At 64.3% G+C, this 52,899-nt stretch carries 46 protein-coding genes and 2 pseudogenes; 30 read left to right on the top strand and 18 right to left on the bottom strand.

The window, feature by feature from the left end:
* Positions 1–167: 167 nt before the first annotated feature.
* The 9 genes from C7I85_RS21570 to C7I85_RS21530 form a co-directional block, all read right to left on the bottom strand.
* The gene (locus tag C7I85_RS21570; RefSeq protein WP_106726084.1) at positions 168–797 is read right to left on the bottom strand and encodes a 2,3-bisphosphoglycerate-dependent phosphoglycerate mutase; all 630 of its coding nucleotides are present in this window, start codon (positions 795–797) and stop codon (positions 168–170) included.
* A 32-nt stretch (positions 798–829) separates the two neighbouring features.
* Positions 830–1,651: a 4-hydroxy-tetrahydrodipicolinate reductase gene (dapB, locus tag C7I85_RS21565; RefSeq protein WP_106726083.1), complete on the bottom strand. Its 822-nt coding sequence runs from the start codon at positions 1,649–1,651 to the stop codon at positions 830–832.
* The gene (locus tag C7I85_RS21560; RefSeq protein ID WP_106726082.1) at positions 1,648–3,492 is read right to left on the bottom strand and encodes an ABC transporter ATP-binding protein; all 1,845 of its coding nucleotides are present in this window, start codon (positions 3,490–3,492) and stop codon (positions 1,648–1,650) included. Before C7I85_RS21560 ends, dapB begins: the two co-directional genes overlap by 4 nt.
* A gap of 154 nt (positions 3,493–3,646) precedes the next feature.
* A complete protein-coding gene (locus C7I85_RS21555; protein ID WP_106726081.1) occupies positions 3,647–4,672 on the bottom strand; it encodes a glucokinase in 1,026 nt (341 codons plus the stop codon).
* Between the two features lie 20 nt (positions 4,673–4,692).
* The gene (locus C7I85_RS21550) at positions 4,693–5,076 is read right to left on the bottom strand and encodes a methylglyoxal synthase (protein ID WP_106726080.1); all 384 of its coding nucleotides are present in this window, start codon (positions 5,074–5,076) and stop codon (positions 4,693–4,695) included.
* 141 nt (positions 5,077–5,217) lie between these two features.
* Positions 5,218–6,288: a penicillin-insensitive murein endopeptidase gene (gene mepA, locus C7I85_RS21545; protein ID WP_428832884.1), complete on the bottom strand. Its 1,071-nt coding sequence runs from the start codon at positions 6,286–6,288 to the stop codon at positions 5,218–5,220.
* A 96-nt stretch (positions 6,289–6,384) separates the two neighbouring features.
* Positions 6,385–7,290 carry an SDR family oxidoreductase gene (locus C7I85_RS21540; RefSeq protein ID WP_106726078.1) on the bottom strand — a complete coding sequence of 302 codons (906 nt, stop codon included), beginning with the start codon at positions 7,288–7,290 and terminating at the stop codon, positions 6,385–6,387.
* The gene (gene queG, locus C7I85_RS21535) at positions 7,287–8,480 is read right to left on the bottom strand and encodes a tRNA epoxyqueuosine(34) reductase QueG (protein ID WP_106726077.1); all 1,194 of its coding nucleotides are present in this window, start codon (positions 8,478–8,480) and stop codon (positions 7,287–7,289) included. The genes C7I85_RS21540 and queG overlap by 4 nt, the downstream gene beginning before the upstream one ends.
* On the bottom strand, positions 8,461–9,153 hold the full coding sequence (locus C7I85_RS21530; protein WP_106726076.1) for a glutathione S-transferase family protein: 693 nt from the start codon (positions 9,151–9,153) through the stop codon (positions 8,461–8,463). The genes queG and C7I85_RS21530 overlap by 20 nt, the downstream gene beginning before the upstream one ends.
* A gap of 152 nt (positions 9,154–9,305) precedes the next feature.
* Here C7I85_RS21530 and C7I85_RS21525 point away from each other — a divergent pair, with 152 nt between their 5' ends.
* Complete coding sequence (locus C7I85_RS21525) at positions 9,306–10,112, top strand: undecaprenyl-diphosphate phosphatase (RefSeq protein ID WP_106726075.1); 807 nt, start codon at positions 9,306–9,308, stop codon at positions 10,110–10,112.
* A 68-nt stretch (positions 10,113–10,180) separates the two neighbouring features.
* Here the strand turns inward: C7I85_RS21525 and C7I85_RS21520 are convergent, their stop codons facing one another.
* From C7I85_RS21520 to C7I85_RS21510, 3 genes are all read right to left on the bottom strand, one after another.
* Positions 10,181–10,924 carry a DUF899 domain-containing protein gene (locus C7I85_RS21520; RefSeq protein ID WP_106726074.1) on the bottom strand — a complete coding sequence of 248 codons (744 nt, stop codon included), beginning with the start codon at positions 10,922–10,924 and terminating at the stop codon, positions 10,181–10,183.
* Positions 10,925–11,158: 234 nt separating this feature from the next.
* On the bottom strand, positions 11,159–11,863 hold the full coding sequence (locus tag C7I85_RS21515) for a phosphatase PAP2 family protein (protein WP_106726073.1): 705 nt from the start codon (positions 11,861–11,863) through the stop codon (positions 11,159–11,161).
* A 120-nt stretch (positions 11,864–11,983) separates the two neighbouring features.
* Positions 11,984–12,322, bottom strand: a complete 339-nt coding sequence (locus tag C7I85_RS21510) for a hypothetical protein (RefSeq protein WP_106726072.1) — start codon at positions 12,320–12,322, stop codon at positions 11,984–11,986.
* Between the two features lie 239 nt (positions 12,323–12,561).
* On the opposite strand from C7I85_RS21510, the gene C7I85_RS21505 reads away from it, so the two are divergent.
* Positions 12,562–13,266: an SDR family oxidoreductase gene (locus C7I85_RS21505; RefSeq protein ID WP_106726100.1), complete on the top strand. Its 705-nt coding sequence runs from the start codon at positions 12,562–12,564 to the stop codon at positions 13,264–13,266.
* A gap of 102 nt (positions 13,267–13,368) precedes the next feature.
* Here C7I85_RS21505 and C7I85_RS21500 read toward each other — a convergent pair whose 3' ends face one another.
* Positions 13,369–14,511: a flavin-containing monooxygenase gene (locus C7I85_RS21500; protein WP_106726099.1), complete on the bottom strand. Its 1,143-nt coding sequence runs from the start codon at positions 14,509–14,511 to the stop codon at positions 13,369–13,371.
* Positions 14,512–14,662: 151 nt separating this feature from the next.
* On the opposite strand from C7I85_RS21500, the gene C7I85_RS21495 reads away from it, so the two are divergent.
* The 4 genes from C7I85_RS21495 to C7I85_RS21480 all read left to right on the top strand — a co-directional run bounded on the left by C7I85_RS21495 (position 14,663) and on the right by C7I85_RS21480 (position 19,320).
* Entirely contained in the window at positions 14,663–15,703 is a 1,041-nt protein-coding gene (locus C7I85_RS21495) for a phosphatidylglycerol lysyltransferase domain-containing protein (protein WP_106726071.1), read from the top strand.
* Between the two features lie 177 nt (positions 15,704–15,880).
* Positions 15,881–16,825 (top strand): CDF family Co(II)/Ni(II) efflux transporter DmeF, encoded by a 945-nt coding sequence (gene dmeF / locus C7I85_RS21490; RefSeq protein WP_106726070.1) that lies wholly within the window; start codon positions 15,881–15,883, stop codon positions 16,823–16,825.
* 118 nt (positions 16,826–16,943) lie between these two features.
* Positions 16,944–18,308 carry a cytochrome ubiquinol oxidase subunit I gene (locus C7I85_RS21485; RefSeq protein WP_106726069.1) on the top strand — a complete coding sequence of 455 codons (1,365 nt, stop codon included), beginning with the start codon at positions 16,944–16,946 and terminating at the stop codon, positions 18,306–18,308.
* Between the two features lie 4 nt (positions 18,309–18,312).
* Complete coding sequence (locus tag C7I85_RS21480) at positions 18,313–19,320, top strand: cytochrome d ubiquinol oxidase subunit II (protein ID WP_106726068.1); 1,008 nt, start codon at positions 18,313–18,315, stop codon at positions 19,318–19,320.
* Here the strand turns inward: C7I85_RS21480 and C7I85_RS21475 are convergent.
* A complete protein-coding gene (locus C7I85_RS21475) occupies positions 19,317–20,075 on the bottom strand; it encodes a LysE/ArgO family amino acid transporter (RefSeq protein ID WP_146148910.1) in 759 nt (252 codons plus the stop codon). The genes C7I85_RS21480 and C7I85_RS21475 overlap by 4 nt on opposite strands.
* A 170-nt stretch (positions 20,076–20,245) precedes the next feature.
* Here C7I85_RS21475 and lepA point away from each other — a divergent pair, with 170 nt between their 5' ends.
* Entirely contained in the window at positions 20,246–22,060 is a 1,815-nt protein-coding gene (gene lepA, locus C7I85_RS21465) for a translation elongation factor 4 (RefSeq protein ID WP_106726065.1), read from the top strand.
* 559 nt (positions 22,061–22,619) lie between these two features.
* Here lepA and C7I85_RS21460 read toward each other — a convergent pair.
* Both C7I85_RS21460 and C7I85_RS21455 read right to left on the bottom strand, forming a co-directional pair.
* Complete coding sequence (locus tag C7I85_RS21460) at positions 22,620–22,907, bottom strand: GIY-YIG nuclease family protein (RefSeq protein WP_106726064.1); 288 nt, start codon at positions 22,905–22,907, stop codon at positions 22,620–22,622.
* 500 nt (positions 22,908–23,407) lie between these two features.
* A complete protein-coding gene (locus C7I85_RS21455) occupies positions 23,408–23,878 on the bottom strand; it encodes a hypothetical protein (RefSeq protein ID WP_106726063.1) in 471 nt (156 codons plus the stop codon).
* 652 nt (positions 23,879–24,530) lie between these two features.
* Here C7I85_RS21455 and C7I85_RS21450 point away from each other — a divergent pair.
* The 13 genes from C7I85_RS21450 to trmB all read left to right on the top strand — a co-directional run bounded on the left by C7I85_RS21450 (position 24,531) and on the right by trmB (position 39,457).
* On the top strand, positions 24,531–26,549 hold the full coding sequence (locus C7I85_RS21450; RefSeq protein WP_181257247.1) for a hydantoinase/oxoprolinase family protein: 2,019 nt from the start codon (positions 24,531–24,533) through the stop codon (positions 26,547–26,549).
* A 160-nt stretch (positions 26,550–26,709) separates the two neighbouring features.
* Positions 26,710–28,875: a malate synthase G gene (locus tag C7I85_RS21445; protein ID WP_106726062.1), complete on the top strand. Its 2,166-nt coding sequence runs from the start codon at positions 26,710–26,712 to the stop codon at positions 28,873–28,875.
* Between the two features lie 21 nt (positions 28,876–28,896).
* On the top strand, positions 28,897–29,574 hold the full coding sequence (gene tsaB / locus C7I85_RS21440; RefSeq protein ID WP_106726061.1) for a tRNA (adenosine(37)-N6)-threonylcarbamoyltransferase complex dimerization subunit type 1 TsaB: 678 nt from the start codon (positions 28,897–28,899) through the stop codon (positions 29,572–29,574).
* Positions 29,575–30,069 carry a ribosomal protein S18-alanine N-acetyltransferase gene (gene rimI / locus C7I85_RS21435; protein ID WP_106726060.1) on the top strand — a complete coding sequence of 165 codons (495 nt, stop codon included), beginning with the start codon at positions 29,575–29,577 and terminating at the stop codon, positions 30,067–30,069.
* A 32-nt stretch (positions 30,070–30,101) separates the two neighbouring features.
* Positions 30,102–30,896 carry a lysophospholipid acyltransferase family protein gene (locus C7I85_RS21430; RefSeq protein ID WP_106726059.1) on the top strand — a complete coding sequence of 265 codons (795 nt, stop codon included), beginning with the start codon at positions 30,102–30,104 and terminating at the stop codon, positions 30,894–30,896.
* Between the two features lie 78 nt (positions 30,897–30,974).
* Positions 30,975–32,372 carry a tRNA (N6-isopentenyl adenosine(37)-C2)-methylthiotransferase MiaB gene (miaB, locus tag C7I85_RS21425; protein ID WP_106726058.1) on the top strand — a complete coding sequence of 466 codons (1,398 nt, stop codon included), beginning with the start codon at positions 30,975–30,977 and terminating at the stop codon, positions 32,370–32,372.
* Between the two features lie 66 nt (positions 32,373–32,438).
* Positions 32,439–33,434, top strand: a complete 996-nt coding sequence (locus C7I85_RS21420) for a PhoH family protein (RefSeq protein ID WP_106726097.1) — start codon at positions 32,439–32,441, stop codon at positions 33,432–33,434.
* Positions 33,435–33,451: 17 nt separating this feature from the next.
* The gene (gene ybeY, locus C7I85_RS21415; protein WP_106726057.1) at positions 33,452–33,958 is read left to right on the top strand and encodes an rRNA maturation RNase YbeY; all 507 of its coding nucleotides are present in this window, start codon (positions 33,452–33,454) and stop codon (positions 33,956–33,958) included.
* Positions 33,959–33,985: 27 nt separating this feature from the next.
* On the top strand, positions 33,986–35,059 hold the full coding sequence (locus C7I85_RS21410; RefSeq protein ID WP_106726056.1) for a hemolysin family protein: 1,074 nt from the start codon (positions 33,986–33,988) through the stop codon (positions 35,057–35,059).
* A 74-nt stretch (positions 35,060–35,133) separates the two neighbouring features.
* The gene (gene lnt / locus C7I85_RS21405) at positions 35,134–36,726 is read left to right on the top strand and encodes an apolipoprotein N-acyltransferase (RefSeq protein WP_106726055.1); all 1,593 of its coding nucleotides are present in this window, start codon (positions 35,134–35,136) and stop codon (positions 36,724–36,726) included.
* Between the two features lie 128 nt (positions 36,727–36,854).
* A complete protein-coding gene (locus tag C7I85_RS21400; protein WP_106726096.1) occupies positions 36,855–37,274 on the top strand; it encodes a helix-turn-helix domain-containing protein in 420 nt (139 codons plus the stop codon).
* Between the two features lie 159 nt (positions 37,275–37,433).
* Positions 37,434–38,714: a methionine adenosyltransferase gene (gene metK, locus C7I85_RS21395; protein ID WP_106726054.1), complete on the top strand. Its 1,281-nt coding sequence runs from the start codon at positions 37,434–37,436 to the stop codon at positions 38,712–38,714.
* Between the two features lie 35 nt (positions 38,715–38,749).
* Positions 38,750–39,457 carry a tRNA (guanine(46)-N(7))-methyltransferase TrmB gene (trmB, locus tag C7I85_RS21390; protein ID WP_106726053.1) on the top strand — a complete coding sequence of 236 codons (708 nt, stop codon included), beginning with the start codon at positions 38,750–38,752 and terminating at the stop codon, positions 39,455–39,457.
* A 143-nt stretch (positions 39,458–39,600) separates the two neighbouring features.
* On the opposite strand, the gene C7I85_RS31020 is transcribed toward trmB, so the two are convergent.
* The gene (locus C7I85_RS31020; RefSeq protein WP_106726052.1) at positions 39,601–39,849 is read right to left on the bottom strand and encodes a hypothetical protein; all 249 of its coding nucleotides are present in this window, start codon (positions 39,847–39,849) and stop codon (positions 39,601–39,603) included.
* A 164-nt stretch (positions 39,850–40,013) separates the two neighbouring features.
* On the opposite strand from C7I85_RS31020, the gene rimP reads away from it, so the two are divergent.
* From rimP to pnp, 9 genes and pseudogenes are all read left to right on the top strand, one after another.
* On the top strand, positions 40,014–40,649 hold the full coding sequence (gene rimP / locus C7I85_RS21380) for a ribosome maturation factor RimP (RefSeq protein ID WP_106726051.1): 636 nt from the start codon (positions 40,014–40,016) through the stop codon (positions 40,647–40,649).
* Between the two features lie 40 nt (positions 40,650–40,689).
* Positions 40,690–42,282, top strand: a complete 1,593-nt coding sequence (gene nusA, locus C7I85_RS21375; RefSeq protein WP_106726050.1) for a transcription termination factor NusA — start codon at positions 40,690–40,692, stop codon at positions 42,280–42,282.
* A gap of 38 nt (positions 42,283–42,320) precedes the next feature.
* Positions 42,321–42,971 (top strand): RNA-binding protein, encoded by a 651-nt coding sequence (locus C7I85_RS21370; RefSeq protein WP_106726095.1) that lies wholly within the window; start codon positions 42,321–42,323, stop codon positions 42,969–42,971.
* Entirely contained in the window at positions 42,968–45,604 is a 2,637-nt protein-coding gene (gene infB / locus C7I85_RS21365) for a translation initiation factor IF-2 (protein ID WP_106726049.1), read from the top strand. The genes C7I85_RS21370 and infB overlap by 4 nt, the downstream gene beginning before the upstream one ends.
* Positions 45,605–45,719: 115 nt before the next feature.
* Positions 45,720–46,130 carry a 30S ribosome-binding factor RbfA gene (rbfA, locus tag C7I85_RS21360; protein ID WP_106726048.1) on the top strand — a complete coding sequence of 137 codons (411 nt, stop codon included), beginning with the start codon at positions 45,720–45,722 and terminating at the stop codon, positions 46,128–46,130.
* 2 nt (positions 46,131–46,132) lie between these two features.
* A pseudogene (gene truB / locus C7I85_RS21355) lies at positions 46,133–46,831 on the top strand (tRNA pseudouridine(55) synthase TruB); the annotation flags it as partial.
* 36 nt (positions 46,832–46,867) lie between these two features.
* Positions 46,868–47,083, top strand: a pseudogene (locus C7I85_RS32305) (tRNA pseudouridine(55) synthase TruB); the annotation flags it as partial.
* 163 nt (positions 47,084–47,246) lie between these two features.
* The gene (gene rpsO, locus C7I85_RS21350) at positions 47,247–47,516 is read left to right on the top strand and encodes a 30S ribosomal protein S15 (RefSeq protein ID WP_106726046.1); all 270 of its coding nucleotides are present in this window, start codon (positions 47,247–47,249) and stop codon (positions 47,514–47,516) included.
* A gap of 303 nt (positions 47,517–47,819) precedes the next feature.
* Complete coding sequence (gene pnp / locus C7I85_RS21345; protein WP_106726045.1) at positions 47,820–49,967, top strand: polyribonucleotide nucleotidyltransferase; 2,148 nt, start codon at positions 47,820–47,822, stop codon at positions 49,965–49,967.
* Between the two features lie 86 nt (positions 49,968–50,053).
* On the opposite strand, the gene C7I85_RS21340 is transcribed toward pnp, so the two are convergent.
* Positions 50,054–51,658 (bottom strand): ABC-F family ATP-binding cassette domain-containing protein, encoded by a 1,605-nt coding sequence (locus tag C7I85_RS21340; protein ID WP_106726044.1) that lies wholly within the window; start codon positions 51,656–51,658, stop codon positions 50,054–50,056.
* Positions 51,659–51,859: 201 nt separating this feature from the next.
* Between C7I85_RS21340 and C7I85_RS21335 the strand changes: the two genes are divergently transcribed.
* Positions 51,860–52,879, top strand: coding sequence for a class I SAM-dependent methyltransferase (locus C7I85_RS21335; protein ID WP_106726094.1), 1,020 nt, complete (start codon positions 51,860–51,862; stop codon positions 52,877–52,879).
* Positions 52,880–52,899 lie beyond the last annotated feature (20 nt).

Here is a 52,899-nt window from a genome sequence, read left to right as displayed (position 1 = left end):
CACAAGCACCACGCGGCAGCACCTGAATTGCTGACACGATCCTTTGTGCTCATCGTTAGAGCCTGGAGCTTGCTATCCGGGGTACTTTCTTGCGCTTGACAGTTCCCGCCCCAAAAGAGAAGCCCGGCGCGAGGGCCGGGCTTCGAGATTCGCTTTATGGCAGCGGCTTACGCCGGCTCGGCGACGAGGATCTCCTTCGACGCTACCGTCGAATCGGCGTTCAGGCGGTAGATGATCGGAACGCCGGTCGCGAGTTCGAGCTTGACGATCTCCTCGCCCGAAATGCCCTCCAGCGCCATGATCAGCGCGCGCAGCGAATTGCCGTGCGCGGCCACCAGCACGGTCCCGCCGCGCAGCACATGCGGCTGCATGTCGTGCATGTAGTAGGGCCACACGCGCGCGCCGGTGTCCTTCAGGCTCTCGCCGCCGGGCGGGGGGGTGTCGTAGGAACGGCGCCAGACATGCACCTGCTCCTCGCCCCACTTGGCGCGCGCATCGTCCTTGTTGAGGCCGTTAAGGTCGCCATAGTCGCGCTCGTTGAGTGCCTGGTCGCGGATCGTCTTGAGGTCGCTCTGGCCGGTGGCGTCGAGAATGTATTGGCAGGTCTTCTGCGCGCGCTTCAGCGCCGAGGTGAAGGCGATGTCGAATTTCAGGCCGCGTGCGGCGAGCCGTGCGCCGGCAGCCTTGGCTTCCGCCTCGCCCTGCGCGCTGAGGTCGACGTCACGCCAGCCGGTGAACAGGTTCTTCATGTTCCATTCGCTCTGGCCGTGGCGGACGAGCACGAGGGTTCCGGTCATGTCTTGCTCCCTTGGGATGGATAAGATGCGAGTCACCCGGCTCGCGAAAGGCCGAGCACGTCCCGCATGGAATAGAGCCCCGGCTTGCGGCCGCGGGCCCAGAGCGCCGCCTTCACCGCGCCGCGCGCGAAGATGGCGCGGTCTTCGGCCTGGTGCGAAAGCGTGATGCGCTCGCCGGTGCCGGCGAGGATCACCGAATGGTCGCCAACCACCGAGCCGCCCCGCAGAGAGGCGAAGCCGATGGCGCCGTCCTCCCGCACGCCGGTGTGGCCGTCGCGCGCCCTGGCGCTGTGCTCGCCAAGGCTAATGCCGCGTCCCGTGGCGGCTGCTTCGCCCAGCAAGAGTGCGGTGCCCGAAGGCGCGTCGACCTTGTGGCGGTGGTGCATTTCGAGGATCTCGATGTCGAAGTCTTCCGGCCCCAGCGCCTGCGCCGCCTGCTCCACCAGCACCGCAAGTAGGTTGACGCCCAGGCTCATATTGCCGGACTTGACGATCGTCGCGTGGCGGGCGGCCGCCGCGATCTTGGCTTCGTCGCCGGCCGAGCAGCCGGTGGTGCCGATGACATGGACGATGCGCGCCTGCGCGGCGTAGCCGGCAAATTCCGTGGTCGCGGCGGGTGCTGTGAAATCGAGCACGCCGTCGGCCTTGGCGAAGGCGGGCAGCGGGTCGTCGGTGATCGCAACGCCGAGCTTGCCGAGGCCGGCGAGTTCTCCGGCATCGTGACCGACATGAGCCGAGCCGGCCCGCTCGACCGCGCCGGCCAGGCGCACGCCGGGCATGGCATGGATGGTGCGGATCAGCGTCTGTCCCATCCGGCCGGCGGCCCCGACAACCACGAGACCCATGTCGTTCATGCGTTCTCTCCCTCGGCTTTCAGGCTCGACAGCTCATCCTGCTCGGTGTCGTCGACCAGGTCGAGACCCTTCTTGTTCTGCAGGCGGTAAAAGCGCGCATAGGTGCCCTGCGGGTTGGCCAGCAGCTCCTCATGCGTGCCCTGCTCGATCACCCGGCCGGCTTCCATCACGACGATGCGGTCGGCATTGATCACCGTCGACAGCCGGTGCGCGATCACGATCGTGGTGCGCCCCTTCATCACCGTCGTCAGCGCCTCCTGCACGCGCGCCTCGGATTCGTTGTCGAGCGCGGAGGTGGCCTCGTCCAGCAGCAGGATCGGCGCGTTGCGCACGATGGCGCGTGCGATCGAGATGCGCTGGCGCTGGCCGCCCGAAAGCGTCACGCCGTTTTCGCCCACCGCCGTGTCGTAGCCGTTGGGCTGCTGGCGGATGAATTCGTCTGCGGCGGCTTGCGTCGCCGCAAAGCGGATCTCGTCGTCCGTCGCGTCCTCGCGGCCGTAGCGGATGTTGTCGGCAATCGTTCCTTCGAACAGGTAGGGCTGCTGCGAGACATAGGCGATGGAGCCGCGCAGCGAGCGCTTGGTCACCCTGGAGATGTCTTGCCCGTCGACGATGATGCTGCCGCCGTCGAGATCGTAGAAACGTTCGAGCAGTGCCGTCAGCGTCGTCTTGCCGGCGCCGGAAGCGCCGACGATGGCGGTGGTCTTGCCGGCCTCGGCCACGAAGCTCACCTCGGTCAGCACCGGCAGGTCCTCGCCATAGGCGAAGGAGACGTTCTCGAAGCGCACTTCGCCCTTGCCGACCTTGATTTCCTTGGCGTCAGGCGCGTCGCCCTGCTGCGGGGTCAGGTCGAGGACTTCATAGATCATGCGCGCATTGACCAGCGAGCGCTCGAGCCCGACCTGCAGCTTGGCCAGCCGGCGCACCGGATCGTAGGCCAAAAGCAGCGCGGTGATGAACGCAATGATCGTACCGGGCGGCTGGCCGCCGGCTGCGGTGCGATAGCCGGCATAGGCGATCACGCCCGAAACGGCAAAGCCCGCCAGCACTTCCGCAATGGGCGTCATCCGCTCCGAAACCCTGGCGATCTTGTTCGACCGTTCCTCGGCGTGATCGATCATCTTGATCATGCGCTGCGACAGCTGCTCTTCCATGGTGAAGGCCTTCACCACGGTGATGCCCTGCGTGGCCTCCTGCATCGAGCCGATCAGCCGCGAATTGATTTCCACCGCCTGCCGGGTGATCGAGCGCAGCCGCCGCATCAGGTAGTTGACCGAGATCACCAGCGGCGGGCCGATGAGGAAGGCGCATGCGGACAGCAGCGGGTTCTGCCAGAACATGACCGCCACGAGCGAGATCAGCGAGACGAAATCGCGTGCCACCGCCGTCAGCGTCATCGACAAGAGGTCGCGTATGCCGCCGATATTCTGGTTGATCTGCGCGGCAAGGTGGCCGGACCGCTGCTGGGAGAAAAAGCCGACATCGAGCTTCATCAGATGGTCGAACATGCGGCGCTGGTAGCGGGCGACGAGATTGTTGCCGACCTTGGCCAGGATCACCGCCTGCCAGTAGCCGGCAACGCCGCGGACGGTGAATGCCACCAGGATGCCCACGCAGATCAGCGTGATCAGGTCGGCGCGCTGACGATAGAAGATATCGTCGATCACGCTGCTCATGACCCATGCCGGGAAGGCAGTGGTCATCGCGACGGCCACCATGCAGGCGCCCGCGATGATGTAGGACCACACATATTCGCGGCCGTTCTCCGCCAGCACGCGCTTGATCACGGCAATGATTTCGCCGCTATCGGGTTTGGTCCCGCTGTTCTTCTTAGAGCTCAAATTCAGGATCGTCCGTCAAAGATTGCGCTGCCGCGCCCGCCACGCGGTTCGTTCGGCGATCCTAATAGCGTCATCGCGCCGGCTTGCCTATGGCCGGAATGCGAATCATCGCCGTTGTGGCGACGATGTCGCGCATCACCTCCCGCGTGGCGACCTATGCCCGCCAGCGCCGGCCGGTGGTTTCGACGCCGAAACGCGAGGGTATGCGGGCATAGGCCGCAAGGCCGTTCAGCGCCGCCAGCGGGTGGGTGATGACGTAAACCGGCATGCTGCGCAGCAGCTCGCGATGCGGCGCCTTGTCTTCGAAGGCCTCGCGGAAATTGCCCGTCTTCAGCGCCGGCACGATCTTCTGCGCGATGCCGCCGGTGAGATAGACGCCGCCGCGGCTCATGAACACCAGCGCCAGGTCGCCCGCGGTGCGGCCGAGGCAGGTGACGAAAAAGTCCAGCGCCTCAACGGCCATCGGATCGGATTTGTCGAGTGCGGCGGCGGTGATCTCCGCCGGCGTCGTGAAGCGGGCTTCCTTGCCGTCGGCAATCGCGATCGCCCGGTAGGAATTAACCAGTCCGCGCCCGCAAAGAATCTGCTCGCCCGAAATGCGGCCCTCGATCGGTTCGAGATGCGGGAAGATCTCGCGGTCGCGCTCCGTGCGCGGACCGATGTCCATGTGTCCGCCTTCGCCCGGCACCGGTATCCATTTATGGCAGGCGTGGATCAGGCCGGCGACGCCCAGCCCGGTTCCGGGGCCCAGCACCACGCGCCCGGCATTCGGCTCCGGCTCGCCGGGGCCGATCTTTTCCATGTGCTCCTCGCCGAGCGCCGCCACGGCAAGCGCCTGCGCCTCGAAGTCGTTGAGCACGACGATGTCGGAAAGGCCGAGCGTCTCGAACATCGCCTTCGGCCGCACCACCCAGGGGCAGTTGGTCAGCGCGATCTCGTCGCTGTCGACCGGGCCCGCCACCGCAAGCACCGCCGAACGCGGCCTCAGCGAAGTGTGGTCCAGCACCGCCTGCTGGATGGCGTCGTCGATCGAGGCGTAGTTCGCGGTCTGCACGACGCGCGTCTCGCCCGGCTCGGAATTGGCGTCGACGATGATGGCGAAGCGGGCATTGGTGCCGCCGATGTCGCCGATCAGGATCGGAAATTGCAGGATGGAATCCTCGTCGCGGGCAGAAGACATTCTGGTCAAAATCCCCAAATTCACGGCTGGCGCAACTTGCCGATCAGCAGCTCGGCGGTCGCGTGGTTCAGCGCCAGCGGTATATCGTAAACGATCGCCAGCCGCATTAGCGCCTTCACATCCACGTCATGCGGCATCGGCGTCAGCGGATCAACGAAGAAAATGAGCGCGTCGATCGCGCTTTCGGCAATCAGGGCGCCGATCTGCTGGTCGCCGCCCAGCGGGCCGCTCTTGAGCCGCCGCACCTTGAGCTCCGGGCAGGCGTCGACGATGCGCTGGCCGGTCGTGCCGGTGGCCACGAGATCGCAGCCGGCCAGGAAGTCGGCATGCGCCCGGGCGAAGGCGACCATGTCGTCCTTCTTTTCGTCATGCGCAATCAGCGCCAGCCGGAGAGGAGATGCCACTTGGAAGCCGATGCCCGTTAGCTAAATCGGTTGAAACCTATAGCCAAGGATGCGGCGCGACGAAAGGGGCCTTCGTCGCGTCGTACGTCGATTTACCCGCCGGCTGCGGCTCTTTGCTTGCGGCCGCCAACCTCGCCGCCGTCAGCGCGAAGGCTTGGGCAGGGGCAAAGGCGGGCGCTTGATCGGCGTCGGCGCAAAGGCGTTCGCTGGTACCGGCGGCGCGCCGACATCGACGGTCGGCTTGGCATCCGGCTTCGTGGTCGCCACCGCGCTGCCGCCGGTATCGCCCATGGTCACTGCGGCCTCGGACTGGGGCGAGGGCGCGTTGAGCACCGCGCGGCACTCCTTGGGCAGTTTCGCCATGGTCATCACGTCGCGCGCCTTGGGGGCGTCCGGGTTCTTGCTGGGGCGCCACGGCTCCTCGGTGAACCACCAGGCCAGCGACTTGTCGCAGCCATCGCCGGGCGGCGTCGATTCCTGCGTCTTGCAGCCCACCGAGCCCGGCTGGCAGCCGATACGGACGTGGAAGTGGTAGTCGTGGCCCCAGAAGGGGCGGATCTTGCGCAGCCAGCTGCGGTCGCCCGTCACCGTGTCGCAGAGCTTCTTCTTGATGCCCGGATTGACCAGGATGCGCTCGACTTCCGGGTAGCTCGCGGCGCGCTTCAGGAGCCGCTCATGCGCCGGGGTCCACAACCGGTCGATGACCAGATGGGTCTTGTCGTTCACCAGCGAGGTCGCGCTCATGTTCTCGCGCTCGGTCGGCGTCAGCCGGTGGTCGGGCATCGGCGTGAACCAGATGTCGGCGTCGAGGCCGATCTGGTGCGAGGCATGGCCGGTCAGCATCGGCCCGCCGCGCGGCTGCGAAATGTCGCCGACCAAAAGGCCCGGCCAGCCGTCGGCCACCGCATCATGCGACAGCTTTTCGATCAGCCGGATCATGGTCGGGTGACCCCAGCGCCGGTTGCGAGACAGACGCATCGCCTGCCAGGTCGGCCCGTCGGTGGCGATCGCCACACCGCCCGCGAAGCAGCCCTTGGAATAGAAGCCGTAGGAATGCGGGGCGGTCGCCGCCGGCAGTTTCTGGGCGCCGAACAGGTCCTTTGCCAGCTCGTCGGCGCGGGCGCCCGTCGTCTCCAGCCCCGAAAGGGCGAACACGGCCACGGCCATCGCGGCAAGACGGATTGCCGCCTGGAAGACAGAAGTATTACGCATTTTCATCCAATCCGGCCCCTTGCCGACAAGCTTGAGATGACTTGCTTAGCGAAGCGTAAACGATGGTTCAGCCTTCGTCACGAGCACCTTATTCGGTCATCCGCGCTTCATTGGGCTGCGCGGCTCGCCTTCGTTCCAGTTGCCCGTCTCCCACATCGCGTCGAAGCCCGTTTGATAGTCCGGATAGCGGAACCGGAAGCCCGTTGCCTTGATCGCCGCGTTGGAGACGCGCTTGTTCTCGCCATAGAAAGACCGGGCCATTGGCGAAAGTTGGGCGGTTTCGAAGGGAATTTCGGGCGGCGGTGTCGCACCCATCAGCCCGGCGGCATAAGTCACCACGTCCTGGGGCGGCGAGGGCATGTCGTCGGTCACGTTGAACACGCCACCCATGTTCTGCTGCGCGAGGTGCCATGCGGCGCCGGCAATGTCCTCGCCATGAATGCGGTTGAACACCTGGTCTGGCTTAATCAGCCGCTTGGCGGTGCCATTGGTGAGGTTGACGAGCGCGTTGCGGCCGGGCCCGTAGATGCCCGAAAGCCGCAGCACAGCCACCGGTAGGCCGCTCTCGGCGCCTAGCGCCAGCCATTCGTTTTCCGCCTTAAGCCGCATGACGGAGCGGCGCGACACCGGCCGGCATTCGCCCGTCTCGTCCACCCAGGCGCCGCCATGGTCGCCATAGACACCGACGGTCGAGAGATAGCCGATCCATTGAAGCTTCGGCATGCCGTGCAGGACTTTTTCGCGCGCGGCGTTCAGTACGGGATCGCCGGCTTCGTCGGGCGCAATCGAGATCAGCAGATGGGTGGTCTCGGCAAGCTCGGCGGCCAGCTCATCGGTCAGCGTCCCGTCGAAAACGAAGGGTTTTATCCCTGCCTGCCGCAGCGCCTCGAATTTTTCGGGCGAGCGCGTGGTGCCGGCAACATGGGCGTTGTCGGGCTTTGCCTGGGCAGTCGCCTTGCCGGAATAGCCGGCCCCGAAGATGAACATCTTTTGCACGGTCATGCCTGTTCCCCGATCGCTTGCGCCCGGCCACTTGCCAAAGCCCACTCCTCGCGCACCTCGGCGTCGTCTTCGCCGTTTTGCCGCGCCGCTGCAAGCGCCGTGAAATCCGCCGGCTCCATCAGGCACGAAAGTGCCCACACCGCCGCCCCGCGCACCAGCGGCGAGGGATCGGACAAAAGGCTCTCGCAGGCAGGAATCAGCCCGCGATCATTCGAATTGCCTGCGGCGATCAGCGCGTTGCGGACAAAGCGGTCGCGGCCGATGCGCTTCACCGGCGAGCCGGAGAAGAAGGCGCGGAAGGCGGCATCGTCCAGGCTAAGAAAATCCGCCAGCCTCGGCGCAAGAAGGTCGTCGCGGGCGGCGAGCTTCATCTCGGAGGCGGCGCGGGCAAATTTGTTCCACGGGCAGGCGGCGAGGCAGTCGTCGCAGCCATAGATGCGGTTGCCCATCGCCGCACGGAATTCGTGCGGGATCGGCCCCTTGTTCTCGATGGTGAGGTAGGAGATGCAGCGCCGCGCATCGAGCTTGTAGGGCGCGGGAAAGGCGTGGGTCGGGCAGGCGTCGAGACAGGCGCGGCACGAACCGCAATGGTCGACCTCCCGCCCGTCGGGCGCGATCTCGGCCGTGGTGAATATGGTGCCCAAGAACAGCCAGGAGCCGAATTGCCGGCTGACGAGGTTCGTGTGCTTGCCCTGCCAGCCGATGCCGGCGGCTTCTGCCAGCGGCTTTTCCATCACCGGCGCCGTGTCGACGAACACTTTTACATCGCCGCCGGCGCGGGCCACGATCTTGCCGGCCAGTTCCTTCAGCCGCCCCTTGATGACGTCGTGATAGTCGCGGTTGCGGGCATAGACGGAGATAGCGCCGCGCTCGGGCATCGCCTGCAAGGCGCGCGGGTCCTCGCCGGGACCATAGTTCATCGCCAGCACGATGATGGAGCGAACGTCGCCCCAAAGCGCTTTGGGAGCGGCCCGGCGCTCAAGCGTTTCGGCCATCCAGCCCATCGAGCCATGGAAACCGGCGTCGAGGAACTCGGCCAGCAGGGCGGGCGCCTGAGGGATTGAATCGGGCGTGGTGACGGCAATCGCGTCGAAGCCGGCGCGGGCCGCCTCGCGGTCGATCATCTGCCGCAGGCGGTCGCCCTCGCCGGGCTTGCCCCTTTCGGGTCTATCAGAAATCGAGGTCCGCATAGTGGGATACCGGCGAAATGCCGCGCACGCGGTCGCCGAGCAGCGGGCGGAAGGAGGGGCGCGACTTCACCCGCGTGTACCAGTCGCGGGCGGCGCTGTTGTCGCTCCAGTCGATCTCGCCCAGATAGTCGAGCACCGAGATGCCGGCGGCGGCCGCGAGATCGGCGTAGGTGATGCGCGGGCCGGCCAGCCAGTGGCGGGTGCCGGCCAGCCAGTTGGTGTATTTCATGTGCTGGCGGATATTGGCGCGGGCGGCGCGGATGGCGCCCGAATCCGGCGAGCCGCCGCCCACCTCGTTGGGCATCAGCGGCTTCAGCACGCGCTCGCGCACCAGATGCTTGGTCACCTCGCTGTCGGTCTTGACCAGATACCAGTCCACCAGCCGGCGAATCTCGGCGCGCTCCATCGGGTCCTCGGCAAACAGACGCCGCTCGCGCTTCAGCACGCCGCGCGTCTCGTCGAGATATTCGGCAATCACGCCGGCGCCGATGATCGGCACGTCGCCCTCGGCCAGCAGCACCGGCAGCGTGCCGGCCGCGTTGAGCGCCAGGAATTCCCTGCGCCGCGCCCACGGCTTCTCCTCGATCAGCGCCAGCTCCTCACCATACTCGCCGAAGGCGAGGCGAACGAAGCGGCAGGAGGCGAACATGGGGTGATGGAAAAGCGTCAGCATGGTTCCGTGGCAAAAACTGCGCTGGTCATTCTTCGGCCGCGCCGGTAGTTCTATCTCTGCCCGATTCACCGGGCGGTCAAGGCGCATCCGTATAGGGACAGTTCGGCGCCCTGACAAGCAAGCCCTCCATTCACCGCATCGTCGAGACATTCATGGAACATCAAACCATCGTCGAAGCCCTGCTGCTTGGTCTGCTCGAGGGCTTCACAGAGTTCATCCCCGTGTCGTCGACCGGCCATCTGCTGCTGGCCGGCCATTTCCTGGGCTTCGAATCCACCGGCAAGGCGTTTGAGGTGCTGATCCAGCTCGGCGCCATCCTGGCCATCCTGTCGGTCTATTTCGGGCGGCTGTGGAAGATCGCGACCAGCCTGCCCAGCGACCCCGGCGCGCGGCGCTTCGTGTTCGGCATCCTGCTGGCCTTCCTGCCGGCTGCGGTCATCGGCTTCCTGGCGCATGATTTCATCAAGACCGTGCTGTTCGAATCGCCAATGCTGATCTGCGTCATGCTGATTGTCGGCGGCGTCGTGCTGCTCGGCGTCGACAGGCTGGCGCTGACGCCGAAATACCGCAACGTGACGGATTATCCGCTGCCGGTCTATCTGGGCATCGGCTTCTTCCAGTGCCTGGCCATGATCCCCGGCACCTCGCGCTCGGGCGCGACCATCGTCGGTGCGCTCCTGATGGGCGCCGACAAGCGCTCGGCGGCGGAGTTTTCGTTCTTCCTAGCCATGCCCACCATGGCCGGCGCCTTCACGCTCGACCTGATCAAGAACCGCGACGTTCTGTCAGCGGCCGACCTGCCGATCATCGGCGTTGGCTTCGTCGCCGCCTTCATCGCCGGCGTCTTCGTCGTGCGGCATCTGCTCGACTATGTCTCGCGCCACGGTTTTGGGCTGTTCGCCTGGTGGCGGCTCATCGTCGGCACCGTCGGCCTCGTCTCGCTGCTGATCTGGGGCTGATCGCGACAAGACAAACGGGCCGGTCTCTTGCCGGCCCGTTTTGAAGGAACATCCTCGCTGAAAAGCGCTCACCCGCAGCAGGACGACGTCAGCATCGCGGCGATGTTCTTGTCCTCATCGGGATATTCGTCGTGGCGCTTCACCCAGTCCATGGCGCTCTTTTCGTCGCGGCCCTTGGGCGTGCGGTCGAGGAACACATAGGCGCCCAGCCTCTCCTCGTCGCCCCGCGCATATTGCGAGAAGGTGCGAAAGATGTTGCCGTCTTCGTCCTTGTAGAACACCGTCATGCCGGGCAATTCGTCCATCTCGAAGTCGAGCGGCTTGTAGTTGTAGATCGCCTTGCCGTTCTTGATGTCTTCCTTGTTGAACGACACGCCGAAATCGTAGTTGAAGTCGCTGCCGAAGGACGACACCCAGTCGAACTTCCAGCCCATGCGCTTCTTGTAGGCCTCGATCTTGGGAAGCGGCGCGCGCGAGACGGCCACCAGCGTCACGTCATGGTGCTTCAGGTGCTGGTTGGCGCCGTCGATATGGTCGGCGCCGAAGGAGCAGCCGACGCAGCCCGCCTCCCAGTCCGGCCCAAGCATGAAGTGGATGACCACCAGTTGGCTGCGCCCGTCGAACAGTTCCTCGAGCGTCTTCTTGCACTGCGGCGCGTCGAACACATAGTCCTTTTCCACGCGCGTCCAGGGCAGCGCCTGCCGTTCGGCGCTCAGCCGGTCGCGGTGGCGCGTATATTCTTTTTCCTTGGCCAGATGCGCCTTCTGGGCCTCCATCCATTCCTGCTGCGATACGACTTTATGCGGTTCCATGGTCCTTTTCCTTCCTGCGAGTGGAAATGCCATTTCGGGTGTTTGACGTTGTGTGCGGCCAGGGACCCGTCCTTCATTGCGGCAGAAACTCTGCCGGCAGGAACGGGTTCCGGACCGATGGTTTCGTATTTAACCTATTGGTTAAATATGCCTCGGCGAGCAGCGGCTGTCAAGCAGTGCATTGATCAATGCGGCGAGGCTTCGGGCGGGTATTTTCAGAGGAGGCGAGGGGCCTTACATCGGCTTCAGCGAGGCGGCTTGCGTCCGCCGTGCCCAGCGCGCCACCAGCCAGAACAGCATCGCCCAGGCGGCCCCCGCGCACCAACCGGCCAGCACGTCGGACGGCCAGTGGACGCCGAGATAGAGCCGGCTCACGCCGACGATGAAGGTGGTCAGCACAGCCACCGAAAGCACGTAGATCTTGGTCGCCCGGTCGGGCACGGTCTGCGCCAAGAGCGCGCCGAGCGTCAGATAGGTCACCGCCGACATCATGGCATGGCCGCTCGGGAAGCTCAGCGTGCTGACGTGAGCCAGGTGCGGCACCACCTCGGGGCGAGGGCGGTCGATGCCCAGTTTCAGCAGGCTGTTCAGCGCCTGGCCGCCGGCAATGGCCACCAGCACGAAGAAGGCGGCAAGCGTCTTGCGCGCCACCAGGAGATAGATGATCACGGCTGCGGTGATGTAGATCAGCACCGCGGCGCTGCCGAGGCTCGTCAGGTCGCGCATCGCTTCCTTCAGCCAGTGTGGCCCGATCGGCGTGGCAAGGTCGCCCGGCGTGCGCAAGGCCAGCAGGATTTCGGTGTCGAAGCCATGCGGGGCGGAATCCCGCGCCAGTTCCATCAGCTCGACGAATCCCCACAAACCGCCAGCCACGATCAGCGCGGCCAACAGGACGGTGAACTCAACCTTGCCGAAAAGACCCGACCGCGCTGTGCTCATGAAGACTCCCGATGGTTCGTCGCCCGCAGAAATGCAGGACTTACATAGGGAGGCAAGTCGCCTCGAACATCAGGCCGCGCAATTATGGTGCGCGGCCGCTGTCACATGCTGGGATGGGGGTTACTGGCCGCCGGCCTGCGGTCCGAGCGTGATGAGCCCCACGGCCAGAATGGCAAGCACGACGCCACTGCTTTGCACCGCGCTCAACCGCTCGCCGAAGAAAGCCAGCGCGATCACGTTGATCGCCACCAGCTGGATGACCGCCGACAGGCTGAAGGCCGAGGCCATGCCGAATTCGCGCACCAGGCGCAGCATCACCAGATTGCCGGCCGAATAGAGCACCAGCGTCAGCGCCAGTTTCGGCAGGCCGGGCGCCAGCGCCCAGGATTTCGCGACGGTGGCCGCGAGAAGGAAGATCACCGTCGAGGCGGCGAGCTGCAGAAAGCCGGATAGGGTCAACTCTGTCTCCACGGGCATGGCGCAGGCGGCCACGTCGGCACCCAGCTCAAAACTCCGGCCCGTACACGCGATGTCTGGCAAAGCAGCCGCGTCGCGTCAAGATGCAGCCGCTCCCGCCGTTTGCCACGGTAGTCCGGGTGCTGGTCCAGCATCTTGCCCGGCAGCGCCCAGATAGATACCTCTTTGCCGATAAGAATTCGGCCCGCGCTGTGCGCGGCCGCGAAAGGGGAGTGCAAAAAATGTCGGAACTGAAGACGGCCATCATCACCGCAGGCGGCAGCGGCATGGGGGCGGATGCCGCCCGCAAGCTTGCCGAGGATGGGTTCAAGGTCGCCATCCTGTCCTCGTCGGGCAAGGGCGAGGCGCTGGCCAAGAAGCTTGGCGGCATCGGCGTCACCGGCTCCAACCGCTCCAATGACGATCTCAAGCGCCTCGTCGACGCGACGGTTGCGAAGTGGGGTCGCATCGATGCGGTGGTCAACAGCGCCGGCCACGGTCCGCGCGCGCCGATCCTGGAAATCAGCGACGAGGACTGGCAGCTCGGCATGGAGACCTATCTGCTCAACGCCGTGCGCACCGCGCGGCTGGTCACGCCGGTCATGCAGGCGCAGAAGTCGGGCTCCATCGTCAACATCTCGACCTATGCCGCCTTCGAGCCCGAGGCGCTGTTCCCGACCTCGGGTGTGTTCCGCGCCGGGCTCGCCGCTTTCACGAAGCTCTTCGCCGACAAATATGCGCCCGACAATGTGCGCATGAACAACGTGCTGCCCGGCTTCATCGACAGCCTGCCGGAAACCGGCGAACGCCGCGAACGGATCCCCATGGGCCGTTACGGCCGCGTCGAGGAAGTGTCGGAAGTGATCGCCTTCCTCGCCAGCGACAGGTCGAGCTACATCACCGGCCAGAACATTCGCGTCGACGGCGGCATCACGCGCTCGGTGTAGAGCATGATCCCGAAAAGTTGCAGACTTTTCGGGCAAGATCATGCTTCAAGAACAAAAGCTTAGAGTGAGACAGCGCTTCAAAAGCGCCTCGCTCTAAGTGGCCTATCTCCGGCGGCTGTGCGAGATCGCCTTGGCGATCTGGCCAGCCTGCTGGACCGAGGCGTAGAAGCAGCCGCGGATGCTGGGCCGCATGCCGAGGAACCATAGGCCCGGCGCGTTAGGGTGGCTGGCGCCGTTGACCAGCGGAAAGCCGCGCTCGTCCAGCACGCCGAATTCGCCCACCAGCCCCTCGAGCCCGGTGCGGTAGCCGGTGGCTGCGATCGTCACGTCGGGCCGAATCGTCCGCCCGTCGTCGAGCACGATGTTTCCGTCGGGCAGGAACTCGCGCACCGTCGGCACCACCTTGATGCGCCCGGCCTTGATGGCGTTCATGGCGCCGTCGTCGGCGGCGATCGCGGTGTAGTCTGAGCGCAGGCGGCTCACCCCGCCGCCCGGCGCCTTGGGCAGGCCGTAGCGGGTCATGTCGCCCCACATCAGCCGCTGCGTCGTCCCCACCACGGCGTCCGCCAGCCAGTTCGGCAGCGCGTTGGTGAGCGGCGACAGCTTGTGCACCGCCACCTTGGCGATGCGCTTGGGCAGGATCGAGGGCCCGTTGCGCGCCGCAAGCCACAGCTGCCCGGTCTTGGCGCGGATGAGATGGTTGAGCATGTCGAAGCCCGAATTGCCCGCGCCGATCACCAGAACGGACTTGCCGGCAAAATTGGCCGCCTCGCTGAATTCGGCGGCGTGGATCAGCCGGCCGCCGAACGCGCTCGCGCCCTTCCACTCCGGCGTATAGGGGTGCTTGTCGCGGCCGGTCGCCACCACCACGTCGCGCGCCAGACGCCGTTCACCGTTCGCCCGCACCGCCCAAAACCCGTCCTCACGCGAAATTCCGTCGACCGTGACGCCATATTCGATCGGCAGCCTGTGGTGCTTGCCGAAGGCGGTGAGATGCTCGACCAGCTGATCGCGATGGGGGAATGCCGGCGTTCCCTTCGGAAAGGTCAGGCCGGGCATGGCCGAGAGGTCGCGATGGGTGTTGAGCGTCAGGTTCTTGTGCCGCCGCCGCCACGGCCCGCCGATATGCTCCTCCTTTTCGAGGATCACCGAAGCCACCCCGGCCTTGCCCAGCGCATGCGACGTTGCCATGCCGGCCGGCCCCGCGCCGATCACGATCACCCGTTCGACATCAGTTGAAGACATGTGACTCTCGCTGGATTTTCTGCCATGGACACGGCGCGCTGGTGCGATCTTTGTGGCGCAGCCGAAGATTTTGAGCAAGAGTGCCTTTGCCGGCCAATGAAGATACGAGGGCATCTTCTTCTCGCCGCGGCCTCGGGGACTTGACGAAAGCATGCGGTTCTTGCGCAAGAGTTTCGACGCCTTGTTCGATTGGCGCGCCGCCACTGTGCCGCGCATGGAGCTGGCATTCGAGGACCGGCTGCGGCTGGTGCGGCGCCATGGCGATTTCTCGCTCGCCTATTCCACCGCGATCCAGGACGATCTTCACTATTTCGGCGATGCCGACGGCTACATCGCCTTCGCCACCAAGATGGGCCAGCATTTCGTGCTGGGCGATCCGGTCGCGGCGCCGGCCGAAAGGCCCGCCTATCTGCGCCGTTTCATCGAGGCGGCGCGAACCCCCTGGTTCGTCCAGATCGGCGAAGAGACCGCGCGCGTGCTTGCCGGGCTCGGCTACCGCATCAACCGCGCCGGCATCGACACCCGCCTGCCTTTGCCCGCGCATGATTTCTCCGGCACGCGCAACGAAACCGTGCGCTATTCCGAGCGTTGGCTCTTCAAGCATGGTTTTTCCATCGTCGAGGACGATGGCAGCGTCGCCTCCCACGAGCACGTCAAGCGCCTGTCGGACAGCTGGCGCGCCGAACGCGTCGTCAAGCGCTGGGAAATGCGCTTTCTCAACCGGCCGTTCCGCACCAGCCTCGGCGAGGCCATGCGCCGTTTCGTGCTGGTCGATCCCGAGGGGCGAGCGGTGGCGCTGCTCGATTTCGACCCGATCTTCAGCGGCGGCGAGGTGGTCGGCTACACGACCGCCTTCAAGCGCAAATTCGCCGAAACCACCCCGCATGCCGAGATCGGGCTGACGAAATTCGCCGTCGACCGATTCCGCAAGGAGGGGCGGGGCCTGGTCACGCTCGGCCTGTCGCCGCTGGCCGACATCCGCGAGAGCGGCTTTGACGAAAGCCATTTCTGGCGCTCGATGTTTTCCCGCGCTTACAATTCCGGCCACATCAACCGGCGCATCTTCAACCTGCAGGGCCAGGCAGCCTTCAAGCGCCGCTTCCACGGCGAGGAAGAGCCCACCTACATCGCCTTCAAGCGTGCCACCCCGCTCGAGGTCATGGCGCTCTTGCGCCTGTGCAAGGCGGTTTGACCCATACATTGATTTCCACGCCTCATGCGCAGAAGGTTAGCGCAGCGGCGCATCAGTAGCCCTCATGGTGAGGTGCCCGGCCCACACTGCGTCGAGCCTGTTGCTCAAGCCATGAAGGCCGGGCCTCGAACCACGAGGGCGTCAGGCGCGCCACCAAATATCTTTGAGAGGCCGGTCATGAACACGCTGCCTGTCGAACGATACACCCACGACCACGTCTTCCTCGGCGAGCATCACGACCGCAACGCGCGGCGCACCTACATGGTCATCGCGCTGACATTCGCCATGATGGTGGGTGAGATCGTCGCCGGCCTGCTGTTCGGCTCCATGGCGCTGCTGGCCGATGGGTTTCACATGTCCACCCATGCCGGCGCGCTGGCCATCGCGGCAGCGGCCTATGCCTATGCGCGTCGTCATGCGCGGGACGACCGCTTTACCTTCGGCACCGGCAAGGTCGGCGAGCTTGCCGGCTACACCAGCGCCATCGTTCTGGCAGTCATCGCGGTGATGATCGGCTACGAATCGGCAATGCGGCTCGTCGAGCCCGTGCCCATCCGCTTCAACGACGCCATTGCGGTCGCCGTGCTCGGCCTTGGCGTCAATCTGGTCAGCGCCTGGCTGCTGTCGGGCGGTGGCGACCACGGTCAGGTGCACGACCATCGCGATCATCACACGCACCACGGCCATCACCACCATCACGCCCATGACGACCACAACCTGCGTTCGGCCTATCTGCATGTGCTGGCCGACGCCATGACCTCCGTGCTTGCCATCTTGGGCCTGCTCGCCGGCTGGCTCTACGGATGGATCTGGATGGACGCGGTGGTGGGCATCATCGGCGCCTTCGTCATCGCCAGCTGGTCCTGGAGCCTGCTGCGCTCTTCCGGCGCCGTGCTGCTTGACGCCCGCGCCGACGATGCGCTCGCTGCCGATGTGCGCCGGCTTCTCGAACGCGATGGCGACCGCGTCGCGGACCTGCATCTGTGGCGGCTTGGGCCGGGTCACATCGGGCTCATCGTCTCCATCGTCTCGGCGCTGCCCGAAGAGCCGGAAAGCTACAAGGCACGGCTTGCCGGCCTGTCCCGGCTTTCTCACGTCACCGTCGAGGTTCACGCCGCATAGGCGGCTGGATTGGTTGCGATATAGGGGCTTCGGCCGCCCTCTATTCTTGCGCGGTTGCTTTTGACCGGAAGCAATATTCGCCCTATCTTTTCTCGCGAAACAGATCGGGAGAATCCTAATGGATCCGGTGATGTTGTCGCGAATTCAATTCGCTGCAAATATTTCGTTCCACATTCTGTTTCCTTCGCTCACCATCGCCCTCGGTTGGGTCCTTCTCTTCTTCAAGCTGCGCTACAACAGCACTTCCGATCCCGCCTGGATGCGTGCCTACTTCACTTGGGTGAAGGTGTTCGCGCTCTCCTTTGCCCTGGGCATCGTCACCGGCATCACCATGAGCTTCCAGTTCGGCACCAACTGGCCGATCTTCATGCAGCGCGTCGGCAACATTGCTGGTCCGCTTCTGGCCTATGAGGTGCTGACCGCCTTCTTCCTCGAGGCGGTGTTCCTCGGCATCATGCTGTTCGGCTTTCGCCGGGTGTCCAACAAGGTGCACACCGCCGCCACCGTGCTGGTCGCGTTCGGTACCACCTTGTCGGCCTTCTGGATCCTGGCGCTGAACTCCTGGATGCAGACGCCGATCGGTTTTGAGATGCGCGACGGCGTTGCCCATGCCACCAGCTGGTGGGACATCGTCTTCAACCCGTCCTTCGTCTATCGGCTCGTGCACATGCTCCTGGCATCGGGGCTGACGGTTGCCTTCTTCATCGCCGGATTCTCGGCACTGCGTTTTCTGGCGGGCGACCGCTCGGACGCGATGTGGAAGGCGCTGCGCACCGGCGTCTACATGGCCGCCATACTGATCCCGCTGCAGATCTTCGCCGGCGACCAGCACGGCCTCAACACGCTGGAATACCAGCCGCAGAAAGTGGCGGCCATGGAGGCCAATTGGGATACGCGGGCCAACGTGCCGCTTATCCTGTTCGCCCTTCCCGATGAGCAAACGCGGCAGAACAAGTACGAGATCAGCATTCCGAACGGCGCGAGCCTCATCCTGCGGCACAGCGCCAATGGCGTCGTGCAGGGCCTCAACGAATTTGGCGACAACCATCCGCCGGTCGCGCCCGTCTTCTGGGCGTTCCGCATCATGGTGGGCACCGCCATCATCATGCTGATCGTATCGTGGTTCGCCGCATGGCAGCTGCGGCGGCGCGGCGTGATCTCCAGGCCGCTCGCCATGATCCTTGTGCCCATGACGCTGTCGGGCTGGCTTGCAACGCTTGCCGGCTGGTACACCACCGAGGTCGGCCGCCAGCCCTGGCTGGTCACCGGCGTGTTGCGCACGGCCGAAGCCGTCGGCCCGGTTCCCGCCGAGCACGTCGCGCTGACGCTGACCCTCTACACGCTGCTCTACATCGTGCTGATCATCGCCTATCTCGGCACGCTGGTGCACATCTCGCTGAGGGCGGCCAAGGAGGGCGATGAGTCGCCACTGCCGGGCGTGCTCAACCGGCCGCTGTCGCAACCCGCGCACGACACGGAGTAAAGCCATGTCGAACCTGGATTGGTCCACCATCCTGCCATTCATCTTCGCCTGCCTCATGGGCGTGGCGATCGTCATCTACGTCGTGCTCGACGGTTTCGACCTTGGCGTCGGCATCCTGTTCGGCGTCGCCTCCGACCACGAGAAGGACACGATGGTCTCGGCCATCGGCCCGTTCTGGGACGCCAACGAAACCTGGCTGGTGCTCGCCGTCGGGCTTCTTCTGGTGGCCTTTCCCTTCGCGCATGGCGTCATCCTCACTGCGCTCTATCTGCCGGTCTTCGTCCTGCTGTTCGGGCTCATCCTGCGTGGCGTCGCCTTCGATTTCCGCGCCAAGGTGCCGGTGCACCGCAAGCATCGCTGGAACCGCGCCTTCTTCGTGGGCTCCCTCCTCGCCTCGCTGGCGCAGGGCTACATGCTCGGCATCTACGTTCTGGGGCTCGACACCAGCCTTGCCGCCATGGCCTTCGGCGTGCTGGTGGCGCTGTGCCTGGCCGCTTCCTACGCGGCCATGGGCGCGGCCTGGCTGATCTACAAGACCGAGGGCGAACTGCAGCACAAGGCGGTGCGCTGGCTGCGCGCCACGCTGGTGCTCACCGCGCTCGGCATGGTGGCCGTCTCGCTCGCCACCCCGCTTGCCTCCCCGCGCATCTTCGAGCGCTGGTTCGTCTATCCCGAGATCCTCTACCTGGCGCCGCTGCCGATCTTGTCGGCCATCCTGTTCATCTGGCTGTGGTGGCAGACTTTTCATCTGCCCAAGGAAGGCGACCGCCACTCCATGCTGCCGTTCCTGACGCTCGCGGCCATCTTCGTGCTCGGTTTCGCCGGCCTCGCCTGGTCGTTCTACCCCTATGTCGTGCCCGAAAAGCTGACCATCTGGCAGGCCGCCGCGGCCACCGAAAGCCTCGCCATCATCCTCGTCGGCACGCTCATCGTGCTGCCGGTGATCCTCGGCTACTCGCTCTACGCCTACCGTGTGTTCGGCGGAAAGGCGTCGGAACTCACCTACGATTAGTTGCGGCCAAGAAGCGTCAGCGCACCCGCACCGGCGAGACAGATCAGGAGCAGGCCGGCGGCGCAGTCGAATATGCGCAGGCCCCGCGGGCTGCGGATGACCCCGGCGAGCAGCCGCCCGCCGAGCGCATAGCTGAAGCAGTTCATCGTGGATGCGCCAGCAAGGCCGAAGAAGAACAGCAGGCGCAGCGTCGGATCTTCGAGATCGGCGGCGAATACGCTCGGCATGATCAGCCGCTCCAGGTAGGTCAGCGGATTAAGCCATACCGTCCGCAGCGAAGCGGCGATGCGTGCGCTCTCCGCGGGATGGTCGGCCGGCACCGCCCGCGACAGCGCCTTGCGCAGCGATGCCGTCGCGAAATAGAGCAGCGCCACGACGCCGAGCCAGGGAAGCACCGCGGTCAGCCACGCGCTCTGCTCGCTGATTTCCGCGCCGAGCCAGACCCCGACCGCGGCCAGTGTGTTGTAGCTGGCCCAGACCGTCGCGGCCACCATCACCGGCCGCGTCCGGCCGATCGCCGCCCTCAGCATCATCAGATTGTTCGGGCCGACCGAGAGCATCGACGCAAGGCCCAGCGCCAGACCGAGCTGCAGAACGGACAGGGGTTCCCGCTGCGTCGTCATGGCCGGCCGCCGCGCTTCGCAAGGCCGCGGCAAACGCCGGACCCGTTTTTTCCCAAACAACCCGACCACATGCAGTTGCCGCGCATTCCAGCCTCGCTCGGGGATGATCGCCGCGCTGTTTTGCGACGCCACGAACGAGGATTTTTCGCACAATGGCCGGTGCGCGCATCCTGCATTTGAAGGAGGCCGGTGGCGGGCGGCGAGCAAGACGCCGCGCCATCAGCGGCGGAAAGCCTTTTTGCGCGCGCCTTTCGGCATGAATCTCCTTTGCCTTTTGCTTGCCCCCTGCTAAATGCGCGGCCATGACCACACCGCTCGATCACATCCGCAATTTCTCCATCGTCGCCCATATCGACCATGGCAAATCCACGCTCGCCGACCGGCTCATCCAGATGACCGGCGGCCTAGACGCGCGCGAAATGGCGGGCAAGGAGCAGGTGCTCGACAATATGGACATCGAGCGCGAGCGCGGCATCACCATCAAGGCGCAGACCGTGCGCCTCAACTACAAGGCCAAGAACGGCGAGGACTACGTCCTCAACCTCATCGACACGCCCGGCCACGTCGACTTCGCCTATGAGGTGTCGCGTAGCCTCGCTGCCTGCGAAGGTTCGCTGCTGGTGGTCGACGCCTCGCAGGGCGTCGAGGCGCAGACGCTGGCCAACGTCTACCAGGCCATCGACAACAACCACGAGATCGTCGTGGTGCTGAACAAGATCGACCTGCCGGCCGCCGAGCCCGAGCGCATCAAGGAGCAGGTCGAGGAAGTCATCGGCATCGACGCCAGCCAGGCCGTGATGATCTCGGCCAAGACCGGCATCGGCATCGAGGACGTGCTGGAGGCGATCGTCGGCCAGCTGCCGCCCCCGCGCGAGGGCGATGCGTCCAAGCCGCTCAAGGCCATGCTGGTCGACAGCTGGTACGACGCCTATCTCGGCGTCATCGTTCTGGTGCGCGTCATCGACGGCGTGCTGAAGAAGGGCCAGACCATCCGCATGATGGGCACCGGCGCAAAATATCCGGTCGAGCGCACCGGCTTCTTCACGCCCAAGATGATCCAGGCCGACGAGATCGGCCCCGGCGAGTTCGGCTTCATCACCGCCTCGATCAAGGAAGTGGCCGACACCCGCGTCGGCGACACCATCACCGAGGACCGCCGCCCCACCGATCACGCGCTGCCGGGCTTCAAGCCGGCGCAGCCGGTTGTGTTCTGCGGCCTGTTCCCGGTCGATGCCGCCGACTTCGAAGACCTGCGCGCTGCCATGGGCAAGCTGCGCCTCAACGACGCGAGCTTCTCCTTCGAGATGGAAACGTCCGCCGCGCTTGGCTTCGGCTTCCGCTGCGGCTTCCTGGGCCTGCTTCACCTCGAAATCATCCAGGAGCGGCTGGAGCGCGAGTTCAACCTCGACCTCATCGCCACCGCCCCGTCGGTCGTCTACCGTATGGTCATGAACGACGGCACGGTGAAGGAGCTGCACAACCCGGCCGACATGCCCGACGTGGTCAAGATCGCCCACATCGAGGAGCCGTGGATCCGCGCCACCATCCTCACGCCTGACGACTATCTCGGCAGCATCCTGAAGCTTTGCCAGGACAGGCGCGGCCTCCAGGTCGACCTGTCCTATGTCGGCAAGCGCGCCATGCTGGTCTACGACCTGCCGCTCAACGAAGTCGTCTTCGATTTCTATGACCGGCTCAAGTCGATCTCAAAGGGCTATGCCAGCTTCGACTACCACCTCACCGACTATCGCGAAGGCGACCTGGTGAAGATGTCGATCCTGGTCAATGACGAGCCGGTGGACGCGCTCTCCATGCTGGTGCACCGCTCGGCGGCCGAAAAGCGCGGCCGCGTCATGTGCGAGAAGCTGAAAGAGCTGATCCCGCAGCACATGTTCAAGATCCCGATCCAGGCGGCCATCGGCGGCCGCATCGTCGCGCGCGAAACCATCTCGGCGCTGCGCAAGGACGTCACTGCCAAATGTTACGGTGGTGACGTTTCGCGTAAGCGAAAACTTCTGGAAAAGCAGAAGGAAGGCAAGAAGCGCATGCGCCAGTTCGGCAAGGTGGATATCCCGCAGGAAGCGTTTATTCAGGCGCTCAAGATGGGCGATAACTAAGAGCCCAGCGCCCTCGTGGTTCGAGGCCCGGCCTTGCCGGGCTCGCGGAACTATAATTGGCGCTCTGCGGGCCGGGCACCTCACCATGAGGGCTACTGCAACGCCGCTGCGCTAACCTTCAACGTTTGCGCAATCGTCATGGCAGGCGGGCGCGCCCCCACCCTCACGATGGGTGCGTCCTTCGAGACGGTGGCTTTCGCCGCCTCCTCAGGATGAAGGAAGTTGGCGCAACCCCACCCTCAAGATTGAGCGCTCGGCACGCCCCTTCAACGCCGCGGCATGCGCCTTCAACAATGAGCGTGGCGGCACGTCCCCACCCTCATGGTGAGGTGCGCAGTGGAGCGAAGCGGAACGGAGCCTCGAACCACGGGGGTGGCTCCAGCTATCTTTTTCTTCCTGCTGGCCAATTCCAGTAGCAGCTCATAGGCCAGCGCAACCGGCGCTAACCTTTAACGTTCGCGCAATCTTCATGGCACGCCGACGCACGCCCCCACCCTCATGGTGAGGTGCGCAGTGGAGCGAAGCGGAACGGAGCCTCGAACCACGAGGGTGGCTCCAGCTATCTCCTCTTCCTGCTCGCCAGTTCCGGCAGTCTCTCATAGGCCAGCGCAACCAGCGCTTCCTTCTTGACACGCGACCAGCCCTTGATCTGCCGCTCCCGCGCAATCGCATCGATGATCCGGTCGTAGGTTTCGGTGAACACCAGCTCCACCGGCCGCCGCTTGGAGGTGTATCCGTCGTAGATGCCCTCATTGTGCTCCCACACCCGTGCTTCGACCTCCTGCTTGGTCAGGCCTGTGTAATAGGAACCATCAGAGCAGCGCAGAATGTAGACGGTGACTTCCATGCACTGCCTCCCCCTCATCCTGAGCCCGTCGAAGGATGAGCCTGTCGGAGGTCTTTGAGCAAGCGAGAAAACCGGCGCCTGGCGCCCTCGTGGTTCGAGGCCCGGCCTTACTGAGCTTAGGAAAACACCCTGCGTCGTGCGGGCCGGGCACCTCACCATGAGGGCTACTGAAGCGCCCCTTCGCTAACCTTCAACGCTTGCGCAATCTTCACGGCAGGGGGCACGCGCCAACCCTCACGATGGGTGCGTCCTTCGAGACGGCGGCTTTAGCCGCCTCCTCAGGATGAGGGAAGTTGGCGCAACCCCACTTCAAGATTGAGCGCCGTGCACGCCCCTTCAACGCCGTGGCACGCCCGTTCAACAATGAGCGAGGCGGCACGCCCCCACCCTCATGGTGCGGTGCGGGAGTGGAGCGAAGCGGAACGGAGCCTCGAACCACGAGGGTGGCTCCAGCTATCTTTTCTTTCGGCTCGCGAGTTCCGGCAGCGCATCGTTTGCCTTCAGATCTTCGCGCGGTCCCTCTCAAACTTCATCACCCAGTTCACCTCCCAACTCCCCCCGCCATCCGTGGAAAACGCCTGTTCCCAGCGCGGGTTTTCTCCCGCCGTCCACAAAAACCGCACGCGCACCGGCTTTCCGCCCTCGACATCGTCGCCAAAGAACTCGCCGCGACCGTTTTCGAATTTTCCCACCGTCGGCGGAAACAGCCGGTGCGATTTGGTGTCGGACCAGTAGATCGACCAAAATCTTGTTTCGGGGTTGTAGAGGCGCAGTGTCATGCCGGTGAAACCGCGCGCGGGCACGAACATCTGGTCGAGATTGCCGCCGCCATCCATCACCTTTTCCACCCGCGCGGTGGCCGGAAAACTGTGCCATTCGGCGCAGCCGGTCAGCCGCTCGTTGAGGCATTCGTTGGTGATGTGCCATTCCCCGATCAGGAAATCGAAATCGGCAAATCCTTGGTCGCGCATCCGTCCCTCCCTTGATTGATGCTCGAGCATAACTGACAGCTCCTGACAACTTGCTGTCAGGAGCGATGCCTTATGACGACAAAACAGGGGGACGAAAATTCCGGTCTTTTGTCATGTCGCATCCGCGTCTGCCGCGCGCATGCGCGGCCAGGCCATTGAAATTCCGGTGTTTCGTCGGGGGGATAACCACCACCCGCGCCTGCGCCGCAAAAAACTTCATCCCCCACACCACCGCCGCCCCTTATCCTGAAGGCCAAATCCGCTTCCGCGGGAAGCCTGGTGCGCACCGGGTATCAGGTGGAAGCGTCGGTGTCCGGGCTGGTGGCGCTAACGGTGGCGCTGCTGGGTGATGAACCCCCAAGTCCGGGCCTTTGCGGCGGCTGGCCACGCGAATGTGGAGGCGACTGAGCGGGGCAAGCTCACCGGCGGGGCGCGGTAAGCCGTGCCAAAAATTACCATAGGAAGGCATGGCCCTGCGCCCCGCTTCCCGAATTCATCCCGAGCTTGTCGAGGGACAATGACCAGACGGCGAAAGCCGGGCGTGGTGGCGACAGCGGCTGGCCGGCGCTGGCTCAACCTTGCGGTGCTTCCGTGGCGAAGCTTTGTGGGCTAAGGGCAGGGGCGAGTACAACCGCTCCGGATTGCCCGCGACATGACCGAAATGCCCTTGCCGTCGTCCCCGCTGTTTCTCGGCATCGATACCGGCGGCACTTATACCGACGCGGTGCTGTGGTCGGAGAGCGCGGGCGTCACCGCCAAGGCGAAATCGCTGACGACGCGGCACGATCTGGCGGTCGGCATTTCGGGCGCGGTCGATGCGGTGCTGGCCGAGGCCAAGGCCGACCCGGCCGGCATAAAGCTGGTGTCGATGTCGACTACGCTCGCCACCAACGCTCTGGTCGAAGGGCAGGGCGGGCGCGTGGCGCTGGTCATGATCGGCTTCTCGGAAGCCGATCTCGCCCGCGACGGGCTGAAGACCGCGCTCGGCACCGACCCGGTGGTGTTTTGCGGCGGCGGCCATGACGTGCATGGCAACGCCAAGCCGCTGGAACTGGCCGAGCTCGAGGCCGCGCTGCCAGAGCTGGAGAAAACGGTGTCGGGCTTTGCCGTCTGCGCCTATTTCGCCACCCGCAACCCGGCCCACGAAATCGCCGCCCGCGATCTCATCCGCGAAAAGACCGGCCTGCCCGTCACCGCCAGCCATGAGCTGTCCGCAAAACTCGGCGGCCCGCGCCGGGCGCTGACCACGCTGCTCAATGCGCGGCTGATCTCGATGATCGACCGGCTGGTCGCCGCCACCGAAGGGTTTTTGGGCGCGCGGGGGATCAAGGCGCCGCTGATGGTGGTGCGCGGCGATGGCGCGCTGGTCTCGGCCGCCTTCGCCCGCCAGCGTCCGATCGAGACGATTCTGTCCGGCCCCGCCGCCAGCCTCGTCGGCGCCCGCCACATGACCGGCCTCGACAACGCGGTCGTGTCGGACATCGGCGGGACCACCACCGACGTCGCCGTGCTCGACAATGGCCGCCCCCGGCTCGACCCCGAAGGCGCCACCGTCGGCGGCTTTCGCACCATGGTCGAGGCGGTGGCCATGCGCACCTTCGGCCTCGGCGGGGATTCGGAGGTCGCACTGGAAGATGGCGGGCTTGCCCCGCGCATCACGCTCGGGCCGCGCCGCGTCGTGCCGTTGGCGCTCGCCGGCATGGTGCATGGCGAGGCGGTCACCGCCGAGCTGGAGCGCCAGCTGCGTGCGCCCAACCCCGGCCGCATGGACGGCCGCTTCGCCGTCCGAACCGGCGTGCCGGAGCGCCTCGCCGCCGGCCTCACCGCGCCGGAAGCCAAGCTCTACGAAGCCATCGGCCCCGTGCCGCTGCCGCTCGACCGGCTGCTCACTTCGACCGCGCAGAACGCCACGCTGAACCGGCTGGTGGGGCGCGGGCTGGTGCATGTCGTCGGCTTCACGCCGTCCGACGCCGCCCACACGCTGGGCCGCCAGTCGAACTGGGATGCCAAGGCCGCCCGCCTCGGCGCCGAGCTCTTCGCCCGCAAGCGCGACGGTCGTGGGCAGGCGATTGCCGATACGCCCGAAGCAATTGCGGAGCGCGTGCTGCTCGCCGTCACGCGCAATTCGGCCGAGGTGATTCTCGAAACCGCCTTCGCCGAGGACGGGCTGGACGGTGCGGCAACCGTCGCGCATGCGCTGGTCCAGCGTGCGGTCGACGGTCATGAAGGCATCGCCCGCTTCACGGTTGCGCTCGACCGCCCGGTCATCGGCCTCGGCGCCTCCGCGCCGCTGCATTACGCCGGCCTGCCGGGCTTCGTCGGCAATGAGTGCGTGGTGCCGCAGGATACGGATGTCGCCAATGCGCTGGGCGCCGTGGTCGGTCAGGTGCGCATCTCGGCCGAGGCGCGCGTCAGCCAGCCAAAGGAGGGGCTGTTCCGCGTCGCCTCGGGCGACGACGTGCGCGATTTCCTGAACGAGGAAGAGGCCATCCGCGTCGCCGACGCCGAGATCCGCAAGATCGCGGCCCAGCGCGCGCTGGATGCCGGCACCGACGCCGCCGAGATCGAGGTCACGCATGATGTGCGTGCGTCGATGGTGGACGGCCAGCGCATGTTCATCGAGGCGCACATTCTGGCGGTCGCCACCGGCCGGCCGCGGATCGCTGCGTGAACCCACGACTTATCCACGTTTCCCGCTGCCGATGTTATGATGCAAAGCAGCTTTTCGAGGTTTGCCGGGTTCTACGGCTTAGGGTGAATTGACCCTGCAACCCCAACGTGATCAAAGGCCGCGAAATCGTCCGTCCGCATTGGGTGTCAGGAGAAAGACTATGAGCGATATGATCGAAGCGTCGGGTCTGCGTATTGCCCGTGAGCTTCATGATTTCGTGGTGCAGGAGGCACTGCCGGGCACGGGTGTCGAGGCCGCCGCCTTCTGGGCCGGGCTTTCGGCCATCGTGCACGATCTTGCGCCCCGCAACCGCGAGCTCCTGGCCAAGCGCGACGCCATGCAGGAAAAGATCGATGCCTGGCATCGCGCCAATGGCGCGCCGGCGGACATGGCCGCCTATCGCGCCTTCCTGAAGGAAATCGGCTACCTCGTCGAGGAAGGCCCGGAGTTCAAGGTCGCCACCGAAAACGTCGATCCCGAGATCGCCGTGGTTGCCGGCCCGCAGCTCGTCGTGCCGGTCATGAACGCCCGCTATGCGCTCAATGCCGCCAATGCCCGCTGGGGTTCGCTCTATGACGCGCTCTACGGCACTGACGCCATTTCGGACGCTGACGGCGCCGAGAAGGGCAAGGGCTACAACCCCAAGCGCGGCGAGAAGGTTATCGCCTGGGGGCGCAATTTCCTCGATACCTCCGCGCCTCTGAAGGACGGCTCCTGGGCCAATGCCGGCGCCCTTTCGATCAAGGACGGCAAGCTGGTCGTGGGCTCGACCGGTCTGGCCGATCCGGCGCAGTTCGTCGGCTATCGCGGCGAGGCGGCGGCGCCGTCGGCCGTGCTGCTCAAAAAGAACGGCCTTCATGTCGAGATCGTCGTCGACCGCAACCACACCATCGGCAAGACCGATCCGGCCGGCATCGCCGACCTCGTGCTCGAAGCGGCGCTGACCACGATCCAGGACTGCGAGGATTCGGTCGCCGCGGTGGACGCCGAGGACAAGGTGGTTGCCTATCGCAACTGGCTTGGCTTGATGAAGGGCGACCTTGCCGAGACCTTCGAGAAGGGCGGCAAGAGCGTCACCCGCAAGCTGAGCGCCGACCGCGAATACACCGCGCCGGATGGCGGCAAGGTCATGCTGCCCGGCCGCTCGCTGATGCTGGTGCGCAATGTCGGCCACCTGATGACCAATCCAGCCATCCTCGACCGTGATGGCAATGAGGTGCCCGAAGGCATCATGGATGCCGCCGTCACCGGCCTCATCGCCCTGCACGATGTCGGCCCGAACGGCGCGCGGAAAAATTCGCGCACTGGCTCGGTCTATGTGGTCAAGCCGAAGATGCACGGGCCCGAAGAGGCGGCGTTTGCCGTTGAGCTGTTCGATCGCGTCGAGAAGTTGCTCGGCATGACGAAGAACACGCTCAAGATGGGCATCATGGACGAGGAGCGGCGCACCACCATCAACCTCAAGGAGAGCATCCGCGCCGCCAAGGAGCGGGTGGTGTTCATCAACACCGGCTTCCTCGATCGCACCGGCGACGAGATCCACACCTCCATGGAAGCCGGGCCGATGATCCGCAAGGGCGACATGAAGCAGTCGGCCTGGATTTCCGCCTATGAGGCGCAGAATGTCGATATCGGCCTGGAATGCGGCCTTTCCGGCCGCGCCCAGATCGGCAAGGGCATGTGGGCCATGCCGGACCTGATGGCGGCGATGCTGGAGCAGAAGATCGCCCATCCGCAGGCCGGCGCAAACACCGCCTGGGTACCGTCGCCGACGGCCGCCACGCTGCACGCCACGCACTATCACAAGGTCGATGTGCACGCGTTGCAGGAGCGTCTGAAGACTCGCCCGCGTGCAAAACTCGACGACATTCTGTCGGTGCCGGTCGCGGTGCGTCCGAACTGGACGCCGGAGGAAATCCAGCACGAGATCGACAACAACGCCCAGGGCATTTTGGGCTATGTCGTGCGCTGGATCGACCAGGGCGTCGGCTGCTCCAAGGTGCCGGACATCAACGATGTCGGCCTGATGGAAGACCGCGCCACGTTGCGCATCTCCTCCCAGCACCTCGCCAACTGGCTGCACCACGGCGTGGTCACGCACGACCAGGTCATGGAAACGATGAAGCGCATGGCGGCTGTGGTCGACCGGCAGAATGCGGACGATCCGCTCTATCGGCCGATGGCGCCCGACTTCGACAATTCCATCGCCTTCCAGGCGGCCTGCGATCTCGTCTTCAAGGGTCGCGAACAGCCCAATGGCTACACCGAGCCGGTTCTACACCGGCGCCGGCTGGAGCTGAAGGCGCGCGACCGGGCGGCCAAGTAAGGGTCGCCAGGCAAGCCGCTCATGAAGCTCCTCGCCATCGATTGCTCAGCCCGGCTTTGCGCAGCCTGCGTCTACGACGCGGACGCGGGCAAAGAGCTTGGCCGCGAGGTGCTCGACCTCGGCAAGGGCCATGCCGAGCATCTGATGGGCGTGGTCGAAGCAGCGATGAAGGCGGGCGAGCTCGCCTTTGCCGATCTCGGAGCGGTCGCCGTCTCGGTCGGGCCCGGTTCTTTCACCGGCGTGCGCGTCGGGGTCTCTGCCACCCGCGGCCTTGCGCTCGCGCTTGGCATCCCGGCCATCGGTGTCACGACCCTGGAAGCGCTCGCCGCCGAGGCGCGTGCGCTCCACGGGCCACGCACCGTGCTGGCTGCCCTCGATGGCGGGCGCGGCGAACTGCAGGCCGCGGTCTATGACGATGTCGGCGCCACGCTCTTCGAGCCAGCCGTGATCGACCTTGCGCGGGCGACCTCGCTGGCGACCGAATATGTCGCCGCCCTCGCTGGCACGGCTGCGGAAATGATCGCCGCCACCCTGCCGGGGCAGGACACCGTCATCGGGCCTGTCGGCCCGACGGCCGATATCGGCGTCTATGCAAAGCTGGCCGCCGGCAAACAGCCCGGCGAACGGCCAAAACCCCTTTACCTGCGTGAGCCGGACGCCAAGCCGCAGGCCGGCTTCGTCCTGCCGAGGAGCGGTTGAATGCGCATTCCCTTCATCACCTCGCGCCAGCGCGATTTTGTGCTGGAGCCGCTGGCGGCGAAGGACAGCGATGCCGTCTCCCTGCTGCATCGCGAGGATTTCGTGCGGCCATGGACGGGCGGCGAGTTCGCCGACCTTTTGGCCCAAAACACCGTGTTTGGCTACGCCGCGCGCGAGGTCGGACGCGGCAATGAAGCGCCTGTTGGCTTCGTGCTGGCGCGGCTCGTCGCCGGCGAAGGCGAAATCCTGACGATTGCGGTGGCCCGCGCCTACCGGCGGCAGGGGCTCGGCTGGAAGCTGATGGATGCTGTGCTGCGCGAGCTTCATGCGCAGCGCGCCGAGGCGCTGTTCCTCGAAGTCGACGAGACCAATGCAGCGGCGATCGCGCTTTACCGCCGGCTCGGCTTCCGCGAGGTCGGCAAGCGGGCCGACTACTACCGTGCCCCCGGCAGCGGCGCCAATGGCGCGCTTGTCATGCGCCGCGACCTCCGCTAGCGAATTTGGCGGTTGGAGGAACGGCACGGCGAATGTTTGCGAAGCTGCGGATAGGTCTGGCGCTTCTCTGCGTCGCGGTCGGGTTGGCCCTGCTGGTGCCATTCGCCTATCTCGGCGTCAAAACCGGGCTCTATAAGCCACGGCGCATACGGCGCTGGTGCAACGCGCTGATCCTGCGCGCGCTCGGCTTCCGTATCCATGTGACCGGAGCGATGGCAAAGAACCGCCCACTCCTGATCGCAGCCAACCACGTTTCGTGGACCGACGTCATGGTGCTTGCCTCGTTCAACGACGTCGCCTTCATCGCCAAGTCGGAAATGGCGAAGTGGCCGCTCATCGGTGGGCTGACGCGCCTGCAGGGCAGCATTTTCGTGGAGCGTGACCGCAAGCGCAAATCGGGCGAGCAGGCCAGCGAAATCGCCAGCCGCCTGGCTTCGGGCGATGCCGTGGTGCTGTTTGCCGAGGGAACGACCGGCGACGGCAACATATTGCTGCCGTTCAAGAGCACGCTCTTCGGCGCGGCTAAGCTGGCCATCGACGAGGGCGGTGCCGACAAGGTCTTCATCCAGCCGGTCGCCATCAGCTATACGCGCCTGCAGGGCCTGCCCATGGGGCGCCAGCACAGGGCGATCGCGGCCTGGGTGGGCGACCAGGACCTGGTGCCGCATGTCAAGGATCTGCTGGCCGAAGGCGCCATCGACGTGGAAGTTCATTTCGGTGAGCCGCTGGAATTTTCGGAAGGCACCAGCCGCAAGGAGACTGCGCGGAAGGTCGAGGACAGCGTGCGCAGCATGATGAACCAGGCGCTGCGCGACCCCAAGCGCTAATTCGTCACAAAGCGTGCCGAGAAAGGCCCGCCAAGAAACGTCTGTTTTTTGCCATCGAAAAGCGTTAGAAGCCGGCCCATGGAACTGGAGCAGATTTCACAGGACGGCGCCGAGACCCTCAAAGGGGCGGCAGGAGCGGCCAAGAAGGTTTTCGTGAAAACCTACGGCTGCCAGATGAACGTCTACGACTCGCAGCGCATGTCCGATGCGCTGGCCGCCGACGGCTATGTCGCGACCTCGACCATGGAGGACGCCGACCTTGTGCTGCTAAACACCTGCCATATCCGTGAGAAGGCCGCCGAAAAGGTCTATTCCGAGATCGGCCGCATCCGCGAGCTGAAGGCCGAGCGCGCCAGGAATGGCAGCGAAATGGTCATCGGCGTCGCCGGCTGCGTGGCGCAGGCGGAAGGCCGCGAGATCATCCGGCGCGCGCCGGCGGTCGATCTGGTGATCGGCCCGCAGACCTACCACCGCCTGCCCGAGGCGCTGAAGAAGGTGCGCGGCGGCGAAAAGGTCGTCGAGACCGAATACGCGCTGGAAGACAAATTCGACCATCTGCCGGAGCCCAGGCGCGCCGAGATCATCAGCCGTGGCGTGACCGCCTTCCTGACGGTGCAGGAAGGTTGTGACAAGTTCTGCACCTTCTGCGTGGTGCCTTACACGCGCGGCTCGGAGGTTTCGCGCCCCGTGGCCCAGATCGTCGCCGAAGCCGAGCGCCTGGCGGCTGCCGGCGTGCGCGAGGTGACGCTGCTTGGCCAGAACGTGAACGCCTGGCACGGCGAGGGCCCGGACGGCAACGAATGGGGCCTTGGCCGGCTGCTGGTCCGGCTTGCCGAAATCCCCGGCATTGCGCGGCTCCGCTACACCACCAGCCATCCGCGCGACATGGACGACGAACTGATCGCCGCCCATCGCGACCTGCCTTCGCTGATGCCTTACCTGCACCTGCCGGTGCAGGCGGGTTCGGATCGCATCCTGAAGGCGATGAACCGCAAGCACACGGCGGCCGACTATCTGCGCCTGATTGAGCGCATTCGGGCGGCGCGGCCGGACATTGCGATGTCGGGCGACTTCATCGTCGGCTTCCCGGGCGAGACCGATGAGGATTTCGAAGCGACGTTGGAGCTCGTGCGTGAAGTCAACTACGCGCAGGCCTTCTCATTCAAATATTCGTCGCGTCCCGGAACGCCCGGTACGGAGATGAAGGACCACGTCGCCGAAGAGGTGAAGGACGAGCGCTTGCAGCGCCTCCAGGCACTCTTGAACGAGCAGCAGACCACTTTCATCGAAGGGCTGGTGGGCAAGACCGTCGAGACGCTGATCGAGAAGCCGGGCCGTCAGCCGAAGCAGATCGTCGGCCGGTCGCCCTGGCTGCTGCCGGTTATTCTTGATGAAAATGCCGGCAAAATCGGTGAGATTGTTACTGCGCGAATCACGAGCACGGGCCACGCCAGCCTGTTCGCCGAGCGGGCCTGAGGGCACCCAGATGAGGAGATACGGTTGAACGCCGACGCGAAGAATGTGCCCTCCGGGGCATCGGACATGGCGCATATCGTTCTGACCTTCGACAACAACAAGCTTGCCAGTGCGCTCTATGGCCAGTTCGACGAGAACCTGGCGCGGGTCGAGCAGAAGCTCGGTGTCGACATCAATTCACGTGGCAATCGGCTGACTATCAAGGGCGACCCGGTCGCAGCCGAGCAGGCGCGCCGCGCGCTCGATAATCTCTACGGCATCCTGCAGAAGGGCGTCGAGATCAGCCAGTCCGATGTCGATGGCGCCATTCGCATGGCCATGGCCGCTGACGATCAGCTCACCTTGCCGACGCTGGAGCGCAAGGGCAAGGTGGCGGCGGCGCAGATCTCCACGCGCAAGCGCACCATCTACGCCCGCTCGCTGAACCAGGACGCCTATATGCGCGCGCTGGAGCGGGCCGAGCTTGTGTTCGGCATCGGCCCGGCCGGTACCGGCAAGACCTATCTGGCGGTGGCGCATGCCGCCATGCTGCTGGAGCGCGGCATGGTCGAGCGCATCATCCTGTCACGTCCGGCTGTCGAGGCCGGCGAGCGGCTGGGCTTCCTGCCCGGCGACATGAAGGAAAAGGTCGATCCCTATCTGCGTCCGCTCTATGACGCGCTCTACGACATGATGCCGGCCGACAAGGTCGAGCGCGCGATCGCAGCCGAGGTCATCGAGATCGCGCCACTGGCCTTCATGCGCGGCCGTACGCTGTCGCACGCCGCCGTCATCCTCGACGAGGCGCAGAACACCACGTCGATGCAGATGAAGATGTTCCTGACCCGCCTGGGCGAGAACTCGCGCATGATCGTCACCGGCGATCCCAGCCAGATCGACCTGCCGCCGAACACCCGCTCGGGGTTGGTGGAAGCTCTGCGCATCCTCGACAATGTATCGGGCGTGGTGACGGTGCGCTTCAACGACACCGACGTGGTCCGGCACCCGCTGGTCGCCGAGATCGTGCGTGCCTATGAGCGCGACGGCAAGATCGAGCGCGGCCTGGGCGCATCCGAACGCTGATTGGCCGAAAGCACTCCATGCAAAATTCTGTAGAGCCGAACGCGGCAGCGCTTCCCGTTGAAATCGACCTGATGGTCGAGGCTGGTAGCTGGCCTTCGGAAGAAGAGCTCGAGGCGCTGGCGAGGATTGCCGTCGCCGCCGCCGTCGCGGAGACCGGCGCCGCCGTCCCCACAGGCACCGAGCTAAGCCTCGTCTTTTCGGATGATGCCCACATCCAAATGTTGAATGCCGAGTGGCGCGGCAAGGACAAGCCGACCAACGTGCTGTCTTTCCCGGCTTTTCCGACCAAGCCCGGCCAGCCATTGCCGCCGATGATGGGCGACATAATTCTTGCGGCAGAGACGGTCGATCGCGAAGCGGCACTGGAAGGCAAGCCGCGCGCACATCATATTACTCATCTGGTGATCCATGGCTTCTTGCATCTCATGGGCTATGATCACGAAACTGACGCAGAAGCGGAGGAGATGGAGGGCCTGGAGCGCCGGGCGCTGGCTAGACTTGCCATCCCCGATCCTTACGCGTAACAGACAAGATCAACCAACCGGACGACGATGAACGAAAACCCAGATACCGCCGCCGCCAGATCGGACGTCGGGGGCGCGCCCAACGGGCCTGAAAGCGCCGAAGAGGGACCTAGTCCCAGTACGAAGCCGAGCAGTGCAGCAAGCGATCACTCCCATGACCGCCCCTCGCTGTTCGGACGCCTGGCCGGCCTCTTCAAGCACCGAAACGGATCCAGCCTGCGCGATGACCTGACGGACGCGCTGGCAGAAAGCACCGAAGCGGAAGGGTTTTCGCCCGGCGAGCGGGCGATGCTCAACAACATCCTGCGGCTGCGCGAAGTGCGCGTCGAGGATGTGATGGTACCCCGCGCCGATATCGAGGCGGTGGAAATCACGACGACACTGGGCGATCTGATGGTGCTCTTCGAGCAGTCGGGCCATTCGCGCATGCCGGTCTATTCCGAAACGCTCGACGACCCGCGCGGCATGGTGCACATCCGCGACGTGCTGGCCCATATCACCAAATTGGCCCGCACAAAGAAGGGCCGGCAGACGAAGAAGCCGCCTACCGGCGCCGTGCTGGACTTTGCCAATGTCGATCTCGCACGCACGCTGGGCGAGCTCAATCTGATCCGCACCGTGCTTTTCGTTCCGCCTTCGATGCTGGCATCGGACCTGATGGCGCGCATGCAGGCCTCGCGTACGCAGATGGCGCTGGTCATCGACGAATATGGCGGCACCGACGGGTTGGTGTCTCTGGAAGACATCGTCGAGATGGTCGTCGGCGACATCGAAGACGAACATGACGACGAAGAGCCGCTGATTACCCAGACGGCCGAGGGCATCTATGTGGTCGACGCCAAGGCCGAGATCGATGATGTTGCCAAGATGATCGGCGAGGAGTTCACGCCCGGCGAGCATAGCGAATATGTCGACACGATCGGCGGCATGATCTTCAACGCGCTCGGCCGCGTGCCGACCCGTGGCGAAGTCGTCCAGGCGATCCCCGGCTTCGAATTCCATGTGCTCGACGCCGATCCGCGCCGCGTCAAGCGCGTGCGGATCGTGCATAGCCAGAAGGGCGAGCGACGCCGCCGCTTGCCTCGTACTGAGCAGGCCTGAGTGCCGACAACGTTTGGAACGATGGCCTGTTGCTGCTAAATCTTTTGCGTGATTCTCGCGATGAGGGGTCGCGCATGGAGCGCCTAGCAGGGCGGATAATTTTGCTGTGGGGTTGGCGGCGGGCACTCACGGCATTCCTGGCCGGCGCGCTGGCCACTTTCGCGCAGGCGCCATACGACTTCTTCGCCGCCTGCTTCGTTTCGTTTCCGGTTCTTGTCTGGCTGCTCGACGGTGCCGCCGCTCCCGCCTCTGCGGGACCTCTCCGGCGCATGCTGCCGTCATTTGCCACCGGTTGGTGGTTCGGCTTCGGCTATTTCCTTGCGGGTCTGTGGTGGATCGGCGGGGCGGTGCTGGTCGAGGCTGACAGCTTCGGCTGGGCGCTGCCGCTGGCCGTCATGGGAATTCCAGCCCTTCTCGCGTTCTTCTACGGGTTTGCCTGTCTGGTCGCCCGCCTGGCCTGGAGTAACGGTATCGGCCGTATCTTCGCCCTGGCCTTCGGCTTCGGGCTCGCCGAATGGCTGCGGATGTTCCTCTTCACCGGCTTTCCGTGGAATGCGATCGGCTATGCGGTGATGCCGGTGCCGCTCCTGATGCAGAGCGTATCGGTGATCGGCCTGGTCGGTATGAACGCGCTGGCCGTGTTTGTATTTGCGATGCCCGCACTCTTGGCCGGGCAGCGCCACCTCAAGGCGGGCCTGGCGCTTGCCGTGCTGCTGGTCGCTGCGCATGTCGGCTTCGGATATTGGCGGCTTTCGGTTCCCGTGAAAGCAGACGGGCGCAGCGTTGCGGTCCGCATCGTCCAGCCGAACATCGATCTGAGCGAGAAATGGGATGCCGGCGTGCGCGACCGCATCTTCCGCACGATGCTGGACCTGTCCGGGCAGCCGCCCGAAAGCGGCGGCGCCAAGCCGGAGCTCATCCTCTGGCCCGAGACATCGGTGCCGTTCTATTTCACCGAACGTCCCGACGCTCTCGTCGCGCTGGGCGATCTCCTGGATCGCGGACAGATGCTGATTGCCGGCGCAATGCGCGGAGAGGCCGGCATTTCGGGTAAGGGCGAGGCCCGCTATTACAATTCGGTCGTCGCCATCAACGATGCCGGCGAAATCGTCGATGCGGTCGACAAGGTCCACCTCGTTCCATTCGGCGAGTACATTCCTTTTGCCGATCTGCTCGGACGCTTCGGGCTGGAGCAGTTGGTCGCCGGGCCGATGAATCTGGCGCCGGGGAATGAGCGGCACGCGATCTCGCTGCCTGGCGGCGTCAGGACACTACCCTTCATCTGCTATGAAATCATTTTTCCCGATCTGGTAGCAGTTGACGTTGCGTCAACTGATATTATTGTAAATGTTACAAATGATGCGTGGTTTGGCGACACGCCGGGCCCCTATCAACATTTCCGTCAGGCGCAGATCCGCGCCGTGGAAACAGGGCTGCCGCTGGTGCGCGCAGCCAATACAGGGATTTCCGGGGTGGTGGATCAGCGAGGTCGTATTGTTGATGCCCTGTCGGTGAACACCCGCGGCACCATCGATGCCACTGTTCCGATTGGCGGTCACGACGCGACGCTATTGGGCGGCAATCGCTTTAACGGTTTGGTCATCCTGTTTTTTGTCGGCGCTCTTGGGGTTGGAATGGGGTTTGGACAACGTCAGCGCCTGAATTGACACTTTATATATTAGAGAATCATAGTACGCCGCCCTAAAAAGGCGATCTTGGCGAGACGGGGGATGTGGGCGTTCTCGCCGCCGGATGGAAAAGAAAGCAGAAAAAGCCGGAGCGCGGCGAGGAAGACATGAACGAAAAGGAAAATAAGAAGAAGCCCAATCCGACGGACGTTTATGTCGGAAGCCGGATAAGACTACGTCGAAATATGCTTGGAATGAGCCAGGAAAATCTCGGCGAACAGCTTGGAATAACCTTTCAGCAGATACAGAAGTATGAGAAGGGCACGAACCGCGTCGGCGCAAGTCGACTTCAGGCCATTTCTTCGACCCTTGGCGTGCCGGTTTCCTTCTTTTTCGAGGACTTCCCGAGCCAGGATGGGGCGTCTGGCAAAGGTTTCGCCGAAGAATCTTCCTCCGGTTTTGGCCTGGATTTCGTCACCAGCCCAGAAGGCCTTCAACTCAACCGTGCGTTCTTCAAGATCTCTGATGTCAAGGTTCGTCGCAAGATCATCGAGCTCGTCAAGGCACTTGCCGCGGACGACGACTGACCCGCGGCGACCGGCGCAAGGTCGCCGATTTCAGGTCGCCAATTCCACGAAGGGCTTGATCCACGAAAAAACCGAGCTTGACTGGCTCCGCGCGGGTTCGCTAACGGTGTCTGGCCAAATGCGGCATCCTGCCGCTCGTTCTTTCAAGAGGGGACACCCGTGACGCGGCAAAACTATCTCTTCACCAGTGAATCCGTATCCGAAGGCCATCCCGACAAGGTCTGCGACCGAATTTCCGACGAGATCGTTGACCTGGTCTATCGTGAGGCCAAGAAGGCTGGAATGAATCCGTGGGACGTGCGCGTTGCATGCGAAACGCTCGCCACCACCAATCGTGTCGTGATCGCCGGCGAAGTTCGCGTGCCGGCGACGCTGCTGAAATCCGACAAGGATGGCAAGCCGCTGCATGACGCCAAGGGCCATCCGATCATCAACCCATCCAAGTTCCGCTCCGCCGCCCGCCGCGCGATCCGCGCCATCGGCTACGAGCAGGACGGCTTCCACTGGAAGCACGCCAAGGTCGACGTTTTGCTGCACGCCCAGTCGGCCGATATCGCCCAGGGCGTTGACAAGGCCGCTGACGCCAACGCCGAAGGTGCCGGCGACCAGGGCATCATGTTCGGCTATGCCTGCCGCGAGACCCCGGACCTGATGCCGGCGCCGATCTATTACAGCCACAAGATCCTGGAGCTGCTCTCGGCCGCACGCCGCGAAGGCAAGGGCGATGTCGGCAAGCTTGGCCCCGACGCCAAGAGCCAGGTGACCGTTCGCTATGTCGACGGCAAGCCGTTCGAAGTCACGCAGATCGTGCTTTCGACCCAGCATCTCGACCCGAGCTGGGATTCGAAGAAGGTTCGCAGCGTTGTCGAGCCCTATATCCGCGAGGCACTGGGCGAGCTGAAGATCGCCGAAAACTGCAACTGGTACATCAACCCCACCGGCAAGTTCGTAATCGGCGGTCCTGATGGCGACGCGGGCCTCACCGGCCGCAAGATCATCGTCGACACCTATGGCGGCGCGGCCCCGCATGGCGGCGGCGCCTTCTCTGGCAAGGACACCACCAAGGTTGACCGTTCGGCCGCCTATGCAGCGCGCTATCTGGCCAAGAACGTGGTCGCCGCCCGGCTCGCCGACCGCTGCACAATCCAGCTGTCCTACGCCATCGGCGTTGCGCAGCCGCTGTCGGTCTATGTCGATCTGCACGGCACTGGAAGGGTTGACGAGGCGGTTCTCGAGAAGGCTCTGCGCGAGGTGATGGATCTGTCGCCCTCGGGCATTCGTCGTCATCTCGATCTCAACAAGCCGATCTACGCCAAGACCACCGCCTACGGCCATTTCGGCCGCAAGCCGGGCCGCGACGGTTCCTTCTCCTGGGAGAAGACCGACCTGATCAAGGCCATCAAGGACGCTGTGGCGGCCGAAGACGCATTGGCGGCCTGAGTTCTCAGGCCGCCGCAACTACCGGACTTCTTGTCATGAATGCTGAAACACGGCCCAGCCGCTCGAGCGAAGCTTTTTTCGGGCGGCGCCATGGCAAGACCATCCGGCCTTACCAGGCGTCGGCGCTCGATGCGGGGCTTGCCAAATACGGGCTTGACCTGTCCGAGCCCGCGCCGGCGGATGTTCGCACCCTCTTCTCCGCTCCCGTTGCAGATGTCCGTCTGGAGATCGGCTTCGGCGGCGGCGAGCACCTTTATCACATGGCTTCGCAGCACCCTGGTACGGGCTTCATCGGCGTCGAGCCGTTCGTCAACGGCATGGCGCGCCTGATGACGACGATGGCGGAAAAGCCGCTGCCCAACCTGCGGGTCTACGATGACGATGCGGTGCGGGTGCTGGACTGGCTGCCAGAAGGCACCATTTCCGGCATCGACCTGCTCTATCCGGATCCTTGGCCGAAGAAGCGGCACTGGAAGCGTCGCTTCGTCGGCAGGGCCAATCTTGATCGCTTCGCCCGTGTGATGGCGAAGGGAGCGAAATTCCGCTTTGCCTCCGACATCGACACTTATGTGAACTGGACGTTGCAGCATTGCCGCGCCCATCAGGCGTTCGAATGGCAAGCTGACAGCGCTGCCGACTGGCATACCCCCTATGAGGGCTGGATCCGCACGCGCTACGAGGCAAAGGCCGTCAGGGAAGGGCGCCGTTCGGCCTATCTGACCTTCCTGAAGGTTCCGGCTTAGCGTCTTTCGCTACGCCGACGAATGCGCAGTCTGCGGCTGGGCGGCTGTTCATTGCAGCTGTCGCAGTCATGCGCCTCATCGTACGGGCGCAGAGCTGGCGCGGTTCGCCGACGAGGATTGAACCCGGACGGGTATTTTCGCGATTAGAAGCGGTTAATCCTGCGGAATTCCTCGGCGTCGAGGCCGAGACGGTGCAGGTTGCCGGCATAGGTCTGGCGACCGTGCGATACTGCCGAGGCTGCGGCGATCGCGTTGCCGAGAAGCATGAAGAGTTCGCCCAGCTTGGAGTTACGCTGGCGGGTAAACATGATAATTTCCTTTTGATGTTGCACTGCAGCATAAATAGCTGATGCCGGCCGAAAGCGCCAGAGCGTGCCGCGCAGGGCAGCCATGCGGCCCGCACATTGGTGGATTTCCCTTGTTGGCGGTGCCGTCGCGGGCTTGAAAACGGCCGGACCTTGGGCTATGTAAGTTTCAAATTCTTGGTCGGTATGACGGAGAGTGGGTCCATCCGGTCCCGCTCTTTTTTGTTACCGGCTTCAGCCCTGGAAGCAGAATGACGGCAGAGACTGGCAATATCGAAGGCGACGACCGTATCATCCGCGAGAGCGGCGTAGACGCACGCGTGGCGGCGATCATCGCGCCTGTGCTGCGCGCCACCGGCTTCCGGCTGGTTCGCGTGCGCCTCTCGGGCCAGAACGGCCTGACGCTGCAGATCATGGTCGAGCGCGAGGACGGCACGATGACCGTCGAGGACTGCGAAGAGGTGAGCCGCGCGGTTTCGCCTGTTCTCGATGTCGATGACCCGATCGAGAAGGCCTACCATCTGGAAGTCTCGTCGCCCGGCATTGATCGCCCGCTGGTGCGCAAGGTCGATTTCACGACCTGGGCCGGCCATCTGGTGAAGCTCGAGACCTCCATCCTTGTTGCTGATCGCAAGCGCTTCCGCGGCCGGATCGGCGAAGCGGACGAGGAAAGCGTGGTGATCGAGCGCGACCAGCCTGCCTATGGCGAGGAGCCGACGGTGCGGATTCCGTTTGAGACGATCGCCGACGCAAGGCTGATCTTGACCGACGATCTGATCCGCGATGCGCTGAGCAAGGACAACAAGGCGCGCAAGGAAGCCAAGAAACGCCGCGGCGAAGAAGTCGACGAAGACAGCGCGGAAGACGAAACCGAAACCGAAGAGTGATTGAACGGCCGGCCAGCCGGCGTTGTTCAGGGAGACCAAGATGGTAGTCAGTGCGAACAGACTTGAACTGCTGCAGATCGCCGATGCGGTCGCGCGTGAAAAGTCGATCGACAAGCAGATCGTCATCGCTGCGATGGCCGATGCGATCCAGAAGGCCGCACGCTCGCGCTACGGCCAGGAAACCAATATCCGCGCCGACATCAATCCTCAGACCGGTGAGATGAAGCTGCAGCGGCTGATGGAAGTCGTGGAGACCGTCGAGGACTACGCGACGCAGATCGCGCTTTCCTCGGCGCGCGAGCGCAATCCCGATGCCCAACTCGGCGACTTCATCGCCGAACAGCTGCCGCCGATGGATTTCGGCCGCATCGCCGCCCAGTCGGCCAAGCAGGTCATCGTGCAGAAGGTGCGCGAGGCCGAGCGTGATCGTCAGTACGACGAATACAAGGATCGCATTGGCGAGATCGTCAACGGCACGGTCAAGCGCGTCGAATATGGCAACGTCATCGTCGACCTCGGCCGTGGTGAGGCGATCATCCGTCGCGACGAGCTGATCCCCCGCGAAAGCTACAAGTACGGCGACCGCGTCCGCGCCTATGTCTACGACGTGCGCCGCGAACAGCGCGGCCCGCAGATCTTCCTGTCGCGTACGCATCCGCAGTTCATGGCGAAGTTGTTCACCATGGAAGTGCCGGAAATCTACGACGGCATCATCGAGATCAAGTCGGTGGCCCGCGATCCGGGCTCGCGCGCCAAGATCGCCGTTATCAGCCGTGACTCGTCGATCGATCCCGTCGGCGCTTGCGTCGGTATGCGCGGTTCGCGCGTCCAGGCCGTCGTTGGCGAGCTCCAGGGCGAAAAGATCGACATCATTCCGTGGTCGCCTTCGGCCGCGTCCTTCATCGTCAACGCTTTGCAGCCGGCGGAAGTCGCCAAGGTCGTTCTCGACGAAGACGCCGAGCGCATCGAAGTCGTGGTGCCGGATGATCAGCTGTCGCTGGCCATCGGTCGCCGCGGTCAGAACGTGCGCCTGGCCTCGCAGCTCACCGGTTGGGACATCGACATCCTGACCGAGCAGGAAGAGTCCGAGCGTCGCCAGAAGGAATTCGTCGAGCGCTCAACGCTCTTCATGGAAGCCCTCAACGTCGACGAGATGGTCGGTCAGGTGCTGGCTTCGGAAGGTTTTACCAGCGTCGAGGAAGTCGCCTATGTCGACTCCGACGAGATTTCGTCGATCGACGGCTTTGACGAGGACACCGCCTCTGAAATCCAGCAGCGCGCCCGCGAATATCTCGACCGTATCGAGGCCGAGCATGACGCCAAGCGCAACGAGCTGGGCGTTGCCGACGAGCTGCGCGAAATTCCGGGCATCACCACCGCCATGCTGGTGGCACTCGGCGAGGACGGCGTGAAGACGGTCGAGGACTTCGCCGGTTATGCGGTCGACGACCTCGTCGGCTGGAAGGAGCGCAAGGACGGCGAAACCAAGTTCTATCCGGGCGTTCTGGCGAGCTTCGGCGTTACCCGCGCCGATGCCGAGCAGATGGTCATGGCCGCGCGTCTCAAGGCCGGCTGGATCACCGAGGAAGAGGCTGTCGCCGAAGAAGGCGAAGCCGAAGCCACCGGTGAGTGAGGTGGCCGCGCATCAACCCGGATATGACCTTGGACGAGATGAACGATCGCACCTGCATCGTCACGCGCAAGACCGCCGAGCCGGATGAACTCATCCGTTTCGTCGTCGCGCCAGATGGCGTGGTCGTTCCCGATCTGAAGAGAAAGCTTCCCGGTCGAGGTTGCTGGGTCACCGCTGATCGCCTACATGTAGACAAGGCCGCGGGCAAAAATCTCTTTGCCCGCGTTTTTAAGAAGGATGTCATCTTGCCGCCGGACCTCGGCGCGATGGTCGACAGCCTCCTTGCAAAGTCGGCGCTTGGCGCCTTGGGCCTTGCTCGAAAGGCCGGCGCCGTTGCACTCGGCGCTACAAAGGTGGAAAGTACCGTCCGCAGCGGCCGTGCGCTTCTCGTTCTTCATGCTGAAGAGGCGGCGGAAGATGGCCTGCGCAAGATTACTCAGGCGCGACGGGCCACAGCATATGCTGGTGGGCCCGAGACCTATGCTTACAAACTTTTTTCGGAAGCCGATTTGAGTTTGGCATTGGGGGCCACAAATGTGATACATGCAGCCGTTCTCGCTGACGACGCGGGAAGAGCGGTTCAGAAGCGCATGGTTGCGCTTGACCGATACCGGGGCGGATCCTCGGAAGACCGGGCAATGTTTGCGGCAATTGCTGACGAAGATGACGCCGCAGAGGATATGGAATGAGCGATACGAAATCGGGTGACGACAACACTTTGAGCGTCAACACGAAGAAGACCTTGACGTTGAAGCGTCCCGGCGTTGAGCAGGGCACGGTGCGTCAGAACTTCTCGCACGGACGCACCAAGTCGGTCGTCGTCGAGACCAAGAAGCGCAAGTTCACCATTCCCGGCGAGAAGCCGGAGCCTGTCGCGGCCGCGCCGGTGGTGCATGCCCCGAAGCCGCAGCCGGCTCCTGCGCCCGTGGCACGCGAGGTTCCGCGCCCTGCGCCGAGGCCCGCTCCTTCCCCCGCTCCCAGGTCCGCTCCCAGGCCCACTTCCTCGAACGAACGTTCGGGCATGGTGCTGAACGAACTGTCGTCGAGCGAGATGGAAGCACGTCGTCGTGCGCTTGAGGACGCGGTTGCTCGCGAGGCCGAAGACCGCGCCCGCGCCGCCGAGGATGCCAAGCGCCGCCAGGAAGAGGATGAGCGCCGCCGCCGCGAGCGTGAGGAATCGGCCCGTCGTCAGGCCGAGGAAGAAGCACGCATTCAGGCCGAGGCCGAAGCCCGCCGCCGCGCCGAGGACGAAGCCCGCCGCCGTGCGCCGCAACAGATCGAGATCGCTGATGAACGCGAGCCCGAGGTGAAGAGCAAGAGTGCTCCCTCGCCGCGTGGCATTGGTGCCGGCGCTGCCAGCGCCCCGGCCAAGCGTGTCGTTGCCCCCGAGGTCGCGCGCCCGACGAAGACCAAGGGCGAAGACGATCGCCGCCGCGGCAAGCTGACGCTCAACACCGCAACCTCGGACGATGGTGATTCCGCCCGTGCGCGTTCGCTGTCGGCCATGCGTCGCCGGCAGGAGAAGTTCAAGCGCGCCATGCATCAGGAGCCGCGCGAGAAGATTTCGCGCGAAGTCGTCCTGCCTGAGACCATCACGGTCCAGGAACTGGCGGGCCGTATGGCCGAACGTGCCGTGGACGTCGTCAAGTTCTTCATGAAGCAGGGCCAGATCCTGAAGCCAGGTGATGTCATCGACGCCGACACGGCCGAATTGGTGGCCGCCGAATTCGGCCACACGGTCCGCCGTGTCGCGGATTCCGACATCGAGGAAGGCCTGTTCGACATCCCGGATCGTCCGGAGGACATGGAGACGCGTTCGCCGGTCGTTACCATTATGGGCCACGTCGACCACGGCAAGACCTCGCTGCTGGACGCCATCCGCAATGCGAATGTGGTGTCGGGCGAAGCCGGCGGCATCACCCAGCACATCGGTGCCTATCAGGTCGAAAAGAACGGCCAGAAGATCACCTTCATCGACACCCCCGGCCACGCCGCCTTCACGGCGATGCGTGCCCGTGGTGCACAGGCAACCGATATCGCGATCCTCGTGGTTGCGGCCGACGACAGCGTGATGCCGCAGACGATCGAATCCATCAGCCACGCCAAGGCGGCCGGTGTTCCAATCATCGTGGCGATCAACAAGATCGACAAGCCGTCCGCCGACCCGCAGAAGGTGCGTACCCAGCTTCTGCAGCATGAGGTGTTCGTCGAATCGATGGGCGGTGAAGTTCTGGACGTCGAGGTTTCGGCGACCAAGGGCACCAATCTCGACAAGTTGCTCGAGGCGATCCTGCTGCAGGCCGAAGTGCTCGACCTCAAGGCCAATGCGAACCGCACGGCCGAAGGCGTGATCATCGAGGCCAAGCTCGACAAGGGGCGCGGCTCGGTCGCCACCGTGCTGGTGCAGACCGGAACCCTGCTGGTCGGCGACATCGTCGTGGCCGGCAACGAATGGGGCCGGGTGCGCGCACTGGTCACCGATCGCGGCGATCACATCAAGGAGGCGCTGCCTTCGACGCCGGTGGAAATCCTGGGTCTCCAGGGCACGCCGCAGGCAGGCGATCGCTTTGCCGTGGTCGACAACGAGGCCAAGGCCCGCGAGATCACCGAATACCGCCAGCGCAAGGCGCGCGACAAGGCTGCCGCACGGCATGCCGGCCAGCGCGGCTCGCTGGAGCATATGATGTCGCAGCTGCAGTCCAGCGGCCTGAAGGAGTTCCCGCTGGTCATCAAGGCCGACGTGCAGGGCTCGGTGGAAGCGATCGTGGCCGCACTCGACAAGCTCGGCACCGACGAGGTGCGTGCGCGTATCGTGCATGCTGGTGCCGGTGGCATCACCGAGAGCGACGTCTCGCTCGCCGAGACCTCGGGCGCCGTGATCATAGGCTTCAACGTGCGTGCCAACCCGCAAGCACGTCAGGCCGCCGAGGCTGCTGGCATCGACATCCGCTACTACAGCATCATCTACAGCCTTGTGGATGACATCAAGGATGCGATGTCGGGATTGCTGTCGCCGGAGCGTCGCGAGACCTTCATCGGCAATGCCGAGATCCTCGAGGTGTTCAACATCACCAAGATCGGCAAGGTCGCTGGCTGCCGCGTCACGGAAGGCAAGGTGGAGCGTGGTGCGGGCGTACGCCTGATCCGCGACAACGTCGTCATCCACGAAGGCACGCTGAAGACGCTGAAGCGCTTCAAGGACGAAGTGTCCGAAGTGCCGGTCGGCCAGGAATGCGGTATGGCCTTCGCCAACTACGAAGACATCCGCCAGGGCGACATCATCGAGTGCTTCCGCGTCGAGATGGTGACCCGGAGGCTCTGATAGCCGTCCGCGTCTAGCTGGTTAGACATGCCGTACGGTGGCGCGTTGCGCTGCCGTACGGATGGCTTTTGTGCTTGCGGTTTGACCCCGCGCTCCAATCAGGATTGCACCCAATATGTCACGTTCTATCTCTTCCGGGCCTTCCCAGCGCCAGCTGCGCGTTGGCGAGCAGGTGCGCCACGCTTTGTCCCAGACCCTGCAGCGCGGCGAAGTCCGCGACGATCTGATCGAGACGACCGTGATCTCGATCTCCGAGGTGCGCATGTCGCCGGACCTGAAAATCGCGACCGCTTTCGTCTCGCCGCTCGGCGCGCCGGACGATAAGGCGGTCGTCGATGCGCTGAACCGTCATGCGCGCTTCATCCGCGGCCGCGTTTCGGGAGCACTCAGGCAGATGAAATACATGCCCGAGTTCCGTTTCAGGCTCGATACGAGCTTCGACAACTTCACCAAGATCAACGAACTGCTCAAATCCCCGGAAGTGCAGCGGGATTTGAATGCCGACGACGACAAGGAGCAAGAATAACAATGGGTCGCCGAGGCAAGAAGAAGGGTCGGCCGGTTTCGGGCTGGGTCGTTTTCGACAAACCGGTGGGCATGGGCTCGACCGAGGCCGTCTCCAAGATCAAGTGGCTTTTCCAGGCCGAGAAGGCTGGCCATGCCGGCACGCTGGACCCGCTTGCGTCCGGCATGCTGCCGATCGCGCTGGGCGAGGCCACCAAGACCGTGCCCTATGTGATGGACGGCGCCAAGATCTACCAGTTCACCGTCGCCTGGGGCGAAGAGCGTTCGACCGACGACCTGGAAGGTCCGGTCACCAAGACTTCCGACAAGCGTCCGACCGAGGCGGAAGTCCGCGCGCTGCTGCCGAATTACACCGGCGTGATCATGCAGACGCCGCCGCAGTTTTCCGCCATCAAGATCGCCGGCGAGCGCGCCTATGACCTGGCTCGCGAAGGCGAGACCGTCGAGATTCCCGCGCGCGAGATCGAGATCGGCCGCCTCGACATTCTCGAAAGCACCCCGGAAGGGCACACGGTTTTCGAGATCGAGTGCGGCAAGGGCACCTACGTACGCTCGCTGGCCCGCGACATGGGCCGTGACCTCGGCTGCTTCGGCCATATCGCGGCGCTCCGCCGTGTGGAGGTCGACCCCTTCACCGAGGAAGATTTCGTCACGTTGCAGGAACTAGAAGCTGCGGCGCCCACTGCCGAGGCCAGGACTTCCGGCGAGGAACTCAATTTCGGCGCGCTTGACGATTATCTGCTCGATACGGGTGCTGCGCTCGAATGTTTGCCGCAGGTCGCGCTGAGCGACGATGCGGCAACCAAGGTCAGGCTCGGCAACCCGGTCATCATACGCGGGCGCGACGCGCCGGTGGAGGCTGACGATGCCTGCGTGACCGCGCGCGGCAAGCTCCTGGCGATCGGTGCGATCGAAGCGGGCATGTTCAAGCCGCGTCGGGTGTTCAGCGTCTAAGGCGCCGATTCGGCCAGTTTACATTAGCTCTGGCCTTTCCGCGTGTTTTGGACTATATGCGCCGCAGCATTGTGCCAAAGTGGCGCGATGTGCATCGGCCCCTGCTGGACGACATCCCGGCTGTGGGCATCTCGTTTCCTCCAGATCGAAAGGGAAAAACACGATGTCGATTACTGCCGAACGCAAGAAGCAACTGATTGCAGAGTTCGCCACCGTTGCGGGCGACACCGGTTCGCCCGAGGTCCAGGTTGCGGTTCTCTCGGAGCGCATCAAGAACCTGACCGAGCACTTCAAGGACCACAAGAAGGACAATCACTCCCGTCGTGGTCTTCTGGCTCTGGTTTCGCAGCGCCGCAGCCTGCTTGATTACCTCAAGCGCAAGGATGGGGCCCGCTACCAGACGCTGATCGAGAAGCTCGGCCTGCGTCGCTAAAGCTCTGACCGGCGGATCCCACAAAGGTCCGCCGGTCTGCCATTCGGACCCGGCAGCAGTATCGGGTTCGCGAGCGTCCAGATGCCAAAGGACGGCAAATCGGACGCCAACGGTTCGACCAGGCAAAGGGCCGGTCGAAACCGCCTCATGGGACAGGTCATGGGGCAGGATTGCAGGATGCCTGGCGCGTCGCCCTGACGCTTCAAGTCCAGACCTCCCGTTGTCTTGCCCGTGGCTCGTCCAAAACAAGCCAGGGAAGCGCGCGCGAAAGTGCGCTGACTTCCCGCATTTGAAGGACAGGACATGTTCAATCATCACAAAGTGGAAATCGAGTGGGCGGGTCGCCCGCTTATCCTCGAAACCGGCAAGATCGCACGTCAGGCTGACGGCGCCGTCATGGCCACCTATGGCGAGACCGTCGTTCTGGCCACCGTCGTTTCGGCCAAGGAGCCGAAGCCGGGCCAGGACTTCTTCCCGCTGACCGTCAACTATCAGGAAAAGACCTATGCTGCCGGCAAGATCCCGGGCGGCTACTTCAAGCGTGAAGGTCGTCCGAGCGAGAACGAGACGCTCGTCTCGCGCCTGATCGACCGCCCGATCCGTCCGCTCTTCGCCGATGGCTACAAGAACGACACGCAGGTCATCATCACCGTCATGCAGCACGATCTGGAGAACAATCCGGACATCGTGTCGATGGTTGCCGCCTCGGCAGCGCTGACGCTTTCCGGCGTGCCCTTCATGGGCCCGATCGGCGGCGCGCGCGTCGGCTACATCAATGGCGAATACGTGCTGAACCCGCATCTCGACGAGATGCCGGAATCGAAGCTCGACCTCGTCGTTGCCGGCACCGGCGAAGCCGTGCTGATGGTCGAGTCGGAAGCCCAGGAGCTTTCGGAAGAGGTCATGCTCGGCGCCGTCATGTTCGGCCACAAGGGCTTCCAGCCGGTGATCGACGCGATCATCAAGCTGGCAGAGCTGGCCGCCAAGGAGCCGCGCGAGCACATCACGGAAGACCTCTCGGAACTCGAGAAGGAAATGCTGGCCGTCGCGGAAGCCGATCTGCGCGAGGCCTACAAGATCGTCGACAAGCAGCAGCGCTATGCCGCCGTCGACGCGGCCAAGGCCAAGGTCAAGGCAGCTTTCGCCGCTGAAGGCGATGAGGCTCCCAAGTGGTCGGCCGAGCAGGTCGCCGGTGTGTTCAAGGAACTCCAGGCCAAGATCGTGCGCTGGAACATCCTCGACACGGGCAGCCGCATCGACGGCCGCGACCTCAAGACCGTGCGCGCCATCGTGTCGGAAGTCGGCATCCTGCCGCGCACCCACGGCTCGGCCCTGTTCACCCGCGGTGAGACGCAGGCGATCGTCGTCGCCACGCTCGGCACCGGCGAGGACGAGCAGTATGTCGACGCGCTGACCGGCATGTACAAGGAGACCTTCCTCCTTCACTACAACTTCCCGCCCTTCTCGGTCGGTGAGACTGGCCGCATGGGCTCGCCCGGCCGTCGCGAAATCGGCCACGGCAAGCTCGCCTGGCGCGCCATCCACCCGATGCTGCCGAGCCCGGAACAGTTCCCCTACACGCTGCGCGCGGTGTCGGAGATCACCGAGTCCAACGGTTCGTCCTCGATGGCTACCGTCTGCGGCACCTCGCTGGCCCTGATGGACGCCGGCGTGCCGCTGGCCAAGCCGGTTGCCGGCATCGCCATGGGCCTGATCAAGGAAGGCGACCGCTTCGCGGTTCTGTCCGACATCCTGGGTGACGAAGACCACCTCGGCGACATGGACTTCAAGGTGGCCGGCACCACCCACGGCATCACCGCCCTGCAGATGGACATCAAGATCAGCGGCATCACCGAGGAGATCATGCAGATCGCTCTCGGCCAGGCCAAGGATGGTCGTACCCATATCCTCGGCGAGATGTCCAAGGCGCTTTCCGAGGGCCGCAAGGAACTCGGCGAGTTCGCGCCGCGCATCGAGGTCATGCACATCCCGACCGACAAGATCCGCGACGTCATCGGCTCGGGCGGCAAGGTGATCCGCGAGATCGTCGAAAAGACCGGCGCCAAGATCAACATCGAGGACGACGGCACGGTCAAGATCGCTTCGTCGAACGCTAAGGAGATCGAGGCGGCTCGCAAGTGGATCCACACCATCGTTGCCGAGCCGGAAGTGGGCGAGATTTACGAAGGCACGGTCGTCAAGACCGCTGACTTCGGCGCTTTCGTGAACTTCTTCGGCCCGAAGGACGGTCTGGTCCACATCTCGCAGCTCTCCAACGAGCGCGTCGCCAAGACCTCGGACGTCGTCAAGGAAGGCCAGAAGGTCTACGTCAAGCTCATGGGCTTCGACGAGCGCGGCAAGGTTCGCCTGTCGATGAAGGTCGTCGACCAGGAGACCGGCAAGGAAATCGTCAAGGAAAAGAAGTCCGAGGACGAGGAAACCGCCGCCTGATCCAGGCTGCCGTTCCAAGATAAACAAGCGGGCGCCTTACGGCGCCCGTTTTCGTTTTGGAGCCGCGACTGGCTGCCGAAGACGCGCTAGCGGAAGAAGCGACCCTCGCCGGACGGCAGTTCAATCCTGCGCGAGATGTCGAGTGCGGTCAAAAATGCCTCGTCGTGACTGACGACGATGAGCGCGCCGTCATAGGCGCGTAAGCCCGCCTCGATTGCCTCGATCGCTTCCAGATCGAGGTGATTGGTCGGCTCGTCGAGAACCAGCAGGGGCGGCGGTGCGGTGCCGCCAAGCGCACAGCCCATCCCTGCGCGCAGCAATTCCCCGCCGCTCAATTCCGAGACCATCTGCAGTGCCGCATCAGCTCGGAACTTGAAACGCGCAAGGGCAGCGCGGCAGGCATTCTCGTCGTCCAGCGGATTGATCCGGCGGAAATTGTCGCGGATCGATGCCAGAGGATCGAGCATGCTTACACGCTGGTCGAGCATCGCAAACTCGGTCGTGACCTGGACGCTTCCGGAGAAGGGACGCAGGCGGCCAGCGATAAGCTCGAGCAGCGTCGTCTTGCCGGAGCCATTCGGCCCGGTGACGGCAACGCGTTCCGGGCCGGTCACGCTGAGCGACAGGTTAGTGAATACGGGACGGTCCGGCGCGTAGCCGGCGCTGACGCTATCCAGCATCAGCACGGTCTTGCTCGGCGAAAGCCCGGTTGGTGGCAATGTCACGGCCATGGGCTGCAGCACCTCGATGCGGCCCCTTGCCGTGGCGACGGCTTCGAGGGCTTGCGACTGGCGGTCGCTGGCCAGACGGACCTGGGCACCGCCACTGTTTTCGCTTCGTGACTTCAGCCCGCCAAGCACGATGCGCGGGGCGCCGCCCTTCAGGGCCTGTCTGCGGCCATTGCCGTCCCTGCGCGCCTTACGTTCCTGTGCGACTTGTGTGGCGCGGGCAACCTCTGACGCCTGCTTCTCGGCGTGATCGAGATCATGCTGCACTGAGGCCAGCTCCAGTGCCTTGCGCTCGCGATAAACGCTCCAGTTGCCGCCGTAGCGGGTGGCGCCAAGCGAGGTGAGTTCGACAATCTCGTCCATGAGTTCGAGAAGCTCGCGGTCATGGCTGACGACGAGAGCACCCCGACGCCAGTTCGCCAGCATGTCGTAGAGCGTGAGCCGGCCGCCCCGGTCGAGATTGTTGGTGGGCTCGTCCATCAAGAGGAAATCGGCTTCCGAGAAGTGCAGAGCCGCGAGCCCAGCGCGCGTGCGCTGGCCGCCGGACAGCTTGTGCAGCGGCGTTTGGGGACCGACATCGAGCCCAATCTTCGCCAGCGCCGCTTCCATGCGGGCTTCGAGCTGCCAGTCGACGTCTGCCAACTCCTCCAGCGTCGCGTTGCCTTCATAGGCCCGCTGCAACAGCGCAAGCGCATCGCTGACGCCGAAAAGATCCGTGATGGTCTCTTCCGGGCCCACCTGTACCGATTGTTTGAAAATGCCGAGCCTGCCGCTGACGGAAATCGAGCCGGATGAGGGCGCCAGCGTCCCGGCAATTAGAGCGACGAGTGTGCTTTTGCCGACGCCATTGCGGCCGATGAGACCCGTTCGTCCGGGGCCGAAAGCGAGGTCTATGCCGGAGAGAAGGGCGCGACCGTCAGGCGTGGAAAGGCGGAGATTGGATAAAGCTATTGAAGCAGGCATGCGTAATGATTTCCCTGATGACAAAGCGGATTCGCGTTGCGGTCAGGTTGAAATCACATTCGATGCGTTGCTCCTTTTGGGGTGTATCAGCGGGCATGACTAAGTGTTGCCGCCGAACAGTGCAAGGGGTTTGCCCTTAACAGGCTGCGGAAGACGCGGGAAGGGGCTGGCATCCTCCCGGAATTGTTCTATCAGCAGCACATGACCCGCGACGCGCTAAAAACCCTGTTCCATCCATTCGAGGCCGAGGCACTGCCGCCGCCAGGTAACGGCGCGCGCGTGCTGTTTCTCGGCGCGGAGCCGGGCTTTCGCCTGCCTGAAGGCTTTGAGGCCGAGCTGTCGCTCGTCCAGGGATTTCGGCCCTGGCACAGGCCCCTGGAGGCCACAGGCAGCCGCGTGACGCCTTTGCCGGAAGGAGAAGGCTTCGATGCCGCTCTGGTGCTCTGCGGTCGCCACAGGGGCGCCAATGAGCTTTTGATCGCCGAGGCGCTCGCGCGTGTGGGTGAGGGTGGTCTGATACTGATAGCGGGCAGCAAGGTCGATGGCATAGCCAGCCTGCGCAAGCGCATGGGCGAGCTTGTCCCGATCGTAGACCAATTGCCCAAACATCACGGCATCGCCTTCTGGCTGCGACGACCCGCGGAAGTGGCGGGCATCGTGGAGCAACTGCGTGTGGGTAATGGCGAGCGGCTGCTCGATGGGCGTTTCGTCACCGCGCCCGGCATGTTCTCGGCCGACGAGATCGATGCGGGTTCGCGGCTCCTGGTGGAGAACCTGCCCGACAAGGTGTTCGGCGCAGTCGCCGATTTCTGCGCCGGCTGGGGTTTTATCGCAGCCGAACTGGCCCAGCGCTTCCCAAAACTGTTCACGCTCGATCTCTACGAGGCGGATTTTTCGTCACTCGAAGCGGCAAAGCGCAACCTGGCGACGACCGGTTCGATGCAGAAGAACTTCTTCTGGCACGATCTTCTGGGCGAGCCGGTTTCGCGCCGCTACGATTTCATCTTCATGAACCCGCCATTCCACCAGCGCCGCGCTGCTGAGCCGGATATCGGGCAGGGGATGATCAAGGCGGCCGCGGCGGCGCTCAAGTCGGGCGGGCGTCTTGTGATGGTGGCCAATCGCCAGCTGCCCTACGAGAAGACGCTGTCGCAGGTTTTCGGCCAGCAGCAGGAAGTGGTGCGCAACAACCTGTTCAAGGTGCTGGTCGCGCGCCGTTGAGGCGCTTGCCCTAAAATGAA

This window comes from Pseudaminobacter soli (ex Li et al. 2025), assembly GCF_003012705.1.
GTDB classification, from domain to species: domain Bacteria; phylum Pseudomonadota; class Alphaproteobacteria; order Rhizobiales; family Rhizobiaceae; genus Pseudaminobacter; species Pseudaminobacter soli.
The sequence above is the reverse complement of the archived record's forward strand: the minus strand, read 5'-3'. Positions and strand labels throughout refer to the sequence as shown.

Coding starts and splice junctions, on each gene's coding strand:
- C7I85_RS21450 (WP_181257247.1), top strand. CDS start 24,531: ATGACCGAAATGCCCTTGCCGTCGTCCCCGCTGTTTCTCGGCATCGAT.
- C7I85_RS21520 (WP_106726074.1), bottom strand. CDS start 10,924: ATGGAACCGCATAAAGTCGTATCGCAGCAGGAATGGATGGAGGCCCAG.
- rpsO (WP_106726046.1), top strand. CDS start 47,247: ATGTCGATTACTGCCGAACGCAAGAAGCAACTGATTGCAGAGTTCGCC.
- rimI (WP_106726060.1), top strand. CDS start 29,575: ATGCGCATTCCCTTCATCACCTCGCGCCAGCGCGATTTTGTGCTGGAG.
- C7I85_RS21500 (WP_106726099.1), bottom strand. CDS start 14,511: ATGTCTTCAACTGATGTCGAACGGGTGATCGTGATCGGCGCGGGGCCG.
- nusA (WP_106726050.1), top strand. CDS start 40,690: ATGGTAGTCAGTGCGAACAGACTTGAACTGCTGCAGATCGCCGATGCG.
- C7I85_RS21570 (WP_106726084.1), bottom strand. CDS start 797: ATGACCGGAACCCTCGTGCTCGTCCGCCACGGCCAGAGCGAATGGAAC.
- C7I85_RS21505 (WP_106726100.1), top strand. CDS start 12,562: ATGTCGGAACTGAAGACGGCCATCATCACCGCAGGCGGCAGCGGCATG.
- rimP (WP_106726051.1), top strand. CDS start 40,014: ATGACGGCAGAGACTGGCAATATCGAAGGCGACGACCGTATCATCCGC.
- lepA (WP_106726065.1), top strand. CDS start 20,246: ATGACCACACCGCTCGATCACATCCGCAATTTCTCCATCGTCGCCCAT.
- C7I85_RS21430 (WP_106726059.1), top strand. CDS start 30,102: ATGTTTGCGAAGCTGCGGATAGGTCTGGCGCTTCTCTGCGTCGCGGTC.
- C7I85_RS21480 (WP_106726068.1), top strand. CDS start 18,313: ATGTCGAACCTGGATTGGTCCACCATCCTGCCATTCATCTTCGCCTGC.
- C7I85_RS21495 (WP_106726071.1), top strand. CDS start 14,663: ATGCGGTTCTTGCGCAAGAGTTTCGACGCCTTGTTCGATTGGCGCGCC.
- C7I85_RS21445 (WP_106726062.1), top strand. CDS start 26,710: ATGAGCGATATGATCGAAGCGTCGGGTCTGCGTATTGCCCGTGAGCTT.
- dapB (WP_106726083.1), bottom strand. CDS start 1,651: ATGAACGACATGGGTCTCGTGGTTGTCGGGGCCGCCGGCCGGATGGGA.
- C7I85_RS21455 (WP_106726063.1), bottom strand. CDS start 23,878: ATGCGCGACCAAGGATTTGCCGATTTCGATTTCCTGATCGGGGAATGG.
- C7I85_RS21340 (WP_106726044.1), bottom strand. CDS start 51,658: ATGCCTGCTTCAATAGCTTTATCCAATCTCCGCCTTTCCACGCCTGAC.
- C7I85_RS21400 (WP_106726096.1), top strand. CDS start 36,855: ATGAACGAAAAGGAAAATAAGAAGAAGCCCAATCCGACGGACGTTTAT.
- C7I85_RS21370 (WP_106726095.1), top strand. CDS start 42,321: ATGAACGATCGCACCTGCATCGTCACGCGCAAGACCGCCGAGCCGGAT.
- pnp (WP_106726045.1), top strand. CDS start 47,820: ATGTTCAATCATCACAAAGTGGAAATCGAGTGGGCGGGTCGCCCGCTT.
- C7I85_RS21530 (WP_106726076.1), bottom strand. CDS start 9,153: ATGCTGACGCTTTTCCATCACCCCATGTTCGCCTCCTGCCGCTTCGTT.
- lnt (WP_106726055.1), top strand. CDS start 35,134: ATGGAGCGCCTAGCAGGGCGGATAATTTTGCTGTGGGGTTGGCGGCGG.
- queG (WP_106726077.1), bottom strand. CDS start 8,480: ATGCGGACCTCGATTTCTGATAGACCCGAAAGGGGCAAGCCCGGCGAG.
- C7I85_RS21410 (WP_106726056.1), top strand. CDS start 33,986: ATGAACGAAAACCCAGATACCGCCGCCGCCAGATCGGACGTCGGGGGC.
- C7I85_RS31020 (WP_106726052.1), bottom strand. CDS start 39,849: ATGGCTGCCCTGCGCGGCACGCTCTGGCGCTTTCGGCCGGCATCAGCT.
- infB (WP_106726049.1), top strand. CDS start 42,968: ATGAGCGATACGAAATCGGGTGACGACAACACTTTGAGCGTCAACACG.
- mepA (WP_428832884.1), bottom strand. CDS start 6,288: ATGCGTAATACTTCTGTCTTCCAGGCGGCAATCCGTCTTGCCGCGATG.
- C7I85_RS21525 (WP_106726075.1), top strand. CDS start 9,306: ATGGAACATCAAACCATCGTCGAAGCCCTGCTGCTTGGTCTGCTCGAG.
- C7I85_RS21555 (WP_106726081.1), bottom strand. CDS start 4,672: ATGTCTTCTGCCCGCGACGAGGATTCCATCCTGCAATTTCCGATCCTG.
- C7I85_RS21460 (WP_106726064.1), bottom strand. CDS start 22,907: ATGGAAGTCACCGTCTACATTCTGCGCTGCTCTGATGGTTCCTATTAC.
- C7I85_RS21515 (WP_106726073.1), bottom strand. CDS start 11,863: ATGAGCACAGCGCGGTCGGGTCTTTTCGGCAAGGTTGAGTTCACCGTC.
- C7I85_RS21420 (WP_106726097.1), top strand. CDS start 32,439: ATGGCGCATATCGTTCTGACCTTCGACAACAACAAGCTTGCCAGTGCG.
- miaB (WP_106726058.1), top strand. CDS start 30,975: ATGGAACTGGAGCAGATTTCACAGGACGGCGCCGAGACCCTCAAAGGG.
- tsaB (WP_106726061.1), top strand. CDS start 28,897: ATGAAGCTCCTCGCCATCGATTGCTCAGCCCGGCTTTGCGCAGCCTGC.
- ybeY (WP_106726057.1), top strand. CDS start 33,452: ATGCAAAATTCTGTAGAGCCGAACGCGGCAGCGCTTCCCGTTGAAATC.
- trmB (WP_106726053.1), top strand. CDS start 38,750: ATGAATGCTGAAACACGGCCCAGCCGCTCGAGCGAAGCTTTTTTCGGG.
- dmeF (WP_106726070.1), top strand. CDS start 15,881: ATGAACACGCTGCCTGTCGAACGATACACCCACGACCACGTCTTCCTC.
- C7I85_RS21335 (WP_106726094.1), top strand. CDS start 51,860: ATGACCCGCGACGCGCTAAAAACCCTGTTCCATCCATTCGAGGCCGAG.
- C7I85_RS21485 (WP_106726069.1), top strand. CDS start 16,944: ATGGATCCGGTGATGTTGTCGCGAATTCAATTCGCTGCAAATATTTCG.
- rbfA (WP_106726048.1), top strand. CDS start 45,720: ATGTCACGTTCTATCTCTTCCGGGCCTTCCCAGCGCCAGCTGCGCGTT.
- C7I85_RS21540 (WP_106726078.1), bottom strand. CDS start 7,290: ATGACCGTGCAAAAGATGTTCATCTTCGGGGCCGGCTATTCCGGCAAG.